We start from the raw sequence: 57671 nt of genomic DNA, 5'->3' as shown, positions 1-57671 counted from the left end.
TCTCTTCAAATCTTTTCCTGTAGGGATATTCCCCGTTTTATAATTACAGGAATATTGATCTCCTGTTGTAAATAATCATTAATTCTTTATACCGGGAAATGTTAAAGTTTTAAAAAAAATGTATTTCTTTGTGCTGTGTTGTTGCAGTAAATACCTATGGCGAACATTTGTTAATCAAGCATTCATCGTAGCGTAAAAAAGTACCTAAATAGCTATCGGTGTTAATCTTTGGGGTGTTTTTATTGGGCATTTTGTAGTTTGTAGCCTGAATGTCTACTGTTTTTCAACCGTTTTATTGTCTAATGTACTGAGATATGCGCTACAGGAGTAGCATATCCTATACCTCTATGTTGCACTGAACCTTTTACTATGTATAGAAAGTTAAAAAGGGCATTGCCGGTAGTTTTATGCCTGCTGGTATTGCTGGGTACCCGTGCATTGGCGGGCCAGGTATGCCTATCCCCGGTTATCCCTGATACGCTGCCATCCGGTTTGGCAGATGGTGAGTTATTACAACAACCTTTATTAAAGCAGGCTGTGATTACAGCCGTTAATCAGCGTTCGATGCAGAATACCCCTTCTGTAAGTGCCGATAGCATACCATTCAGCAGGTTAGGTTTGAGTGGTATGAATACTTCTGCTAAAGGCGCATTTACCCAATACCTTAAATCTGGCAATAGTGCCGCGGGCATGGCTAAAATGAAGGCTATGTTCAATGGAATGAAAGATAGCGCCAGGACGGCGGCTTATATTGATAATAAGCTCCGGGGCTTTTATGCCTTAAGGAATAATCAGCTGGGTAGCAAATTAAGCCTGCCAACAATTCCTCAAAATAACCTTAAAGGTATATCATGGACCACGGCATATATGGATACAACGGCAATGATGTCCGGTTGGTGGAACGAAGGCACCGTGCAGGATGTGGTGACAGTGGGTGGAATTCCTATTCAGATTAATTACAACACCTTATCTGGTTATAATTACACCGGGCCTTCGTTGAGTGATGCACATTTCGTTCAGTTCTCCTTTGACAGGGAAGCATATTTGAGTTCCGTCAGCAAACAGTTGAATCAGCATTATGATCTGAAAAAGTATTTTCTCGATGACTTGGATATTAAGAGCAGTATGAAGTCTTATGCCACCACTTCGCTTAATTCACTGGAACAGCAGGGTGTGAAAAATAAGATCAGTAGTGATCAGCTAATGTATTTAGATACAGCGCAGCTTCGCCGGTCTATTATGGGAAATACTCTACCCATCGATCTTTCAGCTGATTCTGTAAAATTACTGGCGGCTTCAAAAGATAGTAATGACCAGGCTTTATATAAGCAATATCAGCAGTCGGCATATTTTCGACAGGTATTGTCATTGAAAACAGAGATGGGGGACGTGAAAGAAATGAACCAGCTGCTGGGGGCGCAAAAGCAGGTAGATGGTAATATTGAAAGCTGGATGCGAAATGATCAGAATACCGCTGCTATGGGTGGAAAGCTTTTGCAAATAAGCTTTCTGCAAAAGATGATGATGAATATGCGTTCTCTGAAAGCCGGTAGCGTAGGTGATTCCTCCGGCTTGTTTATGAATGGGGTGGCGGGCTCCTTCCTGAAAGGCAATAAAGCGATCGGCTTACTGGCAGGTAACAGCAGCGAACTGGGTATTCAGGATATAGGAACACAATCTGCCACAGGCAAGACTTCTTACAGTATGCAGGGTATTACCCTTGGCAAAGGGGGCACTTCATTTTCTGCTTTGAACGCTGGCTCGAAGACTCAGAGCAATAACGGCTTTAACACATCAGCAATCAGCCGAAATGTATTCGTAGGTTCAGTGAGTGAGCAGGTTGGCTTAGGTAGTCTGGGTACATTGAATGTAACCCTTTCAAAATCCAGTAGTACATATGGCACAGCCTCCGATGCCGCGAATGTATCCAAATCCGCTGCCGGGCATTTACTGGATGATCTCTGGGCTACTGCTTCAGTCGGTCTGGCATTGAATGGCAGTGTAAAGGAATGGGGGCTGACGCATAAAGTATATATTAATTACGCCGGCCTTGGTTATGTTAATCCCGGTGCGCCCTTTGCCAGCAGAGGTACTATGCAATATGGTTTATTGTTAAAGCGCAGCTGGTTGAAGAATAAAGCAACAGTCAGTCTGCGTACTGATATACGTGATCTGGCTACATCTGCACTAACCAGTAATAAAAGGAAAAGTCTCACCTATGCTGTAGATGCGCGTTACCGATTTACGAAGAAGGTGACTGTTAGCATGAATGTATTACAAAGTTCCCTGCGTGAAGATAGTAGCGGGCATCGATTCAATGCATACATGAACAGGAAAGTCTCCTTCAGCTCCCAGGTAAATGGAAAGATCAACGGCAAAGTATTTAGTAATAACACCACACTAGGTCTTCAGCAACTGGACTACCTGGAAATAAAGACTTTGTTCCTGAATGTAGGATCTACACAGACCTTAATGGCAGGTCCGGGTATGGTGATCACCAGCCTCACGTTCAGTAAGGATATTAATAATGCAGCAGTATACAACAACCTGTTTAATGCAGAAGGTGGTTATCAGTACACGCTGGCGAAAAAAATATCCTGCGGAAGCACGCTGATCTATATGAACAGTAAAGATGTAGTCGAGCAGATCGGTATCCGTCAGCAGGCTGCAACCCAGTTGTACAAGCGTTGGAGTGTAAGTCTTTCTGCCGATGTAAGAAAGAACCTGTTCAACTCTGTTGCAAATTATTATTACGGAAAATTCAACACCGCGATGGCGGTTCATTATCAGATAAACTGATAGCAATATGAAGAAAGGAATCAGCATTTTATTGACCACGCTGTTCGGTTTGTTTTGCCTGCAGGGAAAGGCGCAATATACATTTGCATTCATGCCTGAAGTGCAGGGAAGATCAATTGACAATATCTATAAAGTTCGCATTGGCAATACTGGTGGTATAGTGACAGCCAACCTCCGGATTGTGGTAACTGAAGCCCACGCCGGTGCCGTGGTGACAATTGATATACCACAGTTTCAGTTGATGTCGGGGGTAGGTACGGTGCCACCGGCAGCGGTTTACCATGCTACAGTAGGCTTTGGTACAAATAAACTGGCTACTGTCATCCGCCAGAGTGGCTATTTCCCCGAGGGAGATTATGAATATTGCTTTCAGTTGTATGAAGGCGTGAACCACAATAATGAATTGCTGGCAGAGCAGTGTTTCAGTTATGAGCTGGAACCCTTCAGCAACATGCAGCTGATTCAACCTTATGATGAAGACAAGATCTGTGACAAGCGTCCATCCTTCAACTGGCAGCCTCTGATACCCGCAGTCAATGGCGTGGAATACCGGCTGCTGCTGGTAGAGGTGAAGGATAGGCAACAGCCGGTGGAAGCACTGAGAATGAACCTGGCTATTATAAATCAGCGTCAGATTCCCATGCCAATGTTATTATATCCTTCCATTGCGAATGAGCTGGTAGAAGGAAAGCAATATGCATGGCAGGTGTCCGCCTATCAGAACGACCTGGTGTTGGCACAATCCGAAATCTGGTCTTTCACAGTTGATTGCGAAAAGGATTCAACTAAGCTCCCTGCGGAAGCCTTCAGAAATATCGAAGACCTGACAAAGGGGAATTTCTATATCGCCAGAGGGCAGCTCCTGTTTAGTTTGCAAAATACATATGCTGCTACTGACCTGGTATATTCTATTCGTTGTCTGACAAAACCTGAGCAGGCTATAAAGAAATTACCGGTAATTCCTATTGCGGGAGGATACAATCAGGTAGTCATTGATCTGTCTGATAACAGTAGTTTCAAGGATGGGTATTACTACATCATGGATGTAACATTGCCTGATGGAACACGTAAACAATTAAGATTTATTTATAAACAAGCAGAATGAAGTACGGATTAATCTTGTGCTGCTGGCTATTGGTACTGAGTGCCTGCAGGAATAATCAGAAGGCAATAATGACGGCTGTGGCAGAAACCGGGATGTTGCAGGATAAGGAAGAAAATGGATTCCATTACCGTTTGCAATATATGCCACCCACTAAAAATAGTGAGATGGACCTGCTTCGATTCCGGTTAAAGATCTCTAACAGCGATGGCTCGGCTATAAAGAATACCAGTGAAGTCGCTTATACCTACGGACTGGATTCTATGTTTGCATTTGTGAATGTAACCGATACAACGGCACCTGTAGACATTGTACGGGTGGCCAATGGCAACATCGGTGGATTGGAATATATGCTGGTATTCGACCGCCCGCTGGCATACTCGCAGGTGAACTGCCGTTTGCTTTTTAAAGATTATCTATTTAACCACAAGTACATCACCTTCCCTGTACAAGGTGCTGCTATTAATCACATTGATTCTTTAAGCCTACACCTATGATGATCAGTAGAATGTCAACCCGGAGAAGAATAGCTTGTTTCTTCCTTGTTTTGTTAATCATGCAGACATTAACGCCCATGGTATCGTGGGCATTGACTTCCGGCCCTGCGCAGCCGGAAGCAAAACAGTTCGCACAGGCAGGTACAACAGATTTTGTTGACCTGGCGACTGGTAATTTTAAATACAATATTCCTTTGATGGATGTGGATGGATATCCGCTGAGCCTTAACTATCAATCCGGTAGCGGTATGGATGAAGAAGCCAGCTGGGTGGGGTATGGCTGGAACCTGAACGTAGGGGCGGTAAACAGGCAACTGCGCGGAATTGCAGATGATAGTTATGCTGATACCGTATGGACAGACAACTATGTAAAACCTAAGATCACTATTGGGGGCAGTCTGACTGATAGGGTAGAGGTGGCAGGTATTGGTAAGTCAATTAAAGTATCAGGTACCTTTAGCCGTGGTATACACAGCGACAACTATACTGGTATCGGTGCAGATCTGACTGGTAATGTGGGTTTATCTTTGTCTGTGCCCGGTGCCAGCTATCTTACCCCCGGTGTTGGTATTGGTATCACCAGTAGCAGTAGTGATGGTGTGACAGTGAATCCTTCCTTGTCTGTAAAGGTGCTTACAGGTGGTAATACCGTACAGGGAGTAGGTTTATCTGGTAACATGGCGTGGAATACGCGCGATGGGTTGAAGACCTTAACCCTGAAAACCACCTTCAATAATGATGTGTACGATCATATTGCTGACTGGGCTTATAGCGCTACGTGGAGCTATAGTCAGCCGGCGTTTTATCCTAAAGCAAATATGAATTTCACCTCTCACAACTTTACATTCAGCAGCGATGTGGGAGGGAGCTACTACCTGTTATATGGTGGCGGTGGTGTTACAGGCTATAAGACCAAGCGTGAAGTTGCGAATCAAAAGCAGATGAATAAGGCCTATGGTTTTATGTATGCAGAAACAGGTAAGAACAATCCAACTGCATTAATGGACTTTATGCGGGAGAAAGACAACCCTGTTATTTTTGATTTAAAAAACCTGGCAGTGCCTATTGCCACACCTGATATATTTTCTTATACCAGTCAGGCAGATGGTGGACAGTTTCGTTTATTCCGGAATCAATCAGGTGTGTTTTTTGATAATCAGACCCAGGATTTGTCCAATAATACTTCTGCCAGTGTAGAAGCTGGGGTAGGCGGTTATTTCCATGGTGGTACTTCTGTATATAAGCAGAATATTAACACGACAGTGGGTAAGTGGACTATGTACAATGCATTCCTGTCAGATGCAGATTTCCCTGTTACGAATGTAACCGGTGAAGAAGATGTATATTTCAAACAGGCAGGCGAAACGGCAGTAGAAGATCCTGCGTTCTATAATAGCGTACAGGGGGAAGATGCAGTAAATGTACAGTTTAATGGTAAACAGGCACTGGACCGCTTAAAGAAAGGAACCACGGTGTTTACACCCACCGGTAATTATAAACGGAATGGCCGCCAGATAAAAAAGGCTCCCGTGATGCCGTTACTGGCTGGTGAAATGGTGAATATGGGCGGTGGTGATTCCGTATTATATAACTATGACTTTAATGTGTTTAATCAATTCACCCCTTATGCCTGCAATGCCCTTGTGAAATCAAAGGAAAGCAGGGTGAACAGGTTCAGAAAGTCAAAGCATATTTCTGAAATTATTAAGACCACAGATGATGGTAAGCGATTGGTATACGGGATGCCGGTATACAATAAAAAACAGGTAGAAGTCAGTTATGCCACAAACACGGCTAATCTGACTGCCAATACAAAAAAAATCAAGCTGGTAACATCGGGTGGTGTTCCTACTCATAAACCAACTACCAATGGTAAGTCTATATCCGATGAATATTATACCCGGCAGGAGCAACCGGGGTATGCTACATCATGGTTGCTGACAGAGGTGCTGTCACCAGATTATGTGGATGTGACCAATGATGGAATCACCGAGGATGACAGGGGAACTGCTTATAAGTTTAATTATTCCAAGGTAGATAAAGACTTCCAATGGCGTACACCGTATGGTGATTCTGCGCAATATAACCCCGGTTTAAGGGCCGATCCGGATGATGATAAAGGTTCTTATGTATTTGGTACAAAAGAATTACGTTACCTGCATTCCGTTGAATCTAAAACCATGATTGCTTATTTTATTACAGAAGACAGGGATGATGCTTTGGGGTATGATTCACTGGGGGTACTGGATACTGTAGTGAAACAAAAACGATTAAAAGAAATCCGGTTATATGCAAAGAATGATTTAAACACCCCAATTAAGACGGTGAAGTTTGGATATAGTTATAATCTTTTCGGAAAGGTTCCCAATAATGTGAATGGTGGTGGAAAGTTAACGCTGGATACGCTTTATTATACTTATGGCAGCTCCACAAGGGGGAAAGATTATTATTATTTATTTGATTATAATAATGATCATGGATATGGCACCATGATGACTGACCGATGGGGTACACTGAAGCGACTTACAGAAAATAGTCAGAAAAGCATTGCCCTGGGCAATGATGAATTCCCTTATACTACCCAGGATCATGATGTGGCTGCAATAGATGCGGGTATGTGGCAGTTGAAGGAAATACAATTACCCACAGGCGGTAAGGTGTCTGTAGACTATGAAGCGGATGATTATGCCTATGTACAGAACCGGCGGTCGATGGTGATGTCGAAGATAACAGGCATGAAGACAGGGCCGGGCGGAAGTACAACCACCTCGCTCAGGGATGCGAAGACATTCCTGGTATCTCTTGATTCAACAGCTGTAAACGTGCCAACAGATGCCACGGAGCGGCTGAAGTGGTTCAAAGATAAATACCTGGATGGGTCTGATTATATGTACATGAAGATGTTCGTGAATGTAACGGATGCGCCAACATCAACAGATGATTCCAAATTTGATTTCGTTCCGGTATATGCGGCGGTTAGTGAGGTAACGGTGAGTGGTGCCACTGCGGAAGTGACTTTTAAGGTAGATAATGATGGTGGTAAATCCGTCAACCCAGTAATCAGTGCAGCATGGCAGCGGATGAGGATGGACTACCAGCGGTATGCATATCCTGGTTATATCAATCGTATTACAGATGACCTGCCGGTGATAACAGCAGTAAAGGCAATTGCCAGCTCCATTACAACATTGTCAGAGCTATGGGAGAACTTTAATGAAAAAGCATATAGGAAAAAATTTGCCAGTATAGTAAAACTGGAAAAGAGTTTTGCACGGGTGGTGAATATGACAGGTAAAAAACTGGGGGGTGGTTTGAGAGTAAAAAGTGTCAGACTCTCTGACCAGTGGAATACAATGGCTACTGATCAGGATGCGGCTATTTACGGACAACAATATGATTATACTATAATAGAAGACGGGAAGGCTATCAGTAGCGGGGTCACATCTTATGAGCCTTCAAACGGTGGAGATGAGAATCCCATGCGTATGCCAGTGAAGTATACACAGGACGTAAAGTGGGGATTGAACAATTATTTCTATCTGGAGGAGCCTATGGGAGAATCATTATTCCCTGCACCTGAAGTCGTGTACAGACAGGTGACTGTACGCAACCTTACATCTGATGGCACTTTAGATACTAAGAATAAAACGGGTTGGACGACTGCGGAATTTTACACAGCAAAAGAATTCCCGGTGATCGTGCAGCAGACAGCTATTGATAAATTCCTGCACAATCCGAACTCATGGGCGAGTTTCTTTGGCGGTAAGTCCACCTATGAACTGGCTATGTCACAGGGGTATTCGATTATCCTGAATGATATGCACGGGAAGCCGAAGGCAGAAAGGGTATTTAATCAGTCCGGACATGAGGTGAGTGCAAATGAGTACTACTACAATACGACAGGTGATGGGGGGACAATGCGGCTTTCAAACGTAGTGGATGTAGTAGATGCGAATGGGAATATTACTACAGATCAGGTGATAGGCAGGGATATAGAAATGTTTACTGACATGCGGGAATCAGAGATGAGTAACACGGGTACCAGTATTAACCTGGGTGCAGATGTAATACCTATTTGGGGATACCCCGTGCCGATACCTCACTGGCCAAAGTCTTCAAATGAGGACTATCGTTTGTTCCGTTCTTCCTGCGTGGCAAAAACAATTCAATATACGGGTATCTTAAATAAGACAATTAAGCGATTGAATGGTTCTCAGATTGAATCTAAAACCTTGTTGTATGACAGGAATACAGGTGCGCCTGTATTGACACAGTCGCAGAATGAATTTGATGATCCGGTGTATAATGTAAGTATACCTGCATACTGGATGTACAAACAGATGGGCATGGCTTATCAGAATCTCGGTATGCTTATGAAGGATTTCAATATTGTAGGTAGTGCAATACCATCTCAATATTTATCTTTCCTGTCGCCGGGCGATGAGTTGGTAGACCTATATACAGGTGTTCGCTTATGGGTGATCAATTCTCCTACATCCACCAGCACTACACCGGCAATACGTATTATATCACAATCAGGACGTACAATTAAGGATTATAGTGGTACAATGAAAGTATTCCGGTCTGGTTACCGTAATCAGTTGGGCGCGGCAGCAACTACTATGACACTATTGAAAAACCCGGTAAGTGGTGGACGGTTGAAGATCATCAGTAATGAGGAACTGGCAGGATATAATGTAATCAATGCATCAGCCGTATTGTATTCAGATGCATGGGGACAGCCGGCAGTTTGTGAAAGCCCGAATAGTTGCCCGGATGGTTATACAGAAACGGCAGATGGTACACAGTGTTATTTTAAGCCTACAGAGACAAGTGGATTTGAACTGCAGCATGGTGACAAAAATGCTAATTATGGTAACAGGGGTGCTTTCTTCTTTGAGCCAACGGCAGAAGGTCATTATTATAACAGTACGGCTACTTACTGGATGGGATGTGCGGCGGGATGTGGCCGTCTTTCCGAAGCGGGAGTATGGATGACCAGCAGGCCGGTTCATGACTGGTGGGGAGTAGAAAAATGTATCGAAATTAAGACAGCAGGCGTCTATTTTATTGGTTATGCTGCTGATAACGTAATGCGTGTGTATATAGACAATAAATTGTTGCAGCCACAATTCCGCGGAGATAGCAGGAGCTACTATCAGGCATGGAGAATCAGGAAGAAGTACCTGGCCGCAGGTAAGCATATTATCAGAATGGATGCTGCAAATGCAGGAGATGTGAAGGCTGCTGCGGTAGAAGTATATGGAAGTAGTGAAGCAACATTGATGGCCGGCGATGCGCAGACAATTGAAGACGAAATGATTTTCTCTTCAAAAACCCTGGTTGGCGATAAGAATGCCTTGTTGTTTTACACGGATGGTGATGGAAACCGGGGCTCAAAAAACTATAGGTGTGACAATGGAATGGACCTGAACCTTTGTGATGGTACGCCTAACTGCGGATACAAGCCTAAGCAGGCATGCCCGGATGGTTATGTATTGAGTGCGGATGGACAGGCATGTACGACCCCAATGACGATCAATAATGATACTTCATTACAGATCAGAACCGGTTATAGGAACCCGACATATAGCCAGTGGGGAGCTTTGTTCTTTAATAGCAGCGGACAGGTTGTAGATAGTATCCGCAATGATCCGTTCTGGGGGTACCGTTGTGATGGGGTTGATCCTGATGAGCAGGGCACGGGTGGATATATACCGCCGGATGATCAGGGCAGTCTGGATAGTGTCACAACATCATCCGTGGTGACCGCGAGTGCTGCCAGGGTAGCAAAAGTAACGTCTGATAGTAGTACGTCATTACGTGCAATGGTGGCAAGTGTATCTTCGTCTATTAATTATACCACTGGCTGCGGCAGGTTAAATGCCACCTCTGTATGGCTGCGCGAAAATTTTGCACAAAAGTGGATCGGTATGAATTTCTGTGTGAAAGTGCCCGTAGGAAAGCAATATTATATTGGATATGGAGTGGATAATCATATTCGTATTTATATCGATGGTATGTTATGGAAAGAACATATAATGGAAGATGACGACGCAGACCATCGGTTCTATTCTTACTGGCAGGTACGTCCGCGTTACCTGTCTGCCGGGAATCATATTTTTACAATAGAGGCAATGAACGTGGTGAGTGCAAGCGGATTTTTGGATCGGGCAGTGGGTATGGAGATCTATAACAATACGATACCTCAGTTAAAAAATTATCAGCTGGATACCATATTTACGACTAACCAGCTGCTCAATCCTTCAAAGCCATATGATACCTATGTAAAGGATACTGCCGGGAATATTTTATATCGTCATTATACATGTGGACAGGGTGCTGTGAATATATGTGATGATGCACCGGGATGTCTGGCTATTCCGGCAGGTAATGTGCTGAACCCTTACCTGACTGGGTACCTGGGCAACTGGTTGATGTATAAAGAGATGACCTGGTTGTCAGACCGATCCGGTCAGGACTTGCCGGATAATACAAGTGGTGCGGTAAATATCCGTCAAAATGGACAGTATACTACATTCTACCCATTCTGGTATTATAACGGCGGATGGGAGATGAGTACTAATACAGGCTGGGTGACGAATACCACCACCACGATGTATGACGAAACATCCCAGGCACTGGAAAGTAAAGATGCATTGAATCAATATAGCAGTGTGCGGTTTGGGTTTAAGAATAAACTACCATTGGCAGTAGGTGTAAATATGCGCCAGCGGGAAATATTTTATGACGGCTTTGATGATTATATGTTTAACAGTGGCTGTAATACCGCACTAACCTGCCGTCCGGATCAGTTTAACATCAGGAGAAAATTAGGTGATGCATATGCGGATGCACTGGATACGGAGAATGCACACTCCGGTAATTATAGTCTTAAACTGGATTCCTCAATTACATTGACAACCTATATATATAGCCAGGAACACGAACCCGGTATTTACCTGAAGAATAATCTGTGGGGTGAATACTATAAGGGTGTGGATGGATGGCTTGGCTTGCGTGACTGGGCGCCGGTAACCGGCAGAAAATATATTTTCTCTGCCTGGGTGCATGTAAGCGACCCTTATAATACCTCACCTAGTCTCCGCCTGCAATGGTTACATAATTTAAAATCGATTACCCTGCAGACCAAAGCTATTGTGGATGGATGGAAACTGGTGGAAGGAACACTGGATGTTGCAAATGAAGTCGGTGCTACAGATATGACTTCTTTTGGACTGAAAATCTCAAGAATGGCAGCAGATGAGTCAATAGACGACATCAGAATATTCCCATACGATGGTCAGTTAAAATCTTATGCGTATAACGATAAGAATATGCGGTTGATGGCAGAGATGGATGAAAATAACTACGCGACCTTCTATGAGTATGATGAAGAGGGAGCACTGATCCGGGTGAAGAAGGAAACAGAAAGAGGAATTATGACCATTAAGGAGAATCGTTCAACCTATCGTAAACGTTAAAAATACCTGTACCATGATCATAAATAAGAACAATTTTAAGGTACTGGCTACTGTACTTGTATTACTGACCACAGCAGCTGCGATTGCGGGTATTCCGTCTCTGGTGCAGCACAATGAGGAAATAAAAGAATTGCCTGTACCGGAGATTGCGGAAAACGACGCTACGGAAAAGGCAATATTGAATGAACTGTATACGGTATCCCATCAACTTGATTCCATGACTGTATATACGATAGAAGGTACGATCCTCGTAAAGGATCTGAAGGATAGTTCCAATAACCTGGAATGTGACTACCTGTATACCCGTTTAGGTAATAATATGTATTACAGGATGGGAAAGAGTGAAATAGTGTCATTACAATCCTGCTATCTCTCTGTTTCGCATGATACGAAAGAATTGTTTCTTTCTGCACCTAAGGAGGTAGAGAACCCAATGTCAGCGCCAATTGACATGCAGGTAAAGCGGATGAGCAAAGAAGGGTACCAGGTAACCCGCGCCGTGAAAAATGGGGAAGTGACTATTACAATGAGTAATCCATCACATATCACGATGCGGGATTATTCGCTCACCTATGATAGTACAGCATGGATTACTAAAACTGATATGCGGATGGCAGATGAATTGTACCCTGCTGACAGGAATAAGGATAAGCTGATCACCTTCCGGGTGAAAAAGTTTGAACCCTTAAAAGCCAGGGAAGAGTTGTTGAAACCAACCCATTATTTCCGCCAGCAGAACGGGGTACCTGTGCCGGTAGCCGCGCTCAAAGATTATGAACTGATCAACCATTAATGTTATCCCTATGCATTTGAAATATATTAAACAGATTTTTCTGATAATTATTAGTGTACTGTCCACAAGGGCATATGCTGGCATTGAACCCTATCAGAATCAAAAACAGGGTACCATCAAAAAAGGTGATACACTGTTAGTGAAGGATGAAAAATTCCTGAACAGCGCGTATGACTGGAATAAAATTCATAATAAAACAGTCACAGACATTGTTACATTCGGGCTGTACCGTGATTCTATGGCAATACCGCAAAAGAAATTCAAGTGTACAATAGACCTGAAAGTAGAATACTGGTCATCACCTGACCAGGTAGATCCGGCTGTAGATGACCATATAAAACTGGAAATAAGTTATGATACGGCTAAAGGAGTCGGATACCAGGCGAATGCCACGTACCGCTTTAAAAATGGGTACAAGGTAAAACTGACAGTGAACGATATCACCAGTGATGAATTGGGCGATCAGCTACCTGCAGCATTCAGATTGATGGGACAGGTAATCGTGGAGCGTTCATATGAAGTGGATACGGCGCATATCACGCCAAAGGTAATATTACCTTCGAGTGGTGCTACAGGCACATTTAATGCAGCTGTAATGAGGGCTGCGGCGTCTACAGTAACGCAGGCTGGTGTAGCTTCCATATCATGGGATAGCAAGGTAAGTGAAGGCGCAGAAGAATATGATCTGGAATGGACATTTGTAGATGAGCTATCTGATGATGGCAAGATATTGAGTGAACAGGGCACCAGTACGCCGGTGGAAACATTAGCCAGAATGTTTAAAAATAATTCTTCCCGGGTTACGCTGAGCAATGAATACTATGATATTTCACTGGTGAATTATAAGAAATTTTTACTGGTAAGGGTGAGGTTTGCTTATACTGACGGGTATGGTTACAGGGAGGAAATGGATTGGGATTATAGCATGGATGACGGTGGAAATACTGTGAATGCGGTGATTGCACTGGATGATGCAATTATTCATGAGCCTGATTTTAACTGGCAGTATAGTGCAGCATATGCAGAAGAGGGGAAGAAGAAAGAGGTAGTGAGCTACTTTGACGGTAGCATGCGTAACAGGCAGACGGTGACCTTAAATAATACGGACCAGAAAGTATTGATCCAGGAAAACCTGTATGACGAATTTGGCCGGCCGATGGTCAGCATTTTGCCATTTGCAAAAAACAGCAATGAACTGAAATATTATGCAGGCCAGCATTTGAATACTTCTGGTAGCAATTATACCTGGACGAATGTGTATGGAAGTGGTACTGATTGTATCAACACACCACAGGCAATGGGTACAGCTGCCGGTGCAGGGCAGTATTATTCTTCCGGTAATGAATTTCTTTCAGATGCGTCGCGCCCGGAAACCCAGTTTATACCAGACGCTGAAGGTTATCCTTTCAGCGTAAACCTGTACACACCTGATAATACAAACAGGGTCAGTGTGCAGGGGGGAGTAGGTAAGATCTTCCAGCCGGGACCAGATAATACAGTCAGCAAGGCGACCCGGCTTTATTACGTAAAGCCGCAACAGTGGGAACTGGACCGCATGTTTGGGAATGATGTGGGATATGCAAACCATTACTTGAAGAACATGGTGGTAGATGGGAATGGTCAATTGTCAATAACCTACCAGAATGCTGCCGGCAAAACTATTGCTACAGCACTTGGGGGCAATACACCTGAGAACCTGGATGCGCTGACATCCCAATCAGTTGCCAGGCAGGAAACTTCCTATATACTGGAACCAAGAGATTTTACATTTGATGAGAGCAGGTTGTTGCTGAGTGCAACATCTACATACGCGCCCACTTCTCCCGGACCGGTTTCTTTTACTTATAACGTACAGCAACTGATCAAAACCTACGAGGAGAATGGTGTGAAAATATGCAGCAACTGTTATTACAATTTAAATATCAAAATAACAGACGACTGTAATGAGATTATCCAGAATGTTACAGTGCCTGTAGGTAGCCTGACAGGTAATTGTACCGCTACAGGCAGCGCCACTGGTTCTTTCAATACAACCTTTGACAAAATAGGGGAATATTACGTCTACTATGAGCTGGCATTGTCATCGTCCGCTTTGGATAGTTATACAACAGACTTTATTACAAAGAACACCAATCTGAATAGTAAGTGGTCTTTTATTAATACAGAATTGCAGGCGAAGAACATGACTACCTGCTTTGATGATTGTACCACCTGTCTTGCATCGCTGGGTACCCAGACTGCATTTACAACAGCTGTGAAGAACAGGTTGAGTAATGATGGTGTGGAGTTAACAACAACGATTGATACATGGGCAAATAACCTTTATACCACATTATATAATAATTGTGTGTCATTAAGGGCCAATTGCACCTCTGATCCCTGTACAGATCTGGCCAATACATTAAAGGCGGATGTGAGTCCCGGTGGACAGTATGCATTATTCGATGCCTCTGATGAAGCGCTGGAACAGGACATCAATGTGTTATACCAGCATTGGCGCACCGCCTTTCCGGAGCTGAATTCCACTGACGCTACTTATATAACCAACCAGTTTACACTGGAAGATGGTACGGTGATGAGTGCGAATGATGAACGGATGACACTGGCACTGCTTGTGCAAAACTGGAGGCCTGAGTGGGCGGATTTATTTGTGCAATGGCATCCGGAATATTGTGCACTGAAGTTCTGCCAGGAGAATAGTGCGAACGCCCTGTGGGATGAGAAAGTATCAAATATTACTACCATTAGTGATATTGCAACAGTGATACCGGGAGCTACTTATTCAAAAACTACTACCAGCTGGCTGGTGGACAATGACCCGGCATTTAGCAGTACAATATTGAGTGGATATAAGACGAGCTTTATTGCTGATCTGGATAATTACAGTAATAATGTAATGGGTATCACTGTGGTAGGGACCAAGAACCTGGTGAATTATGTAGATTATTTGCTGTATTGTTCAGACAATACGGGCAATACCAATACGAATAACAGCCCGGTTCCCGGCGCTGATAACTGGACGAACTGTGCACCAGTCGCCAGTTGTAGAATAGCGGATCTGGAATGGACCACGTATAGGGATAAATACCTGGAATTGAAGCAGAAATATTATCAGACAGTGAGGAGTACTGCTGCTTATTGTGGTGGGGAGTGTACGGTAGGAGATCCAATAAGTTATTCATCCAGTTCAACCTGTCCTGATTATGCTTCATTTTCAATACAGGCGGGTGATGCTACCTGTTCAACGGGGTTGCAGCCTGTAAAGATTATATATAGTGGTAGCCCTTTGACGAGTGCAGTGACTTTAACCTTGTACTATCCATCAGCCTATGATAGTTATACAAAGACAAGTACCGTCACATTTGCTGCGGGACAGACGGAGTCTTCTTTTTGCATTGGTAAAGAAATCGATCTGAAGACAGTATTGTTACAGTCTATTTCCTGCAATCCAAGAACCGTTGATTTTTCATGTGCAGTAGATGCTACCAAGCCAAAATTCTATTTACAGATTATCCATAACTGGCCTGACCATAGCACTGATGTGAATAATACCTGGGACTTTAATTTGTACTACTATGGCAGGAATATTCCTGAAGGAGGACAGATTACTGTTGCTATTCCAATGACCCAAACAGAGACCAGTGCCGGGTCAGACATTCCAAGGGTAGCGCGGTATACTTTTAATTCGAATGTTAATATGGCGACTGTCACCTATCCCGGGTACCAGGATTATGGTTTTGTCGTTGACGATAACTGGTCAATAAGTTGTTCAACAGCTACAACAACCCCAGTTTCCTCCTGTAATCCCATCTTAAGATATAAGGAGTCGAGGATTAACGACATTTCGTATAGTACGGCAGGGATTTCAACAGATACAACCGCATTGGCAGCACAAGTATCTGCCGCGGTAATACAATCAATGAATGAAAACTGTGAGGCGCAGGCAGAAATGTGGATGTCTCAGCTGGATGAATGTTTAAGCAGTAACTCAACTTATACGGCTAAGAAAGACGCATTAAAAGCAAAACTGATAGAGCTTTGCAAACTGGGTGGTGATGCCAGTCATCTGAACGGTGCCAGCACTACACCATCTGGCAAAGCTACATCCGAAGGATATACTTCCTTTAAACAGGTCATCACGGGTATATTGGGCAGTGGAGCCCTGAGTATGATCTGTAATCCATGGTTGCTGGATATGCCATATCCGTACGATGTACCCATGCAGGCGACCAGCAGGGTGATTGCTAAAACAGATGCGGACATCTGTTCTAAATTAGCCACTTTACAAACAGCTTATAACAATGCCGGTTCCGGTGTTTCATTCTATCAATACCTGGTCAATACCTATGGTTCAGCCATGAACCTCACGGAAGCTGAATTGACCAGTCTGCAGAACGGTTGTAATAACTGTCGTTATTTATTGGCAGGCGAGCTGACGGTGCCGGTATTCCTTGATAGCAAATCCAAAGGAACGATAACGCCGGCAGAATTCAATGCAGGGATCACCCAAATGAATAGTGAAGTGAGTTTCCTTGATGTGAATCATGCGAATTATGAACATGTGTATGCAACCTACTTGAATCAGCGGTGGGGCTTCACATTGTCTTATAGTGATTACCAGGAGTATATAACGAAACTTGCGACAAGTCCGACAGCATTACTGTGTAATACACCGGTATATAGTACGGTTACTGTCAATCCTTATAGGTGTACGGAAGAGATGATAGATGATGCGGTGTCTACAGGAACTGTACTTTATAATGAATATATAGCAGAGGAGAAGAAGAAGTTCCGGAAGGAATATATTGCTTATTGTAGTGGTACGCAACCTAACATGCAGATGACTACAAATGAGCAGTTGTATCATTATACACTGTATTATTACGATCAGGCTGGTAACCTCGTAAGAACGATACCACCGGAGGGTGTGCATTTGCTGGATGCGGCTTATCAGGCGCAGATAGATGGTGCACGTGATCATAAAGGAGAGAACTGCACCTTTGACGGGCCTATCAGTAATACATTGAAAGACTCTACCCTGATGGCATTGACAGATGCATTTGGTGCAACCTCAGCGAGGGCATTGGAATTGTGGATGTACAATTCGTCAGCAACGGGCGGTCAGTTCTTAGCCACCAGCAGTGGGCAGAAATATCTAGTCAATGCATGTGTAATGGGCAGGTATTTACACCTGGATGTGTATACAATGACAGTTACTGCCGATGTAGTAGATATAACCGCCTCTGTGCATACAACAGCAGATATGCAGTCTGTATTGCCATTAACTCCGTGGACGCATGTTGTATTTCAGGGTTCATTATTGAATGCGAATAATCTCTCAGTATATGTAAATGGTAAATCATGTCCTGTCACGACCACCGATCAGGCATCTGGTGATTGTGGATGGACGTTAACGAATGGCAGCTATCCTGAGAACCTGGCTTCGCTGAAACAGATCCGTTTTTACAACCGTGCATTATCCGCTGCTGAGATAGCAGCAAATGCGGCGGAGCCTTGTATGTCGCTGGCTTCGGATTATTATGCGGCGCTGAGTACATCATTGATTTATAGGGGCAGGTTTAATACGGCGACAGTGGGTTCAGGCACCACATCGGGTGCGGGTAGTTATACAGAGACGCAATATTCACCGGTGTATCCGGTACATGGGTTGGCGACTTCGTATGCGTATCAGTCGTTGAATGGGGTGAGTGTGCAAAAGACACCTGATGCGGGAAAGAGTAATTTCTGGTATGATAAGCTGGGAAGATCCACTGCTTCTCAAAATGCACAACAGAACGTAGACGCTAAGTATAGTTATTCAAAATATGATGAACAGGGTCGTATAGTTGAAGTGGGAGAAAAATCAGCTGGTACAGCACCAGCTACCCGATTTATGGAGTCGGCTAATGTAACAGGTTTCCATGCGTCCGGCACCAATGCACAGATTGTAAATACGTACTATGATGCATATACCGGATTTGCTTATACACAGGAGAATCTGCGCAAGAGAGTCGCTGCAACTACCTATAAAGATGCAGCCGCAGGAGAAGTGCAGCAGGCCACTTATTATAGTTATGATCAGCTGGGGAATGTAAAAACACTTTGGCAGCAGATCAAGGATTTAGGTATTAAGCAAATGGATTACCAGTATGACCTGGTAAGTGGTAAGGTGAATAAAGTTCGTTATAACTACCAGCCTGATAATAACGACCAATTCTGGTATGGATACCAATATGATGCAGACAATAGAGTCATTAAAGCAACAACAGGTGTTAGCACTGTATCCAATGATGGATGGGAAATAGAAAATGCACACACAGATGCATCCTATCGCTATTATCTCCATGGGCCGTTAGCAAGAAAGGAATTAGGTCATGGACAACTGGTGCAGGGGAGTGACTTTGCCTATACCTTACAGGGTTGGACGAAATTTGTAAACGGTCAGTATCTATCTCCAACCAGTGATATCGGAGGAGATGGAGCTACCGGTGACAGATCAGTAGTGGGGCCTGACGCATATGCTTTCTCTCTTGATTACTTCAAAGACGACTACAAGCCTATCAGCACTACCGCAACGTCATTACTCCCGTTAAACTGGTCGGATGGTACAGTATCGGAAGTAGGCAGGAACCTTTATAATGGTAATATCAGCCGTAGCACTATGGCTATCGGCCAGTTCAATAATGTAGTGGGATATACTTACCGATATGACCAGTTGAACAGGTTGAAAAAGATGCGTACACATGCATTAACTACAGGTGCAACTGCCTGGAATGCAGGTACTGCGGGTGATGCCTACCAGGAAGATGTTACATATGATGGTAATGGTAATATTCTTACTTATTTAAGGAATGGTAGTGGCGCAAATAACAAGAGCAAAGCAATGGATAACCTTACATATGGTTATCAGCGTGATGCTGCCGGTAATTTGTTAAACAATAAACTTACGCAGGTAAAGGACGCCGTAACAAGTTCTGAATATGTAAATGATCTTCAATCACAGAATGACGGTAATTATGGTTATGATAATATTGGTAACCTTATAAAGGATGATCAGACAGGTATTTCAAACATAGAATGGACAGCCTATGGTAAAATTAAATCCATTACTAATACAAAAAATAATACCTATCTTGAATACCGCTATGATGTTGCTGGAAATAGAGTATATAAGGCTTATACGCATGATGGAATAACTGATAAGAGCTGGTATGTGCGTGATGCTCAGGGCAATGTGCTGGCTGTATATGGAAATCAGGATGGAGATGGTAATATTTATTGGAAGGAGCAAAACCTGTATGGTAGCGATCGATTGGGCGTGTGGAACCCTGATATGGCTGTTACCGATAATAATGCAGCCTCATTATGGGATATGGCTGGTAAGAAACGCTATGAGCTGAGTAATCACCTTGGAAATGTGATAGCTACTGTTGGAGATTACCTTGGGGCAGATAATAAAGCGGTGGTATATAGTGCGCAGGATTATTATCCTTTTGGGATGATGCAGCCGGATAGGAGTTATAGTAGTGGTGGGTATAGGTATGGGTTTAATGGGAAGGAGAATGATAATGAGGTGAAGGGAGAGGGGAATGAGCAGGATTATGGGATGCGGGTGTATGACCCGAGGGTGGGGAGGTTTTTGAGTGTGGATCCGTTGACCCGTAATTTCCCTTCATTGTCATCTTATCAATTTGCCAGTAATAGTCCGATTGCCAACATAGATCTGGATGGTGCAGAATCACAGTACTATGGAATTGAGATCTTTAAAACATATAAAGACGGGAAATTGGTAAAGGAGGATATGAGAACGATTGAAGATAAGAGTAAAGCTGCCGGATGGTTTATCAATGGTAAACCTTATCAGTTTGCAGGACCGTTAGGAGATGGTAAGCTGTATTCAATTGTTACTTCTGAAACAAATATAAAGAAAGATGGTACGGAAGAAACGATCATAAAGACAGCAGGAGCATTTTTCTTACCTGATCCTCCAAAGAAGGTGAATAGGCAGCAGAGCTACCTACCCGTTAATCTTATTATTTTTGGCTCTAGCGAAGACCCGGAAGAAGGATATGGAAACAAGATGAACCCTAAAGCAAAGGTCTTTGTAGTTGATTTCAATGAATTTAGCGAAAACCTGGATCTTATACTAACAACGCAGCCTGGGGAACTTGGTAAACCAGAAGGGAAAAAACCTTCAGGTATAGAAATCATTGAAAAGATTGGAGGTAATGCGAATGATGCAATTCCAGCGATACTGAGAGCGCAAGTTAAAAAGATCGGTTATTGTATAGAATGTAAGAAGAACTTTTCGATGAAAGATGGAGCGATGACAAATAACGAAAATGGTAAAGCTGCAACAGATACGTTTCATCATGACGCTCCGGATCAACCTCTCCCTAAAGTAACTGAAAATGAACCGAAATAAAATGAAAGGTAACTATTTGATGATTTTTTGGGTAGGATCAATACTACTACTTTTTTCTAAATGTAAGTCTTCGTCTATACTTGATATCGTGAAGAAAAGATATATTGCAGAAAGTGATTCCAGTTTTAAGACTTCCTGTGATGATTCATTGTATTTTGGAAAACAGAAGCAATATGTGTCAGTTTTGAAGTATTACTGTGATCCTAGATTACGTGGAATATCAGGTTATCTTTTGGGCGATAAGTATGGTAATGAATTTCAGTTTGATTATTATGGATATTTAAGGTCTTACGAATTCATTACAGATGGTAGTCATTATTCTTATGGTGTCTTTTACAATAAAGATAGTTCACGACATATAGAGATAGGAACTCCTTTATTAGATTATATTAATATGGCAGATGAGAATGAAGATAAGAATGTGCGTAAATGTAGTTTTTTGTTTTCAAGCTTTCCTCGTGCTACGATGAAAATAAGCTATTCTCTGGATGGGAAAACTTTTCGTGAAATTGAGCATAATAATTTTTTTTTGATGCCATATGTATATGATGTCGTTTTAAAGTTACCCTTGAATGTAAAAACCGTGTACTTTAAAATGGAGGCAACGGATATTATAAAGGATCTGTATGGTTTGGAAAATAGTAAGACGTTTTTTGGCTCATCTACCTTAAAATAGTTTATTGTTGTCCAGATAAACGGCACTTGACTATAGGCAAAGATCTGAAAAGTTCTTTGCCTACTTTCGGGGGATTATGGATAATAAAAGATATTGATTACAAAACATTATTAGATAGTAATCCTGATGATTCGGAACTGAGAAAGATAGTAAAAGTTGTTTCCATTGTCAAGATAGTTAGTGCCATAACTGCTGTACTGTGTGCAATTGATATTACCGTGTTGAAGATACTTGAGTGAATAATTGGATTATAGGGTTGTATTACAGGTGTAATTCTATCAAGATTGATAAGAAGTCAGGTAATAAATAATATGGAGAAAGTAAATGTAATAACATCGAATGAAGTCAGTTGGAAGATTGTCAAGCCATTGAATGGAAAAGTGATGTGGAATTTAACAATGACATTGCTGGCTGGCTTTGTTGTTAGTACTTATTTTTTACAAATGGATACAAGATTAAGGCCCCTGTAATTGTTGTTAGAAATATTTCAATTCCTTTTAGTTTCCTTTTGGCTATTTTTATATACAAATGGATAAGGTATAAGAGGAATATAGACATATGTATTGAGAAGGTAAGTCAAGATAGATATATTATAAATGGCAAGGATTATTTAATTAACGCTGAAAGGGATTATATAAAGGTAGTTAAATATGGAAACAGAGTGGGATCCGCACTATTTAGTATCTATTTAATATTAGATGAGCATAAATTATTTATTGTAAGAGACCTTTACGATGAAGAATATACGGATACTATTCAAAGTTTGTCATCTTTTTTAGGATTGAATGTTACAGTTAACAGTTGAATAAATAGTAATAGTCAGCCCTTAGTATTCAACATAAAGCTTTTGGATATTGCAGCCGGATAGGAGGTGAAGCTCAATGGCGTATGGGTAGAGGTTTAATGGAAAGGAGAATCATAATGAGGTGAAGGGAGAGGGGAATGAGCAGGACTATGGAATGAGGATTTATGATTCGAGATTGGGACGGTTTTTGAGTGTGGATCCGTTGACGAAGAGTTATCCTTGGTATACTCCATATCAATTTGCAGGAAATACTCCTCTTCAAGCTGTAGATTTGGATGGAGGAGAACCTAAGTCGGTTGTCAAACAAACTGTTACCTATTCCGTTGCAAATATAACCTTGGATCCTGAAATAGACGAGCCCAATAAAATGCCCCAAACTGCATCTGTATTAGTGAAGAAGATTGATTATAGCTTTACAGCAGCAGCCCACTTATTAAGCCTTGTCTCAGGAGTAAATGAGGCGGATATTTCTGCAATTAAAATTGTAAATTCAGTCGGCACTTTATTTCCCCTTTATGAAGTGTTGCCGGGAGGAGGAGCCGCGACAATAAAGCAAGACGGTCAAAACACGATTCGTATGGCAAGCAATTATTTTTCAACTCCTAGTATTGGGGGGAAATATGACTACTCTAACAATGTCAATGCATGGTTGGGGTTAGCATCCCATGAGGTCGGCCATTTGCGGGATATTAAAGAGTTAGATGAAGGGCCAATAGGTTATATGGCCACTTTTGCTAAGGGTTATATAGCTGCTGGCAGTCACGATGGATATTGGAGAGAACAAAGAGCTGAAGAGGGGGCAACTGAATTAGACAACTTTAAGGGATTTATAAATAAAAGATATGGCATGGGTAAACTTAGGGAATTATTCGAAAATCCCAATAATACTGATGCTATTATTATAAGAAGGGTTGACCAATGGTGGAAACAGTATCAGAAGTCTGAAGATGTTAGAAAAACTAATGAAATCAATCATTTAAAAAAAATTGACCAATGGTGGAATATATTAGGAGACAGGCAAAAAAAGCAAAAGAAAACGCAAGAAAAAACAGGAGGGTGAATTGTATAGTTTTATTGCTTCCGATCCTGTTTATTTCCTGCTTTCAAAGTAACAAGATGTACTTTGATATTGCTAGTCAGACTGTAAGATCAAGTAGTTCTAAAGGAATACTTCGATTAACTATTGAAAACGATTCTATTCCTGAAACCTTTTTAATTTCATGGAGGGGTAGCTATGATAGTATGCCTGATTTCATTGATTTTAATTCAATAAATGAAGCGTATCAAGTTGATAAGGGTGGAGAAATGATAGATAATAGCAAGTTTAAATTGATGCCATTTTCCAAATATACTATCGAAAGGATGCAAGGAGATGCTGGAGCTTATTACTTATACATCTGGACTGATGGAAAAGGTAAGGTTGTTAAAGCTAATGATAGAAATTAGATTTCAAAGTCGAAAAAACTATTATGAATTAGGATTTGAGCCCCCGCAGTCATTTGGTAAACTTTTTAAGACGAAAACAAATCAATCCCCGTTTGCATTCAGGGCTACATTCCAGTTACCTGAAGCTCCCACCCAAATTCTTCGTCATCATCACCCTTGCCCTACTCAGCGCTTCCCTGCTTGTATACAGATACCTCGCAATATTCGTCAAAGATATCTTCTGAATAATCAAAGGACGATTCCGCATCAGGAACCGGTACCGCTCCAACGGACTTTTTAAAGATAGTATATACTGATGCTCCGCCTGCTCTTCCATTATATCCTGGTACACCTGGATATTGACATGTAATATACTGCAATGCAAATCATACAAAGGACGGACATTATTGATATTGAACCGTAAAATAACGGCATCTTCCAAAGCCGTGATGTTCAGGTAAGACGGCTTGTTATTATTGAAGCTTTGGCAATTTGTCAGAAAATCATCCGTAAAACCAAATTTCAGTATTTTCTCACTATCATCATCCCCAATAAAACTATATTTAAAATGACCGGATAAAATAAACGCTGCATTCCGCGCTACTTTCCCCACCCGCAGAAAATGCTCTCCTTTTTTAATATGCCGGACAGTGGCCAATTGATCCAGTAACTGCCATTCCTCCTCTGATACCTGCGGATATTTCTTTATGAGTCTTTGATAATACGATGGTAAAGGCATACTGTTACAAGTTATTTAAATACTGTTTCAATGCAAAATTAAACTCAACCGGTTGCTCCATCATGGGCGCATGACCACATGCATCAATGACTACTAATTTAGCATCAGGAATCATACCCGCAAATTCATGGGCGACATGGATGGGTGTAATCCTATCCTCACGGCCCCAAATTAATAAAGTTGGTGCAGATATTTGTGACAAAAGATCCGCTACGTAATGACGTTGGGCGGACTTAGCAACCCGAAGAATACCCAGGCATTTTGGGGTGTCAGTGGTGATGCTTAGTACTTGTGAGATGAGGGCCTCGGTGGCAACAGCAGGGTTGTGGAAGGTATATTCCACCCTGGCTTTGATATAAGCAACAGAGCTTCTTTTAGGGAAACTACCCATGTTTGTATTCTCATACAAACCAGAGCTACCTGTTAATACCAGGTGTTTGACTTTGTGCCGGGCGGCGTATAGAATAGCGATATGTCCACCCAGGGAGTTGCCAATGAGTATGAAGTCGGTTATGCTATTTGTATCAATATAACTTTCCAGGAATTCAAGTAAATATAGTAGCGGTTCTTCCTTTGGCGTATCATAAATAGGCAGGGACGGGACATATATATTATAAGCGGGACCAAATTCTTCAACAACGCTGTCCCAGTTGCTCAGTTGTCCAAACAGGCCGTGTAGCAGGATCATATTTTGTTTCATGTTACAAAAGTAGATGCTGCGAAATCATGTGGCCGTGACTACAGTCACAATATGTATAATGCCTTCAGGCCACAAAAGCCTGAAGGCGTTGTTTAATATCAAGGTGTTTCTATTGCAAACTGCTGCGCATCCGACCCATTCCACGTCCATGATCGGATATCCGCTCCCGGCGTAGGATCACCATTCTCCAGATCCATCACGTTATTACTCCCTTTCGCCATAATCCTGTAATACCCATTCCCCAATGCCTCCACTCTCCACAACTGACAATCATTTGACAACTGATCCCACACCTGTATATTCGTTCCTCTATCCAACCCACATGCATTCAGATCCAGTGCCTTATGATTCGGTAAAGCGGAAATAACCTGATAAAAACCATTCCCCTGGTAAGTAAACGTCCATTTCTGCCCATCACAATCCGTCCTCGTCCATGTCTTTACATCCGCATTGCCGGTAGCACATGCCGGGATGTCAAGGTACAACCCGGCCCCGGCAGTCGTGTTTACTTTTGACCTGATCACATAGGTACCATCTGCAATTGGATTAGGTGAGTAACAGATGCCATCATATTTAATCACGCCAGATGTCGTAATATCCACAGGCAGGATATTGCCCGAAGCATCAAAGAACATCCTGTCTATCGCCACCTGTCTTTCATCCACATTCGTACTCGTTCTGCGATGGTATACAAAATAATATTCATCACTACACCCTGCCTTGCGGATCACCGCATTATGCCCCGGTCCTTTAATAGCGCCCAATGGCGAAGTAATACGTCCCTTCGTGGTCCAGGGTCCCATAGGCCCGGTGGCGGTAGCATACTCTACATGGTAATCGTCGTTCCGGTAATCATTGATAGAATACATCAGGTAGTACACCTCATTTCGCTTCAGCATATAAGGTGCCTCGAAATAGTTAGACGGCTTTTCATGACTACGCGTACCTGTCAGCGATATCATATCTGTATTCAACGCCTGGATGTTCAGCGTGGTATTACCCCAATACAGGTAAGCCTGCCCATCTGTATCAATAAAAGCCATCGGGTCAATAGGGTCAGTACCATCCCCGGTAGCAAGCGCGCTGCCTTTGTCAGTAAAAGGGCCGGTAGGGCTGGTACTCACGGCAACTCCTATCTGTTTCTCAGCCGTAAAGTACATGTAAAAATTACCGTTACGTGCTACCACGCAGGGAGCCCAGCCACCTGTATGCGCCCAGCTTACATTGTTGAGGTCCAGTACCACCCCTTCATCGTTCCAGCTAAGCAGGTCGGCAGAAGAGTATGCATGAAACTGGCTGTTGTTCGACCCAATAGCAGTGGTATAAATGTAATACCTGCCATTTGCATAAATGATATCCGGATCAGCAGTAGGAACCGGTAAGATAGGATTGCCACTCATAAAATCAAGTGCGGCCGAAGCGACTAAACCGGCACTTGTGGTAGTAGCAGCAAGAGAAGCGGGACGATGGAGGTTATTTTCGTCCGAACAGGCGTCCATACAGACGCTGAGTACAGTTGCAAACAATAGCAACCTGGTGGAATTTACCATAGGTTTTCAATTTATAGGATTAAAAAAAATATCAAAAGAAATATCAACGCCAGGACGACGCCATAAAAGAGCAGCAATAAGAAGTCACTAAATTTACGAAAATCTTCAATTAATCAGTTGTTTTTTAAACTGGTTAGGGCTAACACCGGTTTCTTTTTTAAATAACCGGGAAAAGTAAGGTACATTCTCAAAACCAAGTTCATAGGCAATCTCTGAGATATTCTGCTGCTGGGTTTTCAGCCGGTTCTTGGCTTCGTTAATCAGGTAGATATGAATATTCTCTATCGCCGTTTTTCCCGTCTCCTGTTTCAGGAGATCACTCAGGTACCGGGGGGAGATATTGAGTTGTGCAGCCAGCATTGTCACAGTGGGTAGTCCCTGTGCCGTTGAAAAATAGTTACTCAGCGCCTCATGGAACATAGACACTGTCTTGCCGGAAAGCTGTGTACGGTTGATGAACTGGCGCTTATAAAACCGCTGTGAATATTTCAGCATGGAATCGATATGTGTGAGGATAATATCCCTGCTATATTCATCGGTATTATTGTGATATTCTGTATCTATTTTGAAAAAAAGGTCCCACATAATCTGCTCCTCCCGGGGAGAAAGGTGCAGCGCTTCATTGATTTCATAATCAAAATAACCATAGGTATTGATCTCATTGCGTAGCTTATGGCCATTCAGGTAATCTTCATGAATGAAGATGATAAATGCGTCCTCTTCAAGTTCCAGGTTATTAAACTGAATCACCTGCCTGGGTTTGAAAAAGGACATGCTGCCGGTATCATGGTCATACTTAGTGCGGCCGTATAATATCACGCCTGATATTAGTTTCTTCAGCGCGATCATGTAAAAGTCAGATGTGAATTCCCTGTTACCCAAAGTACAGGTATTGGCACATCTTACGGTGCTGAATAATGGATTCTCCGGCATGGGGAGACCATTAAAACGATGTATATCGGTAAGGCTGCTAAAGTGCTGCATAACATATCAGATTGGAAAATCTACGCCCTGTTACAGGCGTAGATATATCAAAGGTAGGTTTATTTACCATGTGCTGCCAGGGAAGTTTCTTTCCAGGCATCCCACTCTGCAAAGCGGCTTTCATACACCTGCGTAGCCCATGGCTGACCCTGCTTGCCCAGCAAAAGGCGCAACGGCGGATTGTCACTGTCAATCAGTTGTAAAATAGCAGGCACAGTAGCTTCCGGAATACCGATGGTATCTGGTGACGCTGCTGCCTGCAGCCATGCCCGGGCTCCGTCATATTCTGGCATAGGCGTAGTCACTACTGCAGAAGCACTGTTCCAGTCGGTGGCGAACTGGTTAGGTTCTACCAGTGTGACATGAATGCCGAATCCTTTCACCTCCTGTGCCAGGGTTTCGCTTAAGCCTTCTACTGCAAATTTCGAAGCGTTATATAACCCTAAAACCGGTACAGTGACCAGACCTAATATGCTGGAAACCTGGATAATATGGCCATATCCCTGTTTACGCATAACAGGCAGCACAGCCTGTGTGAGCCAGAGCAGGCCAAAGAAGTTCGTCTCTATTTGCTCACGGGCCTGTTGTTCGCTCGTTTCTTCAATACTGCCAAACAAGCCATACCCTGCATTATTGATCAGTACATCAATGCTGCCGAAATGTTGTGTAGCCCGGGCGATGGCAGCAAAATCTGCTTCGCGGTTATTGACGTCTAATTGTAAGGGAAGAATGCGTGTACCATATTGTTTTACCAGGTCATTCAGCGTGCCCAGATCCCGTGCGGTGGCGATTACATTGTGCCCTTTTTCCAATAATGCTGCTGCCCATAATTTACCGAAGCCACGGGAGGCGCCGGTAATGAATATTGTCTTTGCCATTTGTTTTTGTTGATTTGTTGGCACAAAACTAGGAAGCGCAATGGGGATGGATTTATACAGAAGTAGGAAGTTTTGATACATTTTTACGAGGGGGACGCTGTCATCCTCACTCACTGAGACGGCAAAACAAGTTTTTACCATGGACTAATCCCTGTCTCCGGCGCATTATCATCACTGAAAAACTGCCCTGTCGCACCATCCGGCCCTAACACCGCCGCCTTTACTACTCTTGCTGCCGCATCCTCCACTGTACCCGGACCACTATGATTATTAAAATCCGTTGCGGTATAACAGGGATCCACTGCATTTACCTTAAACGCTGTATTCTTCAGCTCATAGGCCAATACAATCGTATAAGCATTCATCGCTGCCTTCGAAGATACATACGTTACCGGCTTTACTTTGTAATGTACATAGGTCGGATCACTTTGCCTGTTCAAAGATCCTAATCCCGATGTTACATTCACAATGCGTGGAGAAGAGGATTGCTTCAGCAAATCTATAAATGCCTGTGTTACCTCCACCATGCCAAAGAAGTTCGTCTCAAACACCTGTCTGAATACATGAAGATCTGTATCCGTACTACTCTGCGGGTAGCCCCCACTAATCCCGGCATTATTAATCAGTACGTCCAGCGACCTTACTTTGGTTCGCGCCGCCTGTATAGATGCCGGATTATCTACATCGATTAAAAGTGGTGTTACCTGGTCCAGTCCCTCTGCGTGCAGTTTCTCTACTGCCTGTTGGCCTTTTACTAAGTCACGGCATCCCAGGTATACATAATACCCTAATTTCAATAACTGCCTGGCAGTTTCAAAGCCGATACTTCTATTTGCTCCTGTTATCAATACTGTTTTCATAATAAAGTAATTTAACGGTAACAAAATTACAGACAGGCACCACTACCACCGGAACACATCCAACGGTTTTAATGGTACATTTTCCGGATTTGAGATACACCTGCTACAGCAGCTAAGAATTTAGGAAGATTTTTTTGATAACACGGTAAGGTTTTGTGAAATAATAAAGTTGAAAATAAGGCAATCTAGCCGTCATGAAATCGCTTTCATTAGGCAGCAGGATAAAGTGAGTGAACCGCACGAGTAATCGGAATTTGCTGATTGAGTACCGGTTCAAACATACACTTGTATATATTTGATCGCGGAGTGATCTTGTAGAAGTTGTGAGCAGATAATTAATAATAATCCGCGCGGTTTTGGTTAACGAGCCGTCGTAGCCTGTCGCAACCGGTTGTGCAGCGCAATTCATTAACTGGTTAGTTAATAACCTGGCTAAGCATTCATGCCGTTGCAACTGTTCCGGAACCTGCTTATGACCCGCACTGATAAGCATCACCATATCCACCAAAGACCTGAGATTAGGATAATAATCTCTGACCCCATGATTGATGAGCATGAGCTGATAATATTGCTGCGAAGTAATAGGTTGCGTGGAATCTAAATAATCGTCACCCAGGAATTCTTTGAAAGAAAGTTGCCGGTTTATAAAGCTATCTGGCCGGTAATGAAATTCAACACTAAATAACCTGCCCCCTGGACTGCGTTTATAAAACGTAATGTCTTTACGATTGTCAAAGAAACTGGTGGGAAACCTCCGGAAATATTCCAGGCTGGGGCTTTCGTATCCTTGCGATAGCATCACATCTACCAACGCTGCAAGCTGCCTGTTATCTACAATAAAATCCATATCCGTAAATTCACGCATACTGATATCCCCGCCATATACCACCCTTGTAAAATCCAGTCCTTTGTACATCTTTACTGCGATACCCTGTTCTCGCAATACCTGCAGTATACGTGCAGATTCAATCTGCCGTTCAAAAGCAAATACAGATAGCGCATGACAATAATTACGAAACCTGGTAAGCGCGGGTCCCGGAATCCTGTTATTATTCAAAACCCTGTAAACAATAGGACGTACCCGGTGCAAAGCCGCTAACCTGTACACTTCCTCCCAGTCTATCTCATGGGATTGCACAAACTGCTCCAGCTCCGCTGCCGGAGTTGTTTTAACAAATATTCTACAACATAAAATAACACAGGCTATTTCAACCGAATAGTTTTTACTGATCGCTTCAACCTGCATTACCGTATATTAAGCATATGATGTTGCTGCAATTTTTGCAAAAACGGCATGGTATCACCTTCACATTGTGCAGTAGAAATTCCATATTCGTTCGCGAGAGAAGAAATCAGCTCTTTGATAGCTACAGGCGTAGCCAATTTATTCCAGATTACACTGCCGACCGGGTTTATATTAATATAATGCCCCTGTTGAATATCCATTAGTACAACTTCATCTCCCAGGTTGCTAATCATAAATTTTTCTTCATTACGACAGATAACATTTTCAGGATTCATTGAGGTTAATTTTGTGATGTAAAAATAAGTATTATTGCATTATAACTAATTTCTTAATAACCGCCTATCTTCCACGATGTCCAGTTTTAAATATTGGGGGTTTGGATTGCATATTCTATCAGAAATACCCTTCCCTGAATTAGCCCCAGCAACCTCATTTGACCAGGCTCATGTAAAAATCCGGATGGGCAGCATTCCTGAATTCCAGGATGGTTTTTCGTTTACCACCGGCCGTATTTCCTACACAATGAACGACCGGGGACTACTGTTTACGGTACAGGACATAGGAAAATATTATGTAAGCGGGGGAGATACCATTGTGATCCATCCCGATCATGAGAGCATTGAAAGCCGCCTGTTGCGCCTGTTTGTGCTGACTACCGGTATGGCCGGTATATTACAGCAACGGAGCATCATCCCCCTGCATACCGGGTCATTGTTAATCGATGGCAAACTCACCCTTATTGCAGGCCGTTCCGGTGCAGGGAAGTCTACCACACTGGCGGGCCTGATGAATAAAAATTACCGTATATTTAGTGACGATATCGTAGTGCTTGCCCGGGGTACTGACAATCACATACACGGTATTGCATCTTACCCCATGATCAAGCTATGGGAACAGAGCATGCAGGCATTTGAATACGAAGACCGCTCTTTTCCCATCATGCCGGGATTAGAAAAATACGGACTCTTTTTCCACGAAGAATTTGATACCAGTCAATATCCAATAAACAGGGTGATCCTATTGAAGCTAAGCGATGATGGCCGGTTTGCAACAAACCAGCTCACAGGAGGCTGTGCCTTTGAAGCCGTTGTGGAACACATTTATAAACCTTCCTTTTTCAATACCCCGGAAATGCGTATACTTAAATTTAAGACCATCACACAGTTGTTGCAAAATACAGCAGTTTACCAGATTGCCAGACCGGCAAACTGCGCGCCCGATGAATTGCTTTCGCATGTAACTTCCCTCATATGAATAAAGCAGACATGAGAATGTTCACAGAAGCATGGTTATGGCTGGCATTGGCCAGAACAATGCTCTTGTTTTTACCTTTCAGAAAACTAGCCCCCATTCTCGGAGAAAAGATCCCGCCTCCTGCAGACCAGGAAGACAAACACCATGAGCAGGATGATAAGCTGCTCCGCATAGGTACAGCTATTCTGCGTGCAGGTAACAAGTCGCCCTGGCGTACCGAATGTTTTGAACAGGCACTGGCAGGCAAGTTTATGCTCAAAACCAGGTGTATGCCCAGTACCGTCTTCTTTGGTGTGAGCAAAAATAGAAGGAAAGGTAACTTCAATGCACATGCCTGGTTGCGATGTGGTAACTGCATCGTGACCGGCGATAAACATTTAGAACAATTTACTGTTATTGCTTGTTTCAAAAGTTGAACCATGAGTGCCTTATTTGGTATCATTAATAAAAACCGCAACCTGCTGGCGCCAGCAGCAGTTCAACGTATCAGTAAAGTTTTGCAACACCGGGCTATAGATGGAATGGAGGTCTGGACGGATCAGTATATCGCCCTGGCCCACTGCAAACTGGCTATGAATGATACTGAACAGCAACAAAGCATTCCGTTGGTGACTGATGACCTTGTGATCACTGCAGACGTACGCCTGGATAACAGGCATTCCCTCCTGCAACAGACGGGTGCACCTGCCGGCTGTTCCGATGTTGTTTTGCTCCTGTACGCCTGGCATAAATGGCAGGAAGCATGTGTTACCCACCTGGAAGGCGAATTTGCTATTTGTATATGGGACAGGATCAGGCAACAATGCTTTCTGGCCACCGACCCAATTGGTTTTCGCGCACTATATTATTATGATTCTCCTGAGGTATTTATATTTTGTAGTGAGCAAAAAGGAGTAGAAGCGTTTAAACCATCTGCCCCACGGTTCAACGAGGTGAGCCTGATTGAATACTACTTCCGGCAATCCTGTCCCGCTGCCACCTACGATGCGGATGTATGGATGTTGTGCGGTGGCAATACATTGGTACTGGCCAATGGCCTGATGACCATCCGGAAATACTGGGAGCCCGCCGGTGGCCGATATAGATTTAAAAAAGACAAGGATTGGCAGGAATGCCTGAAAGAACTGATTTACGAAGCGGTGAGCAACCGGTTAAATACAGATAAACCTGTTGGGATTACCCTGAGCGGCGGCCTCGATTCATCTGTTATTGCCTGCGTACTTTCCGAAGTATTACTGAAAAAGAATAAACCCCTTTATGCATTTTCAGCAATATTACCCGAACAGCACCACCCGGAGGAAGAAGATGAACGGACATATATAGATGTGATTGGCAGTCATTGTCCTAACCTTATTCAGACTTATGTAACAGCCACATCCTATGGACCATTTGATGGCATTATAGCCGCTTTTGAACGGGACGAAACATTTCCCAACGTTTTCTACTACATGGACCATGCGATCCTGGAAGCAGCAAAAGAAAAACAGACAGGCATATTATATACCGGTTTTGGTGGCGATCATTGGGTGTCGTGGAGTGGTAATCCCGTCATTTACAACATGGTGAGAAGCGGACGCCTGCTGGGTGCATGGAAGCTCATGAAACAGTTCTCCGACAAAGAAAGGAAGAAGTTTGCCCACATCGTCAAACGGGAACTGATAGCACAGGCTGTAAAGCAAAAGAAAAGTGCAGCTGGACAGGCACCTTTCCTGCAGGAGGGATTCTTTCAAAAGTATAGCAGCGACCTGTCTTTTGCATCGGTAAAGGATATCACTTCGCATATGTGCGATAACCTTCGTAAGGGCAGAACGGGCTTGTTCCCTGCTATGCTCGCCAAGCGAAATGAGCGGTTTGGCATGCAGAGTGCCGTACCACTGCTGGATAAAAAGATCATGGAATTTATGATAGATGTACCCATGCACCTGTTTGTAAAAGGCGGGTATAAAAGGAGCTTCATCCGGCATGCCATGCAGGGAATAGTACCGCCGGCGGTATTGTGGAGACGGGATAAGGGAATGTATTCTCCTGACTACATTTCCCGCGTGCATAATCATATGGCTTATATCAATGAGGTAGAAGCGTCAGACAAACATAGCCTGGCATTCCAGCGTTATCTATCCAGGGATGGATTAACATTCAATCATGCAAACAGAAAAGACACAGCTATTCTGAGAACTAACCAGTCTGTAATAGCCAGTGAAATTCTGACTGCATTAGCACAAAAAGGATATTTGATACCCTAATATTTAAAAAAAACAAAAATGAAAGAACAAGCAACCCAAAAACCTGTGTGGACAGCACCTGACTTAAAAGTCTACGAAGTAAATGACATTACCCTCGGAGCCGGCGGTGTTGGATTTGATTTTGCATCAGAATCAAGTGTCTGATGTTGAAAAGGGGCTCATTGCAAAATGAGCCCTTTTTTAATTCCATAAAAAACCGCCTGATAAGCAGGCACAAAAATATCCTCCAGCAGCAGCATATTGACCTGTATCAACTGACCATCACCTGCAGCTATCAACAACTGCGCACCCTCATTGACAATACTGCCGGGTGGCAATGTAGTCTTCATACCAGTCTGCACACCATCCATCAATTTTATTTCCTGTCCATGTGCCCGCGCAGCAGCACCTTTATTCCATGGATTGCAGGCCCGTACCAGGTTGCAGATCTCTGTAGCAGACATTCTGCCCCAATCAATCTGTACATCGGTTGCCACCGGCCGTTTGTGGTAGGTAGCAGGTACAGCCCCCGGTATTTCAGGTAGCGGCATTCCCGAAGCAAGCGCATTTAATATAAAGAATACACCTTCTATCACCAGCTGACTGAAAACCTGGTGAACCAATGCATAGTTATAATGTGGCTGATCAGGAATGTTTTTTAACCAGACTACCGGCCCTGCATCGAACCGGGCCGTTAATACGTGAATACTGAGGCACAACTGCGGCATCCCCATTTTCAATTGCCAGAATACGGGTACAGGCCCTCTGAAAGCTGGTAGTGGCCCCGCATGAATATTAAAAACAGGCATAGAAAACCGGGCAACATCCAGCAGGTGTGGATACCCATATACAAACACCACAGTGGGTTTGCGCTGCTCCAGCCAGTTATAAACGTCGGCATTTTGCCGCCCACTGACCAGTGCAAAACGGGCAGCAAGAACATTGACCTTCTGGTTCACATATGCATCCTGACCAGGTGCAAAAAAGATACACACCTGCAAATTGTTATTTGCAAGTGTGTAGGCCAGTGATAGAAACTGATCACTGGCAGTAATAATTCCTATATTCATATCAGTTATGGAAAGCTGGGGAATATTCCCTCCGTGGCGATGATATAATTAATGGTGACATAAGGCATCATGTTATCGTGCGGTTGCGTACCACCGGTACCAGACATGGTTGCTGCGTCCAGGATCACATTCGGCGCTGTTGGCCCTGAGGGCAACGGTAAGGCTGTATACAGTTTTACATCCGGGTAAGGAGTGGGTGGCGGCGGTGTACTGGTATTACCATTCGTATTGGCCAGGAAGGCGTTAGTAGGTTCCCCCGTAGTAGCATCGTCAGTGCTTGCCATCAGGTTGTGTGTATGCGAAGGGATCTGGGTGGTGAGGAGTGTTACATTAGGCACCCCGGTAGATTCACCGACCGTATAGTTCGACCCACCCAGCAATGTGCCCTGGCCACAACCTATTCGCTGCCGCAGGTCCGGCACTCCAAAAGTAGTGATGCCATCACCGCCATAAATGGTACCAATAAGTGTGAACAATGCCTCGTAGTTACTGATTGAGAGTAAAGCACCATTGCAAACTACCCAGCCAACTGGTGCATAGGTACCGGCAAAGATTCTAATTTCACCAAGGTAATTATCCATAAATTATTTTTTAATGTTATTGGGGAATGTTATTGCCTGGAAGGGAATATGCCTTGTGTGGCAATGCAATAATTGACTACCAGGAACGGTTGCCTGTTTTCGTGTGGCTGAGTGCCACCTGTTGGTGTGATGCAGGGTCCCATTTGCGTAGGAGTGCTTGCAGCTGTAGCATATAAATTGACAGTGGCTTTGTTGGACACCGGCGATGTGCCTTTTATATTAGGATTGCCCAGAAAGTTGTTAGACGGTGAACCTACATCATAAGCACTACTGGCACGAACCAGGTGATTGTGCATGGGCAGTTGATTGGTAATAAGGGTCACCGATTCACTGCCCGCAGCCTGGCCTATCGTATAACTACTGCCACTTTTGCTGACACCGGTACCAACAATAGTTCTGCCGTTTAAGTTAGGTAGTTGAAAATTGGTGGTGCCGTTTCCGCCATAATAAACGCCTAGCAGTGCAAATAGTGCCTGGTTCTGGGCGATAGGTAAAAGCTGTCCGTTGCAGGATACCCAACCTCTTGGCGCCCTGGGATAGCTAAATGCACGGATCTCTCCGAGATAGTTTTCCATAAGAAGAATGCAATAAGGTGAATAAAAATTGTGGATCAGGGGCGTTGTGGAAATACGCCGTTTACACAGATACAATAAGTCATGGCCAGGTAAGGCGACATATTGTTGTGGGGCTGACTGTTCCCGGTAATCGAAATACTCTGAGGGTTGAGTGTTCCGCTACCAGCCGTATCAGCATAAGCAATAATCCCCTGGCTAAATCCTGAAGAGTAAGCATTGGTAAGATAAGAAGTAGGCGCCGGGACATTCGTCGCCTGTGTTAATTGAGTAGCACTCGAACGGGTAACTGCCCCCACCTGGTGACTGTGTGCCGGAATAGTGCTCACCGTGAGTGTTACTGTTTCAGATCCTCCCGTAATGCCCGGGTGATCATACCCTGATTGTGCTGTGTTCACACCAATGAGGGATATCCCCCTTAAATCCGGTAGCTGGAAATTTGTTGTACCATTTCCTCCAAATTGAGTGCCGATAACGGCAAAGAGGACAGAGCTGGATTGAATTGGGAGCAGGCTCCCATCGCAGGGAAGCCAGCCAGTAGGCACGAAATTAAAGCCAAATGCCCTGATTTCGCCAATGAAACCATCCATAGTGTTAATGATTAAGTATGAGGTAATAAAAAAGGGTTATTAAATAAGATAAGGTGTTTGGGATTATAAAGTTATTAAGACAGTTTACAAACAATGTTTAACAGTCCGGGGGAAAGAAAAGTTCAAACTCTTCAAAAAATATTTTGAACGTTGAGGCATTAAGGATACATAGTCCTGACCTGGTCACGATAGGTGGCAGGAGTGAGCCCCGTTTCACGTTTAAAAAACCTGTTAAAATAAGAGGTGTCCGAGAAGCCAAGCTGGAAGGAAATGTCTTTCAGCGGCTGATCTGTATGAAATAGCAGGCGCCTGGCTTCCATGATCAAACGGTCATGAATATGCTTGATGGCAGGCTTACCACTTTGGCTCTTAATTACGTCGCTTAAATGCCCTGCAGAAATATTAAGCATTGATGCATAATCATTCACTTCATGATATTGCTGATAAGATTCATCAATCTTTGCCTGAAAGCGTTTTAATAATATTTGCTCACTGCTCAGATCATTGCCCTTATATTGTTCCGTATATAACCTGCTCAGATAGGTGAGCAACACGGTCAGGTAAGCACTCAGCATGCGCTGCTGCCATTCACCTGGTTGCTGGTATTCGGCAGTAATCTTTTGCAACAGCTCTTCTATAAACGTTACATCTGCATCTGACATTTCCAGCTCATATCCATTGTAAGGATTTACGATCAGCGGCAGTTTCAGCAGTGCAGCATTCTCCTGAAAAGATAAAAACTCCTTTGTAAAAGCAATGCCTGTACTCCACAACTGATTGATCTCTTCCTTTACAATTATCTGGTTAGGCCCTGTAAAGTAAACCGTGTTTTCCTTCTGGATATAAGGGGTCATGTCTATCCACTGCCGGTTACCCCCCTTGCGTATAAATACAATTAAATAATGGTTCTTTCGGTGCGGGGTCAACAATTCTGATCGCTCAGGAGAATTTCCTGCAAACTGGTACACTTTAAATTGCTCATCCTTATCCAACGAATATATAGGTACTGTCATATCTTCACCTAAACATGAAAAAAAGCCGTCTCACAATAGAGACGGCCTTCGAATAACTTAGAACAGTTTTTCCTGCGGCGGTTTTACCCCGGCTAAGCGGAGGTAAACGGTGGCCTGGCCCCTGTGGTGGGTCTGGTGCTCAAATGCTTTGTCAATCGCCTGTTGTTTTGTAAGTTCAAATTTTCCAAACAGGTTAATCTTGTCATTCAGTTCTGAGGCCGGAATTTTTTTGATACTTGCAATTACATAATCATACCCGTCCATCACGGCTTTGGTTACTGCTGCTTTGGACTTGTCAGTAGATTTTTCTGATTCGCCGAAACCAACCGGGCTTTTCTGACCGCTCACAGCGGAGATAAATCCATAGTTTGCATCAGTCAGGTGGAGGAACTGGTCGGCAAATGAACGCATTTCAGGAGTAGGTTTCAGCCCATAGTCTTTATCCGGCATGGCATCCAGATATTCTTTGCTGTAGGCTTTTGCCCTTTCCCATTCTTTTACCAGCGCTTCATTTGTTGACTGCGCTCTGGTAATGCTGGTGGCGCCCAGCAATACCGCAAGGAGGTACATCGTTGCTACTTTCATGAATTACAGGTTTTAGTAACCAAATTTAGGCAGGTTTTGTCAATTCACGTAAAAAGCTTTTACGATTCACCTTTAAGGGGTCTAAACTATTCCAGGTTCACTATCTATCAGAATTATGAGTATGGGAACAGAAATAGCTGAACTGACCCACCAGCAGCAGGTATTTACAAACTGTTAAAGTTTGGTTGTCGCTGCTAACTTTTAGAAATGATTTGTACATTTCTAAAAGTTAGTAGTCTATATATGGTCATTACCCGAAAGCTCCGATTAATACTTATATTCTACCGCAGATTCCTGTTACCGGCTATGGGCTTCACCGCTTTATTTTGTTTAGTATCGTTAAAGTACGGTACCCATCATGTACAACCATTACTCTTCGTATTAAAGGTCCTCAGCAGTATCATGATCGGCTACCTCACCCCGCAGTACAGAAAGAACGAATTTTATTTCTATTACAATTTTCACCTGACGCCTCTTGTCTTGTTAATAGCGGGTTTGTTGCTGGACTTTATCGCCTTCACTATCTTAATCCCTTATTGTTTTTAATATGCCCATATTTGAAGCAGATAGTATCAGGTACGACATCAAAGGCCGACAGCTTTTATCGGATATCTATTTAAAACTGGAAACAGGAAAAGTTACCGCCTTAATTGGCAGAAATGGGGTGGGAAAGTCTACGCTTTTTAAAATCATTTATGGCGAACTGAATACCGAAGATCGCTCTGTACGGGTAGATGGCAAATACCTGGGACCTAAAATATACAAAGTGCCGAATGTACTTGGCTTTCTGCCGCAAAAGAATTTCATTCCCAAACACCTGAAAATAAAAAACCTCTTTTCTATTTATGATCTAAACATGTCGGACTGCTTTGCGGACTTCCCGGAACTGGCAAAATGTGTTAATTCCACCTTTGGTAACCTGTCAGGCGGGGAGGCCCGCCTGTTCGAGATTTATTTTATTGTGAAGTCTCCTTTTCAGTTTGTAATCCTCGATGAGCCATTTACCCTTATTTCTCCCATTTATATTGAACGGTTGAAAGCACTCTTTGCAAAAGAGAAAGCGAACAAGGGCATCTTATTATCTGACCACATGATCCATGACGTGATGGAGGTTTGCGACGATTTATATCTGCTTGCTAATGGCGTATTGAAGAAAACTACTATAGAACAAGTGAAAAATTCTTACTTAACTATTCAGAAAAGTTAAAATCAATTTCGCCGCTATCTCCGGCTGTTCGCCTGACAAATGCCTTTGCGTCACCTCGCCCAGGTATCCGCCATGACCACCCGGCAATATGGCCAGTTGTGCCTTCGGGAATAACCGGAACATCTCTACGAAATGTTCTGGTGTCATCACATCCTGGTCCCCGCCAATCAGTAGGGTAGGGGCAGTAATACTCCTAAGCATATCATCCGGCCAGTCCTGAAATGCCACCATCCTGTCACGATCACGGTTATGCATGATTTCCAGCGCTGCGGGGTCATTGTTGATAGCCAGGAAAGCTTCCTGTAATCCCTTTGGCATATTATCCAGGCTGGCGGTATCCATAAAATCAAAGAAGCCTTTAAACAGTCCGTCTCTCTTATAAAAAGAGGATGCAACCACCAGCTTTTTCACTGCCTGGGGGTGGCGTACGGCCAGTTGCATAGCGGTATTACCGCCATTACTGAAGCCTAGAATTTCTGCCTGCGGAATTTGCAGAAAAGCTAATAATGCAGCTACATCATCGGCATCCTGTTCAAAACTGGTAGGGGTGCCCCTGTCTTTCGTATGTCCATGTGCCTGAAGCTCCATGGCAATGAGCTGGCGATCGCCGGCCAGCAGGGGAATAAAATAGCCAAAATTGCTTTCAATAGTAGAGCCACCACCGTGAATCAATACCAGTGGGTCGCCACTGCCATAAATTTCATAATAGAGGTCAAGTCCATTTGCGGGAGCATATCCGGAGGATGTGGGTTTCATAACAGAAATTTATATGAAAATAGTTAATCCAGGTGAGTCGTGCAATTGTACAGGTCGCAGGACCATTTTGCATCTTCCACCAAAAACCTTGATACGCCTGTATTTTTCAGGTGTTCGGTCATTACAAAATCCGGTGTCAGGTGGCGCAGCATATGCCGAATAAAGCTTCCATGACTTACAATGAGGATGCGCTTACCGGCATGTGCAGAGAGCAGGTCGTTCATAAATGATACCCCTCTTTCATGCACTGCAGCAGCAGCCTCCACACCCAGGTCCAGTTGTCGCCAGTCGGGTCCCCATTTGGCGATGCGGTCTTCTTCTACCGTACCTTCTGTCTGACCGCCGGAAACCTCGCGTAGTCTTTCATCTGTCAGTACAGGGGAGAGGCCGATGGCGGCTGCTATGATTTCCCCGGTTTTTTTTGCCCTGGAAAGGTGGCTGGTATAAATAATGTCCCAGGGTTGTTCAATAGCCAGTCTGGCTCCCAGTTTCTGTGCCTGTTCAATACCCTCTTCATCCAGTGGTATATCTGTGCTGCCCTGCATTCTGCCTGCCTTGTTCCATGAAGTACTTCCGTGTCGGATGATTGTGATACGTGTCATAGGTCCAATAAGAATATTGATAGGACACAAATTTAATCAAGCAGGGGGGCTTTTACAATAGGTTACAATAATTCAGCCTCACTGATCAGGTTATTCTTCAGCGCAAATACCACCACTCCAGCCGTATTCTTTACGTTCATTTTCTCAAGAATCCTTGTACGATGCCCTTCCACTGTCCGTTTACTCAAAAAGATCTTTTCCCCGATCTGCTGTGCGGTATATTGCAAACAAATCAACCGGATAATCTCTTTTTCCCTGTCAGTAAATGTAATTGGTTGTGTATCACGGTAAGGGTTGAACCGGCTCTTCACGATCATAGCAGCCAGTTTGGAACTGGTCTGCCGGCAATAAAAGATCTTATCATCAAATACACTGGTAATAGCCTCGATAATCTCCTGCTTGTCAGCATTTTTGAGCAGGTACCCTTTGGCCCCTGCCTCCAGCATTTCCACAATCAGATCTTCTTCATCAAACATAGAAAGGGCAATAATCCGGATATGGGGAAAGCGTTGCAATAAAGTTCGGGTAGCGGTAATACCATCCATCAGGGGCATTTTCAGATCGGTCATAACCACATCCACCTCCGTTGTTTCCAATAGCTCCAGCAATTCCCTGCCATCCCCGGCCTGCCCTACCAGATTAATATTAGGTTGTCTGGAAAGCATCAGTGCCAGGCCATCACGGAATATCTCATGATCATCGGCTATCACTAATCGGATGTCGTACATGTTGGTTGAATCTTTGGGGTAATGGTATCGGTATGATGGTAAAATTACATCATCCTGCGGGAATTTTAATGAAATAGTTCGTACCCTGACCGGGGGCAGATTCGATGGACAAATGCCCGTGCAAAATATCCGTTCTGATAGCCAGGCTTTTCATTCCCAACCCGGTAGATTCGGCTTTTACTTTCCTCACGTCAAATCCTATCCCGTTTTCTTTGACCAGTACAAGAAAGAACCCATTTTCACGGCTCAGTACGATCTGCAGCTGGGTAGCTTTGGCATGCTTGAGGGTATTGTGTATGATCTCCTGGATAATGCGGAATACATGAATCTCTTTTTCCGCCGGAATACTGATCTGACCGGAGGTATGAAACCGGATGTCCAGCTGGGTCTTGACAGATACCTGCCTGATAAATTCATGAATGGCATCCGTCAGGCCCTTTTTTTCCAGGGTAGCGGGCAGCAGGTTGTGCGAAATCTGTCGTAATCCCCTGATAACCTCGTCAATATAAGTACCCGAACGGGCAATGACCATTTTATCATGGTCGTCATGTACCTGTATACTATTGATGTTCAGCTTGATGGTAGAAAGTAGTGGCCCCATACTGTCGTGCAGGTCAGCGGCAATCCGTTTACGTTCATTTTCCAGGATGGTAATTTCCGCTACAAGCCGTTCCCGTTGCAGCTGTATATACCTGCGGTGGTAAAGAATGATAGAGATGACAAAGAATATAATAATGACCGCTATCAGCAGTGAAATAAAGACAGTCGTATAAAAAATCTTATCATCCATGGGGCATTGGCGATGCTACGCTTCAAAGTGTTTTTTAAAGTAATAAGCAGTCTTAACGGGGATAAACAACACAGCGAGCACATAGATCAAATTTACAAAAGCATTGATATAGTTGAACATAAAAACAATCTTCAATGTCAATATAGTATCCGACCCTACAAAGAAGGAGGCTTCGTAGATGATCTGGTAAATAAAAATGATGATAAATCCCATGCAGATGAGAAACCGGGAGTTGCGCAACAGGTTCTTGTTGTCCTGTACAATGAGGAAATTGATTTCATTGATGCTGAGCAGCACCACAATGAAAGCATAAGTAACCCTGAAAACAGGGCTGAAATTTTCGATTTGTGCAAGGAGAAGGTTCTCCGTGATCCAGCCGGCAGCGAGGCCAGTGGCAAGCACTATGTAGAGGCGGACTTTCCGTTTGAGAAACCCCCATACATAAAACTGGTACAGTATAACCATGCATTCTGCCAGCCCATATAGGTTGAAAGGGATGGCATTGCTGGTATTCAGTACTTCAATGCAAATGAAACTGATAGATTCCGAAACGAAAGCCAGGGCAAGCAAAAGGAGGAAGGGCTGATAGCTGGTCACCGTTTTGTTGAAGCGAATCAGCCCTATCACTAATGGGATAATCACAATCTGGCTGACAAGGAATGCGCCTAGATTATTCATTTATTGAGGTTGGACATCTTTACAAAGTGGAGGACAACGTTGTCCGCTTTCCATTGCCTGCAGGTCATCCCGCGCTGTTGCCGATTCGATACCGGGTATACTGAGGGCGGTTTCGCGGCTCACAAGGGTGGTATGGATATCATTGCCTTTGCGGTCGACCGGGAGCAATACCAGTCGTACCTGGCCTTTTTCATCCCTGCCCAGGTAAATGCGGATGCCATCTGCACCCCTGGCATTCAGTAGGGCGGCAATGGCGTCGCGGTTGAACATTTCAGCATTGGGGAGGTTGAAAGCGCTGTCAAGATAGTTGCCCGGCAGGCGTGCCTGCAATTCTTTTTTGCCCTGCAGAAAACCATTGATCAGGTTATCTGCTTCCCGTTGGGAGATTACATGACGGCTGGCGCGTGCTTTGTTCAGCGGAATCTGAAAATTGTCGGGGTTTCGGGGCGTACATCTGCTAAAACATAGCAGTAGTAACACCGGGGCAAAGATACGGATGGAATTGAGGTGCTTCATAAATAAGCGTGTTTAGTAATGATTGATAATGCAAGCTAGAAGAATGGGGTGATAAAGAAAAGCGTATAAATACGTGTGTTATAAAGGTAAATATAACATATTATAGTTTATTAGGTATACTATGAGTTGCTGTTTTCTCTTATACATAATTCCCCACCTACCAGGCCACTTTGGTTTAAAAATACTTTCATCTGGCTCTTATTCCTCAATTTTTACCACTTTACTTTTGCAGCCTTACATGCCACAGAAAAAACCATCCAACTTTAGTCCGGAACAGCAGCTTCACAGCCTGGATGCCCGACTCGTATTGTCATTACAGCGCCTCAGCGACATGCTGAAAGCCCTGCAATGGGAGCAGGCACGTAGCCTGGGGCTTACCCCCCTGCAGTTACAAATCCTCCTCTTCATCGGCTACCATCCTGCAGAATTGAACAAAGTGGCCCACATTGCCACCGAACTCCAACTCAGCCGACCTACCATTAGCGATGCTGTCGCCTCCCTGGTCTCGAAGGGCCTCCTGGAAATGCAACCTGACAAGCGTGACAGGCGTAGCTTCTCCATGTCGCCTACCAAAGCCGGTCAGGATGTCCTGCTCAGGGCAGATGAATATGCAGCACCCCTGACTGAGATATTGGAAAAACGCCCTTCTTTTGAAAAGAACAACCTCTATCAAACCCTCTTTGCGATGATAGCTGGCCTCATGAACAAGGACAACGGTGGGTTACAAAGAATGTGCTATACCTGTGCACACTATTCGGGCAACAAAAAAAGACAGCATTCCTGTCTTTTTCTGAACAAATCTTTAGCGTCGGCAGAACTGCAGATTGACTGTATGTATCACTCCACATTATCATAAAAAAGAAAAAGGCAGTATTACTGCCTTTTCCGGTTAAAGATCCATATCCAAGTATAAGAGGGCTTTTCAACGTAATTTTTCCCCAAAGTACATCGTAGCATTTTCCCCAAAGTATAAGACGTTTATCGTTGCAAAATTTTCGCCAGCTTGTCCAATCCCTTCACAATAGCATTTTCTTCCAGGGACGCAAACCCCAATCTCAGTCCTGTTTGCCCGGTATACTGCGGGGCATAAAAACTATATGGGTTCACGATATAAATGCCGGCTGCATACAGCTGTGAAACCTGCACTGGCTGGTACAATCGCATCCAGATAGCCAGACCGCCTTTCGGAATCGTAAAATCTCCAATTCCTGCAAAATTGACCTCCAGGATGCCCGAAGCCAGTGCCAGCCGTTTTTTATAAGTGGCATGTGATTGCTGCAGGTATCTCCTGATCTCGCCGTCTGCCATCAGGTTGGCCATCCCCTGTTCAAGCAGGCGATCACGTTGCTGGCTCACCACCATCTGGCAGGATGCCAGTGAATGAATAAATTCAGCAGGGCCATACACAAAACTCAGTGGAATAGAAGGTGCTACACTACCTATATACACCACATTGCCCGCATGCGGCATACCCGCCACCGGCAATACCGGCTGTGCATCGAAGTGATAATTATGATCATAATCGTCTTCAATGATCATAAAGTGATATTGCTCACTCAGTGCCAGTAACTGCTGGCGCCGTGCAGCGGGCAGCGTAGTCGTGGTGGGGTACTGGTGATGTGGTGTGATAAACACTGCTTTGAGAGAAGTATGCTGACATACTACTGCCAGTGCATCCACGTCAATGCCCTGTTCATCAACAGGAATATAATGAAGATGAGCGCCTGTGAGCCTGAAGGCATCCCATGCAGGCTGATAGCCCGGATGCTCTACAGCTACATGATCACCTGGGAATATCAGTGTCTGCGCCACGAGGAACAGGGAGTCCTGGTGCCCGTGGGTGACACAAATATTCTCAGGTACAGCAGCGAGCCCCCTGTCGTTGTTCAATACCAGGTTGATCTCCTGCAGCAGTTGCTCATTGCCCCTTTCGTTGTAGTTCTTCAGGTGCGATTTGCTGGTTTGCTGATGTACGATCTTCCTTATTTCGCGGGAGAGCTCTGGTATAGGCAAAAGACGTCCATCTGGTTGACCATCATCGAATACGGTATCGAATGTACCATTGTTATAAGGCAGCGGCTGTGGCGGATCGAACTGGCGGAAAGTGATGTCCAGCGAAGGTTTCGCGGCTACCTCAGGGGCCAGTTCCTGCGGAATAGTGTCACTGATCCGTGTACCACTCTTATATTGAGTAGCAATCCAGCCTTCAGCGGCTAAATGTTCATATGCGAGAATGACAGTGTTACGGTTCACGCGCAGTTGCTGTGCAAGCACGCGGCTACCTGGTAACTGAGCGCCGGGCAACAGTCGCCCCCGCTTGATTTCGTTAATGATGTAAGATTTGATCTGTTGGTAAATCGGAACCTCACTATTCACTGACAATTGTAGATGTACCTGACTATGATGCTTCATGGTTGGCTTAAGGTGTACTAGCATATACGCAGTAGAAAAAGTTCCGGTTGTTAACGATTTGTAATTTTGGGTGGGTTTTTGAAAGTTTTTTTCTTTTCTTTTTTGGGGAAGAAAAGGGGGGAGGGACGGTTTTGAGAGATTTATCATACTTTTACCTAATGGATGCAGTAATGATAGAGAAAGCAGCGAATGCAATTGCGGATAAACACCGTTTGTCCATATTGCTGGCGGCTTCCAGGCAGTCTGCTATACAGTGTTGTGATATCACAGAGCTGACTGGTTTGTCCCAACCCACCGTTTCACACCATATAAAGATATTGGTAGACAGCGGTATATTAATATACGACAAGACGGGAAGAAACGTACAATTGACAATTAATAAGGAGATGATGAAGCATCTTTCTTCGTTTTTTTTGCAATTGAGCTAAGAATTGGGGCGGGGGGAACCTCAGCTCATCAGCTTTCTTGCCAGTCTGCCAAGGGTCTTTAACCCATCTTCCACCGTTTTACTCCATGGATTGCTATAACTTATTCGCAGGCAGTTCGTATACCTGTCCTGCAAAGAGAAGATCCTGCCAGGTGCAAAAATGACCTTATGCTTCAGTGATTGTTCATACAATTCGAAAGTATTGATCTTTGGGTTCATCTCTATCCAGCATACAAACCCTCCACTGGGGCGGGTTACACAGGTATCCTCCGGAAAATAATCAGAAATAGCCTGTAGATGCCGCATAAATTGTGTGTGCAGCGCCTTGCGCATTCCCCTCAAATGATGCTCATACCGCCCGTTTTCCAAAAAACATGCTATAGCAGCACTTGGCAGGGAAGGAGAGGAAATAGCGCGGTTGCGTTTAAGCCGTAATACTTTTTCTTTATAGCGTCCCGGCAATGTCCACCCCACCCGGTACCCCGGGGCCAGTGACTTCGAAAAGGAATTGCACAATAATACCAACCCGTTTTTATCAAATGTTTTGCATAACCCCGGTCTTTCTTTCCCAAAGTACATTTCACCATATATATCATCTTCAATCAGGGGGATATCATATTTTTCTAATATCCTTACCAGTTCCTGCTTATGACTATCCGGCATACAGGCTCCCAGTGGATTGGTGAAATTGGTTACAAAGAGACAAGCCTTTATCTTAAATTTTGGAATCGCTTTATCTAAATAATCCAGGTCCACACCCGTCAAAGGATGCGTCGGTATTTCCAGCACTTTCAGACCCAGGTTTTCTGCCTGCTGCAGGGAGCCATAGTACGTTGGACTTTCCACTGCAATTGTATCTCCCGGTTGTGTCGTCGCAGAAAGGCATAAGGATATCGCATCAGAACAACCCACGGTGATCACGGTATCATCTTCCGTCACTGCACCACCCCATCCGATAGACATACGTGCTATCTGCCTCCGCAAATCTTCATTACCCTGTGGCGTGTCATAGCCAAGTCCTCCATGCGGCAATCTATGAATGGCCTGTACCATGGCCTTGGTCATCCTGGCAGCAGGGAGTTGTGCTACCGGAAATACGGCAGAAGAGAATTTCAGGATCTCCGGGTTGGCGCCGTGACAATCCATACGGGAGATCATTTCATGCACTGTTACCTCAGCAGGTTTTTTGACGGCCTCTGTTTGTTTCGGCAGCTCCGGCATGCGCCGTGGACTGTAGGTGACATAGTAGCCTGATTTAGGTCTTGATTCAATCATGCCTTTGCTTTCCAGGTGGTAATAGGCCTGGAAGGCAGTGCTCATGCTCACGCCTTGCTCTTCACTCAGGTTGCGTACAGAAGGGAGTTTTTCTCCTGTTTTTAATACCTGTTTGATGATGAGTTGCTCTAAATTATCTGCAATCTGCAGGTATAGATGGTCAGCTGTTTTTAACATGTGATTGAATTTCTGATATGGTCAAAAGTACGGAAAATTGAACTGTTTGCCTGTGATTAAAAATAATTTTGCGCAACTAAAAAATTGCATAATTTAGTGCAACAAAAAAGTTGCCCAAATGGATGAGTTGTTCAAAGGTATTGCAGACCCGCTCAGGAGGGAAGTACTCGAGCTCCTCCGTAAAGCCCCTCTGAATATAAACCAGATCAATGATCACTTTGGCCATATCAGCCGCCAGGCGGTCTCAAAGCACTTGCAGGTATTGGAAGATACCGGGTGGATCCGCATTTACCAGGCGGGTCGTGAGCGATATGGCTATCTCAATAAGTCAGCTTTTTTTGCCTTCAGGGAATGGGTAGAGGGGTACCTGCAATGGGGAGCACACTCTATTGATAATGATCATGGTGTTTTTCTGGATGACACGGCGTACAAAAAAGGCATGCCACTAACACAACCTGTTATGCTGCAGGCTTTGCTGAGTAAAGATAAAGCCTTCGATGGGGTATTTTATACTGCTGTTAAAACTACTGGTATCTTCTGTAAGCCTTCCTGTTCTGCTAATCCGCGGCCGGATAATGTGATATTTTATGAGAACAGGGAAGAGGCGCTGAAGAATGGGTATAGGGCTTGTAAACGGTGTAAGCCGTAGAAAAATTCAACACAGATCGCGCACATGAAAATACATATACCGGTTACCGACCACGCAAACTTTTCTTTCTCAGAATGTCTCGTATTCCTCCGTCGTTCCGACAAAGAATGCCTGCATGAAGTAGAAGGCAACACCCTCCACAAAGTGATTGTGGCGAATGGCACTCCTGTACTCGCTACCATCACACATGCACCCGATAAAAAAGGACTGGCGGTAGAAATATCCCCTGATGTTGATGGAGACATGGCTGCCAATTACATCAAAAACTACATCACCCACTGGCTGCACCTCGATGCAGACCTCCATCCATTCTACACCTTCGCCAAAAAAGATAAAGTCTTATCCCCCCTCATCCGGCAATACAAAGGTCTCAGGCTGATCGGAATTCCCGAACTGTTCGAAGCCCTCACCTGGACCATTACCGGACAGCAGATCAACCTCTCCTTTGCATATACATTAAAACAGCGTTTGATCCATGCCTACGGTTCTTCGGTGGTAAACAATGGCAGGGCATACTATGTCTACCCGCAACCAGCTACCATTGCAGCCCTTGAGCCAGCTGACCTCATCGCCATGCAGTTTTCACGCAGCAAAGCTGATTACATCATCTCCCTGGCGAGGGCTATGGCCGAAGAGCGCCTCACCCTTGCACACCTGCAAACCCTCGATTATACCGCTGCCCGCGAATATCTTATTTCATTCAAAGGTATTGGCAACTGGTCTGCCAATTATGTGCTGATGAAATTCAGCCGTTTCTGGCAGGCTTTACCGCTGGAAGATGCCGGGTTGCACAATGCATTGAAACAACAATTACAGCTACCCGTCAAGCCTTCACTGGCAGAAATTAAAGCATATACACAGCACTGGCAGCAGCACGCTGCTTATGCTACATTTTATTTATGGAGATCATTACAACAATAAATGATATGGAACAGTATCACTACTTTACACCCACGCCTGTAGGCAGTCTGTTGATCATTGGCACAGCTACAACGATCAATGCACTCAGCATCCGCGACAATGATAAAACGGATCTGCCTTTATTGAGTAAGACAGAGCTGCCAGACGTATTCCTGCAATGTGTTGCAGAAATGGAAGCTTATTTTGGGGGCAGTCTCCGGGATTTTACCATTCCCATTGCCCAGGAAGGCACCCCTTTTCAGCAATCGGTATGGAGTAAACTCCTGACTATACCATATGGCCAGACCACCACTTATTTACAACTCGCTAAAGATCTCAATAATCCCAAAGCGATTCGCGCGGTGGGAACTACTAATGGCCGTAACCAGCTGTGGGTAGTGGTTCCATGCCACCGGGTGATTGGCAGTAATGGAACTTTGACGGGGTATGCCGGTGGGCTTTGGAGAAAGAAGTGGTTGTTGGAACATGAGATGAAATATCGGTTCGGTTCCCAGGGGATGTTGTTTTAGTGGAATGGAATTTCCGTCGGTACCAGTGTAATTCAAATCTCTCTTTTCAAACTATTCTAGTTCCCTAATCTGATCTGGTCGAAAATCGAAAAACTGAATCTGTTTTTTATTAGCTTTTTATTTCATTTTTGTAGCTTCAAAACCTACCGCCATGAATGAAACGCTCTTCCAGGATCTACAGCAAATGGATCAATTGCTGCAACAAACCAAAGACTACAGCGCCGCTTTCCTTGCCGGAATAGACAGCTTACCCGTCGATGTGGCAAAAGGCAGCTTACCCCCATTATCCCTTCCCAAACAGGGCATAGGCGCAGCACAGGCGCTCAGTACCTTCAAAACCCGATTCGAACCCCTGCTCGCTGGTAATGCAGGAGGCCGTTACTGGGGATTCGTGACCGGTGGCGCTACCCCCGCAGCTATTGCCGGCGACTGGCTAACGTCAGTATATGATATGAATGCTGCCAATAAAGACGGTGCATCTTTTTATATAGAGGGAGAAACCATCGCATTACTCCGGCAACTATTCGGTTTACCTGATGCATATACCGGTGTATTTACTTCCGGCGCTACCATGTCCAACTTCTCTGGCCTTGCTATTGCGCGCCAGTGGCTGGGCAACAGGCATGGGATAGATGTGGCGCAGGAAGGTGTGGGGGCATTGCCTGGTATTAAGATACTCTCCTGCACCCCGCATTCCAGCACTGTAAAATCTATGGCCATGCTGGGTATAGGCAGGAACGCCCTCGTTAAAATTCCTTCTCTGCCAGGCAGGGAATCAGTAGATATTACCGCGCTCACAGCTTACCTCGAAGCACACAAAGAAGAACCTTTAGTCTTCGTTGCTGCTGCAGGTACTGTGAATACTGTGGACTTCGATGACCTGCAGTCACTCGCCGTACTCAAACAGCAATATGGTTTCTATCTCCATGTAGATGCGGCATTTGGTGGTTTTGCAGCCTGCCATCCCGATTACCGGAATTTATTACAGGGGTGGGAGGCAGCAGACAGCATCACTGTCGATGCACACAAATGGCTGAATGTGCCTTACGATTCCGCTATGATCTTTACCCGGCATCCTAAACTGCAAATGGCGGCTTTTAGAAATGTTGGCGCCAGTTATCTGCCCGATCCGGATGAGTTTTTTGTGTATAGTAATTATACCCCTGAAAACTCCCGCCGCCTCAGGGCCTTGCCGGCATGGCATACGCTGATGGCATATGGTGCAAATGGCTATGCTGATATCGTTGAGAATAATGTACGGCTTACTAAAAAGCTGGGTGCATTGATTGAAGGTAGTGACACGTTCCGTTTGCTGGCACCTGTGAATTTGTGTGTGGCTTGCTTTACGCTGCATGTTCCTGCTGAAGAGTTGCCTGCGGCTATTAACCAGTTCCTGCAGTCAATGAATGAAAGCGGCAAAGTAGTGATGACACCAACGGTATATGAGGGTGTTGCCGGCATTAGGGCTGCTTTGGTAAACTGGCGTACGACAGCAGAAGATGTAGAACTTGTATGGGAAGAAATGTCACAGCTGATAGCAGTGATTTAAAATTACAATATCGCGCACAATGAAAAAGTCAACCACAAATGCTTATATCGCATTAATAATGGTCAGTTTCTTTTGGGGTACCACATATCTTGCTGCCAGCGTGGGAGTCCGGCACATGCATGGCCTCATGCTTGCAGGACTGCGGCAGACCGCTGCCGGTATCCTCCTGATCAGTTTTTTCCTGTTGAAAGGCTATGGCCTGCCAGACAAGATCGTGCTTTCCCGTTTATTTATAATAGGGGTAATGATGCTGTGCCTGAGCAATGGCCTCATTACCTGGGCCATGCAATACATCCCCAGCGGCTTATGTGCAATTATTGTTGCCACTGTGCCGATCTGGATTACGATTTTCAGTTATTTCATGGTACAGCGCACCCGTTTATCTCCCTTATTAATCGTAGGAATGTTGATAGGTTTGCTGGGTGTAGTGGGTATCTTTTATAATTACCTGTCCAGTTTAATGAACCCTGCCTTCAGGCTGGGTATTTTCCTGACCCTCATCGCCTGCGTCAGCTGGGCCATTGGATCCGTACTCACTGCCCGCTGGGCTTTGAAAGTGAATTTCCTCTATGGTGCAGGGTTTCAGATGTTATTTAGCGGCATTGTTATGCTCATCACGGTATCGCTGATGGGGTATAGCTTTCAATTATCAAACCTGAACCTGGAGTTGTGGGAAAGTTTGCTGTACCTGATCTTTTTTGGATCGATCGTAGGGTATTCGTCTTATGTATTTGCACTCAATAACCTGCCTACCTCACTGGCATCGGTATACGCTTATATTAATCCTATTGTGGCCGTATTATTAGGGTGGTTGTATTTAAAAGAACAGCTTAACTGGACGACTGCTTTATGCTGCCTGGTTACACTGGCCGGGGTTTATATGGTAAATGTATCTGTCAATAAAAATAAAAAGAAGTATGAACACAGCAACTAATACTATCCGGCTGATAGGCTGTGAACCACACCTGTTGCCGCACTTTGAAAGACTAAACAGGCATTGGATCGAAAAGTATTTTACTATCGAACCGGCAGATATAGCCGCATTACAACATGCCGATGAAAATATCCTCGGTAAGGGCGGTACGATTATCTTTGCAGCAGCAGAAGATGAAATAATAGGAACCGTCGCCCTGAAACCCATAGACGCAGAAAGTGCGGAGATGACAAAACTGGCAGTAGATGAAAAGTTTCAGGGGTACAAGATAGGTTGGCGCCTTGTAAAAGAAATTATGCGCCTTGCGGAAGAACAGGGATATAAAAAAGTAGTCCTCTACTCCAATACAATCCTGGTGCCTGCGTTAAATATGTATGAAAAATTCGGCTTCAGGGAAATACCCGTAGAACCTGGAAGATACCAACGCAGTAACATTAAAATGGAATATACCTTTGGAGAAGACCGCCCACAGTACAATGTAGCAGGAGAGCTGAAAGCACTCATTAACGAGTGGGAACTCCTGCTGGCAGCTATCAGCGATATGCAGGCGGCTGTACGACCCAAAGCCGGAAAATGGAGTATAAAAGAAATATTAGGACACCTCGTCGATTCAGCAATTAATAATAACGTTCGGATAATACGCGCACAACAGATATCTTTGCTGCACATTCCGGGATATGACCAGGAATTTTGGGTAAAGAGACAGGCCTGGCAGTTCATGAACTGGCAGAATTTAATTAAATTGTGGACCATTTTTAACGAGCACCTTGTACTAACGATACGGACTATACCAACAGAAGCATTGCAACATACAGTGAAAGTAAACGAAAACGAGCCGGTAACGCTGAATTACCTGATCGTGGATTATGTCAAACATATGAAGCACCACTTGTCACAAATAAGCGAATTATTCAATTTGAAGAAAGATACGATTTAGATTTAGGTATGATGATCAAAGGTATTTACCGCCGTTCATCTGGTTGACATCGTCCCGCCTCTGCGCGGGACGTTTTTTTTAATACCAACCCCGGCACAATCCTTGTCACAATACCTACATTTGTAATTATGGATCTGAATCACAATCCCTGGACGATCCTGTCCAGCAAAGTAGAATACGACAATCCCTGGATTAGTGTTACCGAACACCAGGTATTGAATCCTGCCGGTGGCAAAGGCATTTACGGCGTAGTACACTTCAAAAACGCTGCTATCGGGGTTATTCCATTCGATGAAGATGGGAATATTTACCTGGTAGGCCAGTTCCGGTTTCCTTTGGAGGGCTTCTCCTGGGAGATCCCCGAAGGCGGTGGCCCCCTGGGTACTGATCCCCTCGAATCTGCCAAACGGGAGTTATTGGAAGAAACCGGCCTGATTGCTCATCACTGGATGCCCCTCGTAAAAATCCATTTATCTAACTCTGTGTCGGATGAAGCTGGTGTCGTTTACCTGGCACGTCAGCTGGAACAGCGGGAAGCTGAACCGGAAGAGACGGAAGAGCTGCATATTCGTAAAATTCCTTTTGAAGAAGCTTACCAGATGGTAAAGCGGCATGAGATTACGGATTCTCTTTCGATAGTTGCTATTCAAAAGTTAAAGCTGATGATGCTGGAAGGGGAGCTCTAAATCTTTATCTTTGCGGCAATGGAACATAGAAGACATAAGCCTGCCGGTTTCCGGCAGCATGCGCCCAGGCCAAAGGCCTCAGCCATGGTAATAGGGCGTCAGCCGGTAGTAGAGGCCATTCAGGCCGGAAAAGCCATTGAACGCATTTTCCTGTTACGCACTGCCACAGGGGATATTATCCCCCAGATCAAAAGCCTGGCTGCACAATACAATATTCCCATCAACCTGGTACCGACAGAAAAGCTGAATAGCCTCACCCAGGCTAATCATCAGGGCTGTATTGCCATTACAGGTCATATTAGTTACCTTGACCTGCAGGATGTGATTTCTCACGTCACCGATGCAGGCGAGACACCACTGTTCCTCATCCTGGATGGCATCACTGATGTCAGGAATATCGGTGCCATCGCCCGTAGCGCAGTATGTTGCGGCGCACAGGCCATCATCATCCCTGACAAAGGTATTGCCGCCCTCAATGAAGAAGCGATCAAATCCTCCGCCGGCGCACTGGAAAAGATCTCCATCTGCCGTGTAAATAGTCTGCTGAAAGCAATCGACACCCTGCACCTGAATGGTATTAAAGTTGTTGCCAGCGAAATGGAAGCCGAAGCCAAATTGTATGACCTGCCGCTCAGTGAGCCAGTGGCGGTGATCATGGGGTCAGAAGATAAAGGGGTGTATCCGGCCCTCCTGAAAGCGACAGACATTCAGTTCCGCATTCCGATGAGCGGTAATTTTGAGTCTTTTAATGTATCAGTGGCGGCAGGAATTATCCTATATGAAGCGATGAAACAGCGAGGTATATAAACACTCTTTTTAAATCATCCACCATGAAACTCATTGAATGTCCCCGCGACGCAATGCAAGGCTGGCACAGAACCATCGACACTGCCGATAAGGTAAACTACCTGAACGCCTTGTTACGTGTAGGTTTTAACACAATAGACTTTGGCAGTTTCGTATCTCCCAAAGCCATCCCACAAATGGCAGATACAAAAGAAGTGCTGTCAAAACTAGACCTCTCCGGTTCAAAAAGCCGGCTGCTGGCTATTGTTGCAAACCAACGCGGGGCAGAAGAAGCCGTGGTGCATGAAGAAATCACCTACCTGGGATACCCGTTTTCTATCTCTGAAACCTTTCAGCTTCGCAATACGAACAAAACGATGGCCGATTCACTGGAACTCGTAGATAGTATGCAGGAACTCTGTATCAAAAACAGCAAGCAACTCGTTATCTACATTTCCATGGGTTTTGGTAATCCTTATGGTGATCCGTACGATGCATCGATCGCCCTGGAATGGGTAGAAAAAATGGTAGAAATGGATATTGTCACCATTTCCCTGGCCGATACAGTAGGGGTGGCTACTCCCGATATTATTACAAAACTTTATTCTACTTTGATAAAAGCGTACCCTGTCGTGGAGTTCGGCGCGCATTTCCACTCTGCCCCCCATAACTGGGAGGAGAAGGTTGCCGCCGCTTACGCCCAGGGATGTCGCAGATTTGATAGCGCTATCAAAGGTATCGGCGGCTGTCCCATGGCAAAAGATGAACTGGTAGGTAACCTCGCTACTGAGCGCCTGCTGGAATTCTGCCTGCAGCAGCACGAACCGTTAAACCTGGATATGGAAGCGTTGCGTTCCGCCCAGCAAATAGCAGATAGCATTTTTTATTAATCATGAACTTTCGCCTTACATTTCCGGTTACACCTTTTTCCTCTCCTTTGCAATATGCAGATCGCTTATTGCTCATGGGCTCCTGCTTTGCAGAAGAAATAGGAGCGCGGTTGCAGGGGCATTACTTTGATGCGCTTGTGAACCCACATGGTATTTTGTACAATCCTATCAGTATTACGCAGGCAATTCACAGCTACTTAGACAACAAAGTATACACCCGGGAAGATCTTTTCCTGCAGGGAGACCTTTGGCATAGCTGGGATCATCACAGCCGTTTTTCAGGATTGGATCCTGATGCCGTACTGGCTGGGATCAATGCCCGGCAGGCCGCAGCAGCAGAAAGACTGGAAGAAGTGGATTGGTTAATGATCACCCTGGGTTCTGCACATACCTATACCCTGCAGGAAACCGGAAAGGTAGTAGGCAATTGCCATAAAGTACCAGCAGCAGCTTTTTATAAGAAAATGCTGACTGCACAGGATATTATTTCTGCTTTGGACAATGCCATGCACCGGTTGTTTTTCAGGAACAGGAAAGTAAAGATATTGTTTACCATAAGTCCGGTGAGATATGTAAAAGATGGGGTAGTAGAGAATAACCTGAGCAAAGCAATCCTCTTACAGGCAGTACATCATATGGTCAATAAGTTCGACCGGTTGTTTTACTTTCCTGCCTATGAGCTGGTGATGGATGATTTGCGGGATTATAGATTTTATAAGGAAGATCTTGTCCACCCAAATGAATTGGCAGTAGACTATGTATGGGAGCATTTCGTCAATGCAGGTCTCGCAGATAAAACCTTATTTAATCAGATTGTAGAACTGAACCGGGCTGCCGCCCATCGGCCATTTAACCCGGAAGGAAAGCAGCATCAGCAGTTTGTAAAGACTTACCTAAGTAAGGTAGAGCAATTGGTCAAACAATATCCTGATCTGCCGCTGCAAGAGTTAGCAGACCGGTTCAGGTTACAATTGAAATAAGGGGTTCCGGGCCGCCAGGCCCGGAATCACTCCCGCTATTCCTTCGATATCATATTATCCCTTATAAACACCACCCCAATCACAAAACAAATCACCGCCACCCCAATCGGATACACCAACCCTGCCAAATGATGATGTGTCTCCGTCACCAAAATAGTCGCCACCGTAGGTAACAACCCTCCAAACACTCCATTCCCCAAATGATAAGGCAAACTCATCGACGTATACCTGATCTTTGCCGGGAACAACTCCACCAAAAACGCGGCTATCGGCCCATACACCATCGTCACAAATATCACCTGCACCCATACCAGCAATACCAACTGTATCAACCCACCATTCCCCACTACCACTTCCACCTTCTTCTCCTCCTTCCCATCCGTATTCACCACAGTCTCCTTCACCTTCGTCT

47 protein-coding genes and 3 pseudogenes are annotated in these 57671 nt (G+C 44.3%); 27 read left to right on the top strand and 23 right to left on the bottom strand.

The window, feature by feature from the left end:
- Window positions 1–369 precede the first annotated feature (369 nt).
- The 10 genes and pseudogenes from ABDW16_RS13760 to ABDW16_RS13715 form a co-directional block, all read left to right on the top strand.
- Complete coding sequence (locus tag ABDW16_RS13760; protein WP_343670456.1) at window positions 370–2799, top strand: hypothetical protein; 2430 nt, start codon at window positions 370–372, stop codon at window positions 2797–2799.
- Between the two features lie 7 nt (window positions 2800–2806).
- Window positions 2807–3904 carry a hypothetical protein gene (locus ABDW16_RS13755; protein ID WP_343670455.1) on the top strand — a complete coding sequence of 366 codons (1098 nt, stop codon included), beginning with the start codon at window positions 2807–2809 and terminating at the stop codon, window positions 3902–3904.
- The gene (locus ABDW16_RS13750; RefSeq protein WP_343670454.1) at window positions 3901–4398 is read left to right on the top strand and encodes a hypothetical protein; all 498 of its coding nucleotides are present in this window, start codon (window positions 3901–3903) and stop codon (window positions 4396–4398) included. The genes ABDW16_RS13755 and ABDW16_RS13750 overlap by 4 nt, the downstream gene beginning before the upstream one ends.
- Before the next feature lie 59 nt (window positions 4399–4457).
- On the top strand, window positions 4458–11882 hold the full coding sequence (locus ABDW16_RS13745; RefSeq protein ID WP_343670452.1) for a hypothetical protein: 7425 nt from the start codon (window positions 4458–4460) through the stop codon (window positions 11880–11882).
- A 13-nt stretch (window positions 11883–11895) separates the two neighbouring features.
- Window positions 11896–12675 carry a hypothetical protein gene (locus ABDW16_RS13740; protein ID WP_343670451.1) on the top strand — a complete coding sequence of 260 codons (780 nt, stop codon included), beginning with the start codon at window positions 11896–11898 and terminating at the stop codon, window positions 12673–12675.
- A 16-nt stretch (window positions 12676–12691) separates the two neighbouring features.
- A complete protein-coding gene (locus ABDW16_RS13735; protein WP_343670450.1) occupies window positions 12692–21100 on the top strand; it encodes an RHS repeat-associated core domain-containing protein in 8409 nt (2802 codons plus the stop codon).
- Between the two features lie 88 nt (window positions 21101–21188).
- Window positions 21189–21776: a hypothetical protein gene (locus tag ABDW16_RS13730; RefSeq protein WP_343670449.1), complete on the top strand. Its 588-nt coding sequence runs from the start codon at window positions 21189–21191 to the stop codon at window positions 21774–21776.
- Window positions 21777–22684: 908 nt separating this feature from the next.
- Window positions 22685–23641 (top strand): annotated as a pseudogene (locus ABDW16_RS13725) (RHS repeat-associated core domain-containing protein); the annotation flags it as partial.
- Window positions 23575–24027 (top strand): hypothetical protein, encoded by a 453-nt coding sequence (locus ABDW16_RS13720; protein WP_343670447.1) that lies wholly within the window; start codon window positions 23575–23577, stop codon window positions 24025–24027. The pseudogene ABDW16_RS13725 and the gene ABDW16_RS13720, both read left to right, overlap by 67 nt.
- A 22-nt stretch (window positions 24028–24049) precedes the next feature.
- Window positions 24050–24139: pseudogene (locus tag ABDW16_RS13715) on the top strand (AraC family transcriptional regulator); the annotation flags it as partial.
- A gap of 3 nt (window positions 24140–24142) precedes the next feature.
- Here ABDW16_RS13715 and ABDW16_RS13710 read toward each other — a convergent pair.
- The 8 genes from ABDW16_RS13710 to ABDW16_RS13675 form a co-directional block, all read right to left on the bottom strand.
- Complete coding sequence (locus tag ABDW16_RS13710; RefSeq protein WP_343670445.1) at window positions 24143–24745, bottom strand: Crp/Fnr family transcriptional regulator; 603 nt, start codon at window positions 24743–24745, stop codon at window positions 24143–24145.
- 4 nt (window positions 24746–24749) lie between these two features.
- Window positions 24750–25445 (bottom strand): alpha/beta hydrolase, encoded by a 696-nt coding sequence (locus ABDW16_RS13705; protein WP_343670444.1) that lies wholly within the window; start codon window positions 25443–25445, stop codon window positions 24750–24752.
- Window positions 25446–25543: 98 nt separating this feature from the next.
- The gene (locus ABDW16_RS13700) at window positions 25544–26995 is read right to left on the bottom strand and encodes a family 43 glycosylhydrolase (RefSeq protein ID WP_343670442.1); all 1452 of its coding nucleotides are present in this window, start codon (window positions 26993–26995) and stop codon (window positions 25544–25546) included.
- 105 nt (window positions 26996–27100) lie between these two features.
- On the bottom strand, window positions 27101–27979 hold the full coding sequence (locus ABDW16_RS13695) for a helix-turn-helix transcriptional regulator (RefSeq protein WP_343670441.1): 879 nt from the start codon (window positions 27977–27979) through the stop codon (window positions 27101–27103).
- Window positions 27980–28038: 59 nt separating this feature from the next.
- A complete protein-coding gene (locus ABDW16_RS13690; RefSeq protein WP_343670439.1) occupies window positions 28039–28857 on the bottom strand; it encodes an SDR family NAD(P)-dependent oxidoreductase in 819 nt (272 codons plus the stop codon).
- A 134-nt stretch (window positions 28858–28991) separates the two neighbouring features.
- Window positions 28992–29717, bottom strand: coding sequence for an SDR family oxidoreductase (locus ABDW16_RS13685; RefSeq protein ID WP_343670438.1), 726 nt, complete (start codon window positions 29715–29717; stop codon window positions 28992–28994).
- A 112-nt stretch (window positions 29718–29829) separates the two neighbouring features.
- Complete coding sequence (locus ABDW16_RS13680) at window positions 29830–30963, bottom strand: nucleotidyltransferase family protein (protein ID WP_343670436.1); 1134 nt, start codon at window positions 30961–30963, stop codon at window positions 29830–29832.
- Entirely contained in the window at window positions 30963–31238 is a 276-nt protein-coding gene (locus ABDW16_RS13675) for a PqqD family protein (RefSeq protein WP_343670435.1), read from the bottom strand. The genes ABDW16_RS13680 and ABDW16_RS13675 overlap by 1 nt, the downstream gene beginning before the upstream one ends.
- A 76-nt stretch (window positions 31239–31314) precedes the next feature.
- On the opposite strand from ABDW16_RS13675, the gene ABDW16_RS13670 reads away from it, so the two are divergent.
- From ABDW16_RS13670 to ABDW16_RS13655, 4 genes are read left to right on the top strand one after another with little or no spacing between them, the layout of a single operon-like run.
- Window positions 31315–32217 (top strand): hypothetical protein, encoded by a 903-nt coding sequence (locus ABDW16_RS13670; RefSeq protein ID WP_343670434.1) that lies wholly within the window; start codon window positions 31315–31317, stop codon window positions 32215–32217.
- Window positions 32214–32633, top strand: a complete 420-nt coding sequence (locus ABDW16_RS13665; protein WP_343670432.1) for a lasso peptide biosynthesis B2 protein — start codon at window positions 32214–32216, stop codon at window positions 32631–32633. Before ABDW16_RS13670 ends, ABDW16_RS13665 begins: the two co-directional genes overlap by 4 nt.
- Before the next feature lie 3 nt (window positions 32634–32636).
- Window positions 32637–34460 (top strand): asparagine synthase-related protein, encoded by a 1824-nt coding sequence (locus ABDW16_RS13660; RefSeq protein WP_343670431.1) that lies wholly within the window; start codon window positions 32637–32639, stop codon window positions 34458–34460.
- 18 nt (window positions 34461–34478) lie between these two features.
- Window positions 34479–34604 carry a hypothetical protein gene (locus tag ABDW16_RS13655; RefSeq protein WP_343670430.1) on the top strand — a complete coding sequence of 42 codons (126 nt, stop codon included), beginning with the start codon at window positions 34479–34481 and terminating at the stop codon, window positions 34602–34604.
- A gap of 14 nt (window positions 34605–34618) precedes the next feature.
- On the opposite strand, the gene ABDW16_RS13650 is transcribed toward ABDW16_RS13655, so the two are convergent.
- From ABDW16_RS13650 to ABDW16_RS13625, 6 genes are all read right to left on the bottom strand, one after another.
- Window positions 34619–35509: a formyltransferase family protein gene (locus ABDW16_RS13650; RefSeq protein WP_343670429.1), complete on the bottom strand. Its 891-nt coding sequence runs from the start codon at window positions 35507–35509 to the stop codon at window positions 34619–34621.
- A 5-nt stretch (window positions 35510–35514) separates the two neighbouring features.
- Complete coding sequence (locus ABDW16_RS13645) at window positions 35515–36090, bottom strand: tail fiber protein (protein WP_343670427.1); 576 nt, start codon at window positions 36088–36090, stop codon at window positions 35515–35517.
- Between the two features lie 29 nt (window positions 36091–36119).
- Window positions 36120–36665 carry a tail fiber protein gene (locus ABDW16_RS13640; protein WP_343670426.1) on the bottom strand — a complete coding sequence of 182 codons (546 nt, stop codon included), beginning with the start codon at window positions 36663–36665 and terminating at the stop codon, window positions 36120–36122.
- Window positions 36666–36700: 35 nt separating this feature from the next.
- Complete coding sequence (locus tag ABDW16_RS13635; protein WP_343670425.1) at window positions 36701–37252, bottom strand: tail fiber protein; 552 nt, start codon at window positions 37250–37252, stop codon at window positions 36701–36703.
- A gap of 158 nt (window positions 37253–37410) precedes the next feature.
- Complete coding sequence (locus tag ABDW16_RS13630) at window positions 37411–38265, bottom strand: helix-turn-helix transcriptional regulator (protein ID WP_343670424.1); 855 nt, start codon at window positions 38263–38265, stop codon at window positions 37411–37413.
- A 57-nt stretch (window positions 38266–38322) separates the two neighbouring features.
- On the bottom strand, window positions 38323–38850 hold the full coding sequence (locus tag ABDW16_RS13625; protein ID WP_343670423.1) for a DinB family protein: 528 nt from the start codon (window positions 38848–38850) through the stop codon (window positions 38323–38325).
- A gap of 547 nt (window positions 38851–39397) precedes the next feature.
- Here ABDW16_RS13625 and ABDW16_RS13620 point away from each other — a divergent pair.
- Window positions 39398–40057 (top strand): ATP-binding cassette domain-containing protein, encoded by a 660-nt coding sequence (locus ABDW16_RS13620; protein WP_343670421.1) that lies wholly within the window; start codon window positions 39398–39400, stop codon window positions 40055–40057.
- Here ABDW16_RS13620 and ABDW16_RS13615 read toward each other — a convergent pair.
- The 6 genes from ABDW16_RS13615 to ABDW16_RS13590 form a co-directional block, all read right to left on the bottom strand.
- Window positions 40037–40813, bottom strand: a complete 777-nt coding sequence (locus ABDW16_RS13615) for an alpha/beta hydrolase (protein WP_343670420.1) — start codon at window positions 40811–40813, stop codon at window positions 40037–40039. The genes ABDW16_RS13620 and ABDW16_RS13615 overlap by 21 nt on opposite strands.
- A gap of 23 nt (window positions 40814–40836) precedes the next feature.
- On the bottom strand, window positions 40837–41415 hold the full coding sequence (locus ABDW16_RS13610) for a histidine phosphatase family protein (RefSeq protein ID WP_343670419.1): 579 nt from the start codon (window positions 41413–41415) through the stop codon (window positions 40837–40839).
- 62 nt (window positions 41416–41477) lie between these two features.
- Window positions 41478–42143 (bottom strand): response regulator transcription factor, encoded by a 666-nt coding sequence (locus ABDW16_RS13605; RefSeq protein ID WP_343670418.1) that lies wholly within the window; start codon window positions 42141–42143, stop codon window positions 41478–41480.
- A 49-nt stretch (window positions 42144–42192) separates the two neighbouring features.
- Window positions 42193–42933: an ATP-binding protein gene (locus ABDW16_RS13600; protein ID WP_343670417.1), complete on the bottom strand. Its 741-nt coding sequence runs from the start codon at window positions 42931–42933 to the stop codon at window positions 42193–42195.
- Between the two features lie 15 nt (window positions 42934–42948).
- Complete coding sequence (locus ABDW16_RS13595; protein WP_343670416.1) at window positions 42949–43611, bottom strand: hypothetical protein; 663 nt, start codon at window positions 43609–43611, stop codon at window positions 42949–42951.
- Window positions 43612–44127: a hypothetical protein gene (locus tag ABDW16_RS13590; RefSeq protein ID WP_343670415.1), complete on the bottom strand. Its 516-nt coding sequence runs from the start codon at window positions 44125–44127 to the stop codon at window positions 43612–43614. It lies immediately after the preceding gene.
- A 238-nt stretch (window positions 44128–44365) separates the two neighbouring features.
- Between ABDW16_RS13590 and ABDW16_RS13585 the strand changes: the two genes are divergently transcribed.
- Window positions 44366–44983: a helix-turn-helix domain-containing protein gene (locus ABDW16_RS13585; protein ID WP_343670414.1), complete on the top strand. Its 618-nt coding sequence runs from the start codon at window positions 44366–44368 to the stop codon at window positions 44981–44983.
- A 122-nt stretch (window positions 44984–45105) separates the two neighbouring features.
- On the opposite strand, the gene ABDW16_RS13580 is transcribed toward ABDW16_RS13585, so the two are convergent.
- Window positions 45106–46539 (bottom strand): PLP-dependent aminotransferase family protein, encoded by a 1434-nt coding sequence (locus tag ABDW16_RS13580; protein WP_343670413.1) that lies wholly within the window; start codon window positions 46537–46539, stop codon window positions 45106–45108.
- A 158-nt stretch (window positions 46540–46697) separates the two neighbouring features.
- On the opposite strand from ABDW16_RS13580, the gene ABDW16_RS13575 reads away from it, so the two are divergent.
- A complete protein-coding gene (locus tag ABDW16_RS13575) occupies window positions 46698–46967 on the top strand; it encodes a metalloregulator ArsR/SmtB family transcription factor (protein WP_343670412.1) in 270 nt (89 codons plus the stop codon).
- A gap of 20 nt (window positions 46968–46987) precedes the next feature.
- Here ABDW16_RS13575 and ABDW16_RS13570 read toward each other — a convergent pair whose 3' ends face one another.
- Window positions 46988–48418, bottom strand: a complete 1431-nt coding sequence (locus ABDW16_RS13570; protein WP_343670411.1) for a PLP-dependent aminotransferase family protein — start codon at window positions 48416–48418, stop codon at window positions 46988–46990.
- 118 nt (window positions 48419–48536) lie between these two features.
- Between ABDW16_RS13570 and ABDW16_RS13565 the strand changes: the two genes are divergently transcribed.
- The 10 genes from ABDW16_RS13565 to ABDW16_RS13520 all read left to right on the top strand — a co-directional run bounded on the left by ABDW16_RS13565 (window position 48537) and on the right by ABDW16_RS13520 (window position 57259).
- A complete protein-coding gene (locus tag ABDW16_RS13565) occupies window positions 48537–49067 on the top strand; it encodes an Ada metal-binding domain-containing protein (RefSeq protein ID WP_343670409.1) in 531 nt (176 codons plus the stop codon).
- 24 nt (window positions 49068–49091) lie between these two features.
- Complete coding sequence (locus ABDW16_RS13560; RefSeq protein WP_343670407.1) at window positions 49092–49988, top strand: DNA-3-methyladenine glycosylase; 897 nt, start codon at window positions 49092–49094, stop codon at window positions 49986–49988.
- On the top strand, window positions 49967–50497 hold the full coding sequence (locus ABDW16_RS13555; protein WP_343670406.1) for a methylated-DNA--[protein]-cysteine S-methyltransferase: 531 nt from the start codon (window positions 49967–49969) through the stop codon (window positions 50495–50497). The genes ABDW16_RS13560 and ABDW16_RS13555 overlap by 22 nt, the downstream gene beginning before the upstream one ends.
- Window positions 50498–50648: 151 nt before the next feature.
- Window positions 50649–52046, top strand: coding sequence for a pyridoxal-dependent decarboxylase (locus ABDW16_RS13550; RefSeq protein WP_343670405.1), 1398 nt, complete (start codon window positions 50649–50651; stop codon window positions 52044–52046).
- A 19-nt stretch (window positions 52047–52065) separates the two neighbouring features.
- Window positions 52066–52980, top strand: a complete 915-nt coding sequence (locus ABDW16_RS13545) for an EamA family transporter (RefSeq protein ID WP_343670404.1) — start codon at window positions 52066–52068, stop codon at window positions 52978–52980.
- A complete protein-coding gene (locus ABDW16_RS13540; protein WP_343670402.1) occupies window positions 52964–53917 on the top strand; it encodes a GNAT family N-acetyltransferase in 954 nt (317 codons plus the stop codon). Before ABDW16_RS13545 ends, ABDW16_RS13540 begins: the two co-directional genes overlap by 17 nt.
- Before the next feature lie 128 nt (window positions 53918–54045).
- Window positions 54046–54603, top strand: a complete 558-nt coding sequence (locus ABDW16_RS13535; protein ID WP_343670401.1) for an NUDIX hydrolase — start codon at window positions 54046–54048, stop codon at window positions 54601–54603.
- 18 nt (window positions 54604–54621) lie between these two features.
- Window positions 54622–55410 carry a 23S rRNA (guanosine(2251)-2'-O)-methyltransferase RlmB gene (gene rlmB, locus ABDW16_RS13530; protein WP_343670400.1) on the top strand — a complete coding sequence of 263 codons (789 nt, stop codon included), beginning with the start codon at window positions 54622–54624 and terminating at the stop codon, window positions 55408–55410.
- A 23-nt stretch (window positions 55411–55433) separates the two neighbouring features.
- Window positions 55434–56279, top strand: coding sequence for a hydroxymethylglutaryl-CoA lyase (locus ABDW16_RS13525; protein ID WP_343670399.1), 846 nt, complete (start codon window positions 55434–55436; stop codon window positions 56277–56279).
- Window positions 56280–56281: 2 nt separating this feature from the next.
- A complete protein-coding gene (locus tag ABDW16_RS13520; protein ID WP_343670398.1) occupies window positions 56282–57259 on the top strand; it encodes a GSCFA domain-containing protein in 978 nt (325 codons plus the stop codon).
- Between the two features lie 35 nt (window positions 57260–57294).
- On the opposite strand, the pseudogene ABDW16_RS13515 reads toward ABDW16_RS13520, so the two are convergent.
- Window positions 57295–57671 (bottom strand): annotated as a pseudogene (locus tag ABDW16_RS13515) (MFS transporter); the annotation flags it as partial.

Origin of the sequence: Chitinophaga sp., from assembly GCF_039596135.1 — a bacterium.
Lineage (GTDB): Bacteria > Bacteroidota > Bacteroidia > Chitinophagales > Chitinophagaceae > Chitinophaga.
The sequence above is the reverse complement of the archived record's forward strand: the minus strand, read 5'-3'. Positions and strand labels throughout refer to the sequence as shown.

Bases quoted from the DNA above. Each gene is read 5' to 3' on its own strand.
- ABDW16_RS13760 (WP_343670456.1), top strand. From the start codon at position 370: ATGTATAGAAAGTTAAAAAGGGCATTGCCGGTAGTTTTATGCCTGCTG.
- ABDW16_RS13755 (WP_343670455.1), top strand. From the start codon at position 2,807: ATGAAGAAAGGAATCAGCATTTTATTGACCACGCTGTTCGGTTTGTTT.
- ABDW16_RS13750 (WP_343670454.1), top strand. From the start codon at position 3,901: ATGAAGTACGGATTAATCTTGTGCTGCTGGCTATTGGTACTGAGTGCC.
- ABDW16_RS13745 (WP_343670452.1), top strand. From the start codon at position 4,458: ATGCAGACATTAACGCCCATGGTATCGTGGGCATTGACTTCCGGCCCT.
- ABDW16_RS13740 (WP_343670451.1), top strand. From the start codon at position 11,896: ATGATCATAAATAAGAACAATTTTAAGGTACTGGCTACTGTACTTGTA.
- ABDW16_RS13720 (WP_343670447.1), top strand. From the start codon at position 23,575: ATGGTGGAATATATTAGGAGACAGGCAAAAAAAGCAAAAGAAAACGCA.
- ABDW16_RS13710 (WP_343670445.1), bottom strand. From the start codon at position 24,745: ATGCCTTTACCATCGTATTATCAAAGACTCATAAAGAAATATCCGCAG.
- ABDW16_RS13705 (WP_343670444.1), bottom strand. From the start codon at position 25,445: ATGAAACAAAATATGATCCTGCTACACGGCCTGTTTGGACAACTGAGC.
- ABDW16_RS13700 (WP_343670442.1), bottom strand. From the start codon at position 26,995: ATGGTAAATTCCACCAGGTTGCTATTGTTTGCAACTGTACTCAGCGTC.
- ABDW16_RS13695 (WP_343670441.1), bottom strand. From the start codon at position 27,979: ATGCAGCACTTTAGCAGCCTTACCGATATACATCGTTTTAATGGTCTC.
- ABDW16_RS13690 (WP_343670439.1), bottom strand. From the start codon at position 28,857: ATGGCAAAGACAATATTCATTACCGGCGCCTCCCGTGGCTTCGGTAAA.
- ABDW16_RS13685 (WP_343670438.1), bottom strand. From the start codon at position 29,717: ATGAAAACAGTATTGATAACAGGAGCAAATAGAAGTATCGGCTTTGAA.
- ABDW16_RS13680 (WP_343670436.1), bottom strand. From the start codon at position 30,963: ATGCAGGTTGAAGCGATCAGTAAAAACTATTCGGTTGAAATAGCCTGT.
- ABDW16_RS13675 (WP_343670435.1), bottom strand. From the start codon at position 31,238: ATGAATCCTGAAAATGTTATCTGTCGTAATGAAGAAAAATTTATGATT.
- ABDW16_RS13670 (WP_343670434.1), top strand. From the start codon at position 31,315: ATGTCCAGTTTTAAATATTGGGGGTTTGGATTGCATATTCTATCAGAA.
- ABDW16_RS13665 (WP_343670432.1), top strand. From the start codon at position 32,214: ATGAATAAAGCAGACATGAGAATGTTCACAGAAGCATGGTTATGGCTG.
- ABDW16_RS13660 (WP_343670431.1), top strand. From the start codon at position 32,637: ATGAGTGCCTTATTTGGTATCATTAATAAAAACCGCAACCTGCTGGCG.
- ABDW16_RS13655 (WP_343670430.1), top strand. From the start codon at position 34,479: ATGAAAGAACAAGCAACCCAAAAACCTGTGTGGACAGCACCTGACTTA.
- ABDW16_RS13650 (WP_343670429.1), bottom strand. From the start codon at position 35,509: ATGAATATAGGAATTATTACTGCCAGTGATCAGTTTCTATCACTGGCC.
- ABDW16_RS13645 (WP_343670427.1), bottom strand. From the start codon at position 36,090: ATGGATAATTACCTTGGTGAAATTAGAATCTTTGCCGGTACCTATGCA.
- ABDW16_RS13640 (WP_343670426.1), bottom strand. From the start codon at position 36,665: ATGGAAAACTATCTCGGAGAGATCCGTGCATTTAGCTATCCCAGGGCG.
- ABDW16_RS13635 (WP_343670425.1), bottom strand. From the start codon at position 37,252: ATGGATGGTTTCATTGGCGAAATCAGGGCATTTGGCTTTAATTTCGTG.
- ABDW16_RS13630 (WP_343670424.1), bottom strand. From the start codon at position 38,265: ATGACAGTACCTATATATTCGTTGGATAAGGATGAGCAATTTAAAGTG.
- ABDW16_RS13625 (WP_343670423.1), bottom strand. From the start codon at position 38,850: ATGAAAGTAGCAACGATGTACCTCCTTGCGGTATTGCTGGGCGCCACC.
- ABDW16_RS13620 (WP_343670421.1), top strand. From the start codon at position 39,398: ATGCCCATATTTGAAGCAGATAGTATCAGGTACGACATCAAAGGCCGA.
- ABDW16_RS13615 (WP_343670420.1), bottom strand. From the start codon at position 40,813: ATGAAACCCACATCCTCCGGATATGCTCCCGCAAATGGACTTGACCTC.
- ABDW16_RS13610 (WP_343670419.1), bottom strand. From the start codon at position 41,415: ATGACACGTATCACAATCATCCGACACGGAAGTACTTCATGGAACAAG.
- ABDW16_RS13605 (WP_343670418.1), bottom strand. From the start codon at position 42,143: ATGTACGACATCCGATTAGTGATAGCCGATGATCATGAGATATTCCGT.
- ABDW16_RS13600 (WP_343670417.1), bottom strand. From the start codon at position 42,933: ATGGATGATAAGATTTTTTATACGACTGTCTTTATTTCACTGCTGATA.
- ABDW16_RS13595 (WP_343670416.1), bottom strand. From the start codon at position 43,611: ATGAATAATCTAGGCGCATTCCTTGTCAGCCAGATTGTGATTATCCCA.
- ABDW16_RS13590 (WP_343670415.1), bottom strand. From the start codon at position 44,127: ATGAAGCACCTCAATTCCATCCGTATCTTTGCCCCGGTGTTACTACTG.
- ABDW16_RS13585 (WP_343670414.1), top strand. From the start codon at position 44,366: ATGCCACAGAAAAAACCATCCAACTTTAGTCCGGAACAGCAGCTTCAC.
- ABDW16_RS13580 (WP_343670413.1), bottom strand. From the start codon at position 46,539: ATGAAGCATCATAGTCAGGTACATCTACAATTGTCAGTGAATAGTGAG.
- ABDW16_RS13575 (WP_343670412.1), top strand. From the start codon at position 46,698: ATGGATGCAGTAATGATAGAGAAAGCAGCGAATGCAATTGCGGATAAA.
- ABDW16_RS13570 (WP_343670411.1), bottom strand. From the start codon at position 48,418: ATGTTAAAAACAGCTGACCATCTATACCTGCAGATTGCAGATAATTTA.
- ABDW16_RS13565 (WP_343670409.1), top strand. From the start codon at position 48,537: ATGGATGAGTTGTTCAAAGGTATTGCAGACCCGCTCAGGAGGGAAGTA.
- ABDW16_RS13560 (WP_343670407.1), top strand. From the start codon at position 49,092: ATGAAAATACATATACCGGTTACCGACCACGCAAACTTTTCTTTCTCA.
- ABDW16_RS13555 (WP_343670406.1), top strand. From the start codon at position 49,967: ATGGAGATCATTACAACAATAAATGATATGGAACAGTATCACTACTTT.
- ABDW16_RS13550 (WP_343670405.1), top strand. From the start codon at position 50,649: ATGAATGAAACGCTCTTCCAGGATCTACAGCAAATGGATCAATTGCTG.
- ABDW16_RS13545 (WP_343670404.1), top strand. From the start codon at position 52,066: ATGAAAAAGTCAACCACAAATGCTTATATCGCATTAATAATGGTCAGT.
- ABDW16_RS13540 (WP_343670402.1), top strand. From the start codon at position 52,964: ATGAACACAGCAACTAATACTATCCGGCTGATAGGCTGTGAACCACAC.
- ABDW16_RS13535 (WP_343670401.1), top strand. From the start codon at position 54,046: ATGGATCTGAATCACAATCCCTGGACGATCCTGTCCAGCAAAGTAGAA.
- rlmB (WP_343670400.1), top strand. From the start codon at position 54,622: ATGGAACATAGAAGACATAAGCCTGCCGGTTTCCGGCAGCATGCGCCC.
- ABDW16_RS13525 (WP_343670399.1), top strand. From the start codon at position 55,434: ATGAAACTCATTGAATGTCCCCGCGACGCAATGCAAGGCTGGCACAGA.
- ABDW16_RS13520 (WP_343670398.1), top strand. From the start codon at position 56,282: ATGAACTTTCGCCTTACATTTCCGGTTACACCTTTTTCCTCTCCTTTG.